General features: G+C 69.8%; 52 protein-coding genes (2 of these 52 only partly in view). 31 read left to right on the forward strand and 21 right to left on the reverse strand.

From position 1 onward, the window contains the following. A protein-coding gene (locus PSH03_RS18875) for a glycoside hydrolase family 6 protein (RefSeq protein WP_238689922.1) crosses the window boundary here: on the forward strand, positions 1–783 show its 3' portion. 573 nt of this gene lie to the left of the window's left edge; only the last 783 of its 1,356 coding nucleotides appear in the window; the start codon falls outside the window, past its left edge; it ends in the stop codon at positions 781–783. 124 nt (positions 784–907) lie between these two features. Here the strand turns inward: PSH03_RS18875 and PSH03_RS18880 are convergent, their stop codons facing one another. The 5 genes from PSH03_RS18880 to PSH03_RS18900 all read right to left on the reverse strand — a co-directional run bounded on the left by PSH03_RS18880 (position 908) and on the right by PSH03_RS18900 (position 4,034). Beyond that, positions 908–1,045: a hypothetical protein gene (locus PSH03_RS18880; protein WP_210783756.1), complete on the reverse strand. Its 138-nt coding sequence runs from the start codon at positions 1,043–1,045 to the stop codon at positions 908–910. Between the two features lie 57 nt (positions 1,046–1,102). After that, positions 1,103–1,642, reverse strand: coding sequence for a hypothetical protein (locus PSH03_RS18885; protein WP_210783587.1), 540 nt, complete (start codon positions 1,640–1,642; stop codon positions 1,103–1,105). Further along, positions 1,639–2,166 (reverse strand): hypothetical protein, encoded by a 528-nt coding sequence (locus PSH03_RS18890; protein WP_210783585.1) that lies wholly within the window; start codon positions 2,164–2,166, stop codon positions 1,639–1,641. Before PSH03_RS18890 ends, PSH03_RS18885 begins: the two co-directional genes overlap by 4 nt. Continuing rightward, positions 2,163–3,098 (reverse strand): hypothetical protein, encoded by a 936-nt coding sequence (locus PSH03_RS18895; protein ID WP_210783583.1) that lies wholly within the window; start codon positions 3,096–3,098, stop codon positions 2,163–2,165. The genes PSH03_RS18890 and PSH03_RS18895 overlap by 4 nt, the downstream gene beginning before the upstream one ends. Before the next feature lie 468 nt (positions 3,099–3,566). Beyond that, on the reverse strand, positions 3,567–4,034 hold the full coding sequence (locus tag PSH03_RS18900) for a cupin domain-containing protein (RefSeq protein ID WP_210783580.1): 468 nt from the start codon (positions 4,032–4,034) through the stop codon (positions 3,567–3,569). Between the two features lie 110 nt (positions 4,035–4,144). Here PSH03_RS18900 and PSH03_RS18905 point away from each other — a divergent pair, with 110 nt between their 5' ends. Then, the gene (locus PSH03_RS18905) at positions 4,145–4,621 is read left to right on the forward strand and encodes an RrF2 family transcriptional regulator (RefSeq protein ID WP_238689923.1); all 477 of its coding nucleotides are present in this window, start codon (positions 4,145–4,147) and stop codon (positions 4,619–4,621) included. Positions 4,622–4,642: 21 nt separating this feature from the next. Here PSH03_RS18905 and PSH03_RS18915 read toward each other — a convergent pair whose 3' ends face one another. The 3 genes from PSH03_RS18915 to PSH03_RS18925 all read right to left on the reverse strand — a co-directional run bounded on the left by PSH03_RS18915 (position 4,643) and on the right by PSH03_RS18925 (position 8,131). After that, on the reverse strand, positions 4,643–6,772 hold the full coding sequence (locus tag PSH03_RS18915) for a ThuA domain-containing protein (RefSeq protein ID WP_308194388.1): 2,130 nt from the start codon (positions 6,770–6,772) through the stop codon (positions 4,643–4,645). Positions 6,773–6,962: 190 nt separating this feature from the next. Beyond that, complete coding sequence (locus tag PSH03_RS18920) at positions 6,963–7,316, reverse strand: VOC family protein (protein WP_210783576.1); 354 nt, start codon at positions 7,314–7,316, stop codon at positions 6,963–6,965. A gap of 215 nt (positions 7,317–7,531) precedes the next feature. Beyond that, the gene (locus PSH03_RS18925) at positions 7,532–8,131 is read right to left on the reverse strand and encodes a hypothetical protein (protein WP_238689924.1); all 600 of its coding nucleotides are present in this window, start codon (positions 8,129–8,131) and stop codon (positions 7,532–7,534) included. A gap of 413 nt (positions 8,132–8,544) precedes the next feature. Here PSH03_RS18925 and PSH03_RS18930 point away from each other — a divergent pair, with 413 nt between their 5' ends. From PSH03_RS18930 to PSH03_RS18945, 4 genes are all read left to right on the forward strand, one after another. Then, a complete protein-coding gene (locus PSH03_RS18930) occupies positions 8,545–9,759 on the forward strand; it encodes a cellulose-binding domain-containing protein (protein ID WP_238689925.1) in 1,215 nt (404 codons plus the stop codon). 254 nt (positions 9,760–10,013) lie between these two features. Continuing rightward, complete coding sequence (locus tag PSH03_RS18935) at positions 10,014–10,655, forward strand: GNAT family N-acetyltransferase (protein ID WP_238689926.1); 642 nt, start codon at positions 10,014–10,016, stop codon at positions 10,653–10,655. 133 nt (positions 10,656–10,788) lie between these two features. Next, the gene (locus PSH03_RS18940) at positions 10,789–10,935 is read left to right on the forward strand and encodes a hypothetical protein (protein WP_167337290.1); all 147 of its coding nucleotides are present in this window, start codon (positions 10,789–10,791) and stop codon (positions 10,933–10,935) included. Between the two features lie 155 nt (positions 10,936–11,090). Further along, positions 11,091–13,130: a hypothetical protein gene (locus PSH03_RS18945; RefSeq protein ID WP_238689927.1), complete on the forward strand. Its 2,040-nt coding sequence runs from the start codon at positions 11,091–11,093 to the stop codon at positions 13,128–13,130. A 100-nt stretch (positions 13,131–13,230) separates the two neighbouring features. Here the strand turns inward: PSH03_RS18945 and PSH03_RS18950 are convergent, their stop codons facing one another. From PSH03_RS18950 to PSH03_RS18960, 3 genes are read right to left on the reverse strand one after another with little or no spacing between them, the layout of a single operon-like run. Then, the gene (locus PSH03_RS18950; RefSeq protein WP_238689928.1) at positions 13,231–16,104 is read right to left on the reverse strand and encodes an FAD-binding and (Fe-S)-binding domain-containing protein; all 2,874 of its coding nucleotides are present in this window, start codon (positions 16,102–16,104) and stop codon (positions 13,231–13,233) included. 24 nt (positions 16,105–16,128) lie between these two features. Further along, a complete protein-coding gene (locus tag PSH03_RS18955) occupies positions 16,129–17,325 on the reverse strand; it encodes an anhydro-N-acetylmuramic acid kinase (RefSeq protein ID WP_210787487.1) in 1,197 nt (398 codons plus the stop codon). 11 nt (positions 17,326–17,336) lie between these two features. After that, entirely contained in the window at positions 17,337–18,902 is a 1,566-nt protein-coding gene (locus tag PSH03_RS18960) for a sodium:solute symporter (RefSeq protein ID WP_210787488.1), read from the reverse strand. 252 nt (positions 18,903–19,154) lie between these two features. Here PSH03_RS18960 and murQ point away from each other — a divergent pair, with 252 nt between their 5' ends. Continuing rightward, positions 19,155–20,048, forward strand: a complete 894-nt coding sequence (gene murQ / locus PSH03_RS18965; RefSeq protein WP_238667857.1) for an N-acetylmuramic acid 6-phosphate etherase — start codon at positions 19,155–19,157, stop codon at positions 20,046–20,048. 171 nt (positions 20,049–20,219) lie between these two features. Here the strand turns inward: murQ and PSH03_RS18970 are convergent, their stop codons facing one another. The 4 genes from PSH03_RS18970 to PSH03_RS18985 all read right to left on the reverse strand — a co-directional run bounded on the left by PSH03_RS18970 (position 20,220) and on the right by PSH03_RS18985 (position 23,483). Beyond that, positions 20,220–20,504, reverse strand: coding sequence for a hypothetical protein (locus tag PSH03_RS18970; RefSeq protein ID WP_210787490.1), 285 nt, complete (start codon positions 20,502–20,504; stop codon positions 20,220–20,222). A 13-nt stretch (positions 20,505–20,517) separates the two neighbouring features. Beyond that, positions 20,518–21,303, reverse strand: coding sequence for a hypothetical protein (locus PSH03_RS18975; RefSeq protein ID WP_238689929.1), 786 nt, complete (start codon positions 21,301–21,303; stop codon positions 20,518–20,520). Positions 21,304–21,503: 200 nt separating this feature from the next. Continuing rightward, complete coding sequence (locus tag PSH03_RS18980) at positions 21,504–22,742, reverse strand: MFS transporter (protein WP_210781528.1); 1,239 nt, start codon at positions 22,740–22,742, stop codon at positions 21,504–21,506. A 75-nt stretch (positions 22,743–22,817) separates the two neighbouring features. Beyond that, a complete protein-coding gene (locus PSH03_RS18985) occupies positions 22,818–23,483 on the reverse strand; it encodes a DNA alkylation repair protein (protein ID WP_210781527.1) in 666 nt (221 codons plus the stop codon). A 109-nt stretch (positions 23,484–23,592) separates the two neighbouring features. On the opposite strand from PSH03_RS18985, the gene PSH03_RS18990 reads away from it, so the two are divergent. After that, positions 23,593–24,306: an alpha/beta fold hydrolase gene (locus tag PSH03_RS18990; RefSeq protein ID WP_210781525.1), complete on the forward strand. Its 714-nt coding sequence runs from the start codon at positions 23,593–23,595 to the stop codon at positions 24,304–24,306. A 66-nt stretch (positions 24,307–24,372) separates the two neighbouring features. Here the strand turns inward: PSH03_RS18990 and PSH03_RS18995 are convergent, their stop codons facing one another. Next, positions 24,373–26,250, reverse strand: a complete 1,878-nt coding sequence (locus PSH03_RS18995; protein ID WP_210781524.1) for an alpha/beta hydrolase-fold protein — start codon at positions 26,248–26,250, stop codon at positions 24,373–24,375. Positions 26,251–26,475: 225 nt separating this feature from the next. Here PSH03_RS18995 and PSH03_RS19000 point away from each other — a divergent pair, with 225 nt between their 5' ends. Continuing rightward, positions 26,476–26,868, forward strand: coding sequence for a YybH family protein (locus PSH03_RS19000; protein WP_210781523.1), 393 nt, complete (start codon positions 26,476–26,478; stop codon positions 26,866–26,868). A gap of 165 nt (positions 26,869–27,033) precedes the next feature. After that, positions 27,034–27,633, forward strand: coding sequence for an NAD(P)H:quinone oxidoreductase (gene wrbA / locus PSH03_RS19005; RefSeq protein WP_210781522.1), 600 nt, complete (start codon positions 27,034–27,036; stop codon positions 27,631–27,633). 94 nt (positions 27,634–27,727) lie between these two features. Here the strand turns inward: wrbA and PSH03_RS19010 are convergent, their stop codons facing one another. Then, complete coding sequence (locus PSH03_RS19010) at positions 27,728–28,330, reverse strand: class I SAM-dependent methyltransferase (protein ID WP_210781521.1); 603 nt, start codon at positions 28,328–28,330, stop codon at positions 27,728–27,730. A 167-nt stretch (positions 28,331–28,497) separates the two neighbouring features. Here PSH03_RS19010 and PSH03_RS19015 point away from each other — a divergent pair, with 167 nt between their 5' ends. From PSH03_RS19015 to PSH03_RS19030, 4 genes are all read left to right on the forward strand, one after another. After that, positions 28,498–29,334, forward strand: a complete 837-nt coding sequence (locus PSH03_RS19015; RefSeq protein ID WP_210781520.1) for an alpha/beta fold hydrolase — start codon at positions 28,498–28,500, stop codon at positions 29,332–29,334. Further along, the gene (locus tag PSH03_RS19020; protein WP_210781519.1) at positions 29,327–29,917 is read left to right on the forward strand and encodes a TetR/AcrR family transcriptional regulator; all 591 of its coding nucleotides are present in this window, start codon (positions 29,327–29,329) and stop codon (positions 29,915–29,917) included. The genes PSH03_RS19015 and PSH03_RS19020 overlap by 8 nt, the downstream gene beginning before the upstream one ends. A 98-nt stretch (positions 29,918–30,015) precedes the next feature. Next, positions 30,016–30,903 carry a helix-turn-helix transcriptional regulator gene (locus PSH03_RS19025; RefSeq protein ID WP_210781518.1) on the forward strand — a complete coding sequence of 296 codons (888 nt, stop codon included), beginning with the start codon at positions 30,016–30,018 and terminating at the stop codon, positions 30,901–30,903. Between the two features lie 156 nt (positions 30,904–31,059). Further along, on the forward strand, positions 31,060–32,001 hold the full coding sequence (locus PSH03_RS19030; protein WP_238689930.1) for an SMP-30/gluconolactonase/LRE family protein: 942 nt from the start codon (positions 31,060–31,062) through the stop codon (positions 31,999–32,001). 129 nt (positions 32,002–32,130) lie between these two features. Here the strand turns inward: PSH03_RS19030 and PSH03_RS19035 are convergent, their stop codons facing one another. After that, complete coding sequence (locus PSH03_RS19035) at positions 32,131–32,517, reverse strand: hypothetical protein (RefSeq protein WP_210781516.1); 387 nt, start codon at positions 32,515–32,517, stop codon at positions 32,131–32,133. Between the two features lie 11 nt (positions 32,518–32,528). After that, on the reverse strand, positions 32,529–32,957 hold the full coding sequence (locus PSH03_RS19040) for a hypothetical protein (RefSeq protein WP_210781515.1): 429 nt from the start codon (positions 32,955–32,957) through the stop codon (positions 32,529–32,531). A gap of 81 nt (positions 32,958–33,038) precedes the next feature. Here PSH03_RS19040 and PSH03_RS19045 point away from each other — a divergent pair, with 81 nt between their 5' ends. Both PSH03_RS19045 and PSH03_RS19050 read left to right on the forward strand, forming a co-directional pair. Then, positions 33,039–33,656, forward strand: a complete 618-nt coding sequence (locus PSH03_RS19045) for a TetR/AcrR family transcriptional regulator (protein ID WP_238689931.1) — start codon at positions 33,039–33,041, stop codon at positions 33,654–33,656. Positions 33,657–33,777: 121 nt separating this feature from the next. Beyond that, entirely contained in the window at positions 33,778–34,074 is a 297-nt protein-coding gene (locus tag PSH03_RS19050) for a chorismate mutase (RefSeq protein WP_210781514.1), read from the forward strand. A gap of 37 nt (positions 34,075–34,111) precedes the next feature. Here the strand turns inward: PSH03_RS19050 and PSH03_RS19055 are convergent, their stop codons facing one another. Further along, positions 34,112–34,903, reverse strand: coding sequence for an IclR family transcriptional regulator (locus PSH03_RS19055; protein WP_238689932.1), 792 nt, complete (start codon positions 34,901–34,903; stop codon positions 34,112–34,114). A 162-nt stretch (positions 34,904–35,065) separates the two neighbouring features. Here PSH03_RS19055 and PSH03_RS19060 point away from each other — a divergent pair, with 162 nt between their 5' ends. The 8 genes from PSH03_RS19060 to PSH03_RS32550 all read left to right on the forward strand — a co-directional run bounded on the left by PSH03_RS19060 (position 35,066) and on the right by PSH03_RS32550 (position 44,010). Then, positions 35,066–36,313 carry an ABC transporter substrate-binding protein gene (locus tag PSH03_RS19060; RefSeq protein WP_210781512.1) on the forward strand — a complete coding sequence of 416 codons (1,248 nt, stop codon included), beginning with the start codon at positions 35,066–35,068 and terminating at the stop codon, positions 36,311–36,313. A 76-nt stretch (positions 36,314–36,389) separates the two neighbouring features. Then, positions 36,390–37,343: a carbohydrate ABC transporter permease gene (locus PSH03_RS19065; RefSeq protein WP_210781511.1), complete on the forward strand. Its 954-nt coding sequence runs from the start codon at positions 36,390–36,392 to the stop codon at positions 37,341–37,343. Next, entirely contained in the window at positions 37,340–38,170 is an 831-nt protein-coding gene (locus tag PSH03_RS19070; RefSeq protein WP_210781510.1) for a carbohydrate ABC transporter permease, read from the forward strand. The genes PSH03_RS19065 and PSH03_RS19070 overlap by 4 nt, the downstream gene beginning before the upstream one ends. Before the next feature lie 8 nt (positions 38,171–38,178). After that, positions 38,179–39,360 (forward strand): mandelate racemase/muconate lactonizing enzyme family protein, encoded by a 1,182-nt coding sequence (locus tag PSH03_RS19075; protein WP_238689933.1) that lies wholly within the window; start codon positions 38,179–38,181, stop codon positions 39,358–39,360. Next, positions 39,357–40,565 (forward strand): fumarylacetoacetate hydrolase family protein, encoded by a 1,209-nt coding sequence (locus tag PSH03_RS19080; RefSeq protein WP_210781508.1) that lies wholly within the window; start codon positions 39,357–39,359, stop codon positions 40,563–40,565. The genes PSH03_RS19075 and PSH03_RS19080 overlap by 4 nt, the downstream gene beginning before the upstream one ends. Further along, entirely contained in the window at positions 40,562–42,079 is a 1,518-nt protein-coding gene (locus tag PSH03_RS19085; RefSeq protein ID WP_210781507.1) for an aldehyde dehydrogenase family protein, read from the forward strand. The genes PSH03_RS19080 and PSH03_RS19085 overlap by 4 nt, the downstream gene beginning before the upstream one ends. A 503-nt stretch (positions 42,080–42,582) precedes the next feature. Next, a complete protein-coding gene (locus PSH03_RS19090) occupies positions 42,583–43,785 on the forward strand; it encodes an RNA-guided endonuclease InsQ/TnpB family protein (protein ID WP_210781505.1) in 1,203 nt (400 codons plus the stop codon). A 99-nt stretch (positions 43,786–43,884) separates the two neighbouring features. Continuing rightward, positions 43,885–44,010 (forward strand): hypothetical protein, encoded by a 126-nt coding sequence (locus PSH03_RS32550; RefSeq protein WP_255750828.1) that lies wholly within the window; start codon positions 43,885–43,887, stop codon positions 44,008–44,010. Positions 44,011–44,121: 111 nt separating this feature from the next. Here the strand turns inward: PSH03_RS32550 and arfA are convergent, their stop codons facing one another. After that, positions 44,122–45,645 carry an arabinosylfuranosidase ArfA gene (arfA, locus tag PSH03_RS19095; RefSeq protein ID WP_238689934.1) on the reverse strand — a complete coding sequence of 508 codons (1,524 nt, stop codon included), beginning with the start codon at positions 45,643–45,645 and terminating at the stop codon, positions 44,122–44,124. A gap of 285 nt (positions 45,646–45,930) precedes the next feature. Between arfA and PSH03_RS19100 the strand changes: the two genes are divergently transcribed. The 7 genes from PSH03_RS19100 to PSH03_RS19130 form a co-directional block, all read left to right on the forward strand. Then, positions 45,931–48,303, forward strand: a complete 2,373-nt coding sequence (locus tag PSH03_RS19100; protein ID WP_238689935.1) for a glycoside hydrolase family 3 N-terminal domain-containing protein — start codon at positions 45,931–45,933, stop codon at positions 48,301–48,303. Positions 48,304–48,618: 315 nt separating this feature from the next. Next, entirely contained in the window at positions 48,619–49,614 is a 996-nt protein-coding gene (locus PSH03_RS19105) for a LacI family DNA-binding transcriptional regulator (protein ID WP_238689936.1), read from the forward strand. Between the two features lie 91 nt (positions 49,615–49,705). Then, complete coding sequence (locus tag PSH03_RS19110) at positions 49,706–51,889, forward strand: alpha/beta hydrolase (protein ID WP_238689937.1); 2,184 nt, start codon at positions 49,706–49,708, stop codon at positions 51,887–51,889. A gap of 103 nt (positions 51,890–51,992) precedes the next feature. Then, complete coding sequence (locus PSH03_RS19115) at positions 51,993–53,333, forward strand: ABC transporter substrate-binding protein (protein WP_238689938.1); 1,341 nt, start codon at positions 51,993–51,995, stop codon at positions 53,331–53,333. A gap of 76 nt (positions 53,334–53,409) precedes the next feature. Beyond that, positions 53,410–54,351 (forward strand): carbohydrate ABC transporter permease, encoded by a 942-nt coding sequence (locus PSH03_RS19120; protein WP_238689939.1) that lies wholly within the window; start codon positions 53,410–53,412, stop codon positions 54,349–54,351. After that, entirely contained in the window at positions 54,351–55,235 is an 885-nt protein-coding gene (locus PSH03_RS19125) for a carbohydrate ABC transporter permease (RefSeq protein ID WP_210781498.1), read from the forward strand. The genes PSH03_RS19120 and PSH03_RS19125 overlap by 1 nt, the downstream gene beginning before the upstream one ends. An 87-nt stretch (positions 55,236–55,322) precedes the next feature. Then, positions 55,323–56,801 carry the 5' portion of an IlvD/Edd family dehydratase gene (locus PSH03_RS19130; protein WP_210781497.1) on the forward strand. Its footprint extends 249 nt past the window's final position, so the window shows 1,479 of its 1,728 coding nt (coding positions 1–1,479); the start codon lies at positions 55,323–55,325; its stop codon lies off the right edge, out of view.

Here is a 56,801-nt window from a genome sequence, read left to right on the forward strand (position 1 = left end):
CTGGCGCGCGGCACCTACCAGCACGGGGTCGGGTACGCCCTGGCCCGGCTCGGTTCCCTGTCCAACGTCTACTCGTACCTCGACATCAGTCACCACGCCGAAGTCGGCTGGCCGGAGGACTCCGGTCCGCTGACGGCGCTGCTGTCGCAGGCCGCGACCACCGCAGGCAGCACGGTGGCCGACGTCCATGGCTTCGTGGCCAACACCGCCAACTACTCGGTCCTGCACGAGGAGTACTTCCGCGCCGACGATGTCATCAACGGCCAACCGGTGTACCAGTCGAAGTGGGTCGACTGGAACCCGTTCATCGACGAGGTGCCCTACGCGCGACACCTGCGGGGACTGTTGACGGAGGCGGGCTTCTCCCCGGACGCGGGCGTGATCGTCGATACCTCACGCAACGGCTGGGGCGGCCCGAACAGACCCACCGGCCCGGGCCCCTTTGTCGATCTGAACAGTTACGTCGACGGCAGCCGGATCGACCGGCGGGCGGTGACCGGGAACTGGTGCAATCAGAGGGGTGCCGGCCTCGGGCAGCGTCCAGTCGCCACGCCGGAACCAGGCATCGACGCCTACGTCTGGGTCAAGCCGCCCGGCGAGTCCGATGGCACCAGCGGCAGCCCGAACGCCGGCCAGCCGTACGAGCCGTTGTGCGACCCGAACTACCTGCCACCTCGCGGATCCGCGTACGACACCGGTGCGATGCCCGGCGCCCCGCCGCTCGGAGAGTGGTTCCCGGCGCACTTCCGTCAGTTGCTGGCCAATGCCTGGCCGCCCCTGTGACCGTGGTTCCACACTGACACACTGGGACGGCGACACCGACCCGGTTCGGCGCTGCTCAGCTCAGCTCAAGGACGGGCCGGGTCAGGATCTCGTCGGCGTACCCACGCATCCGCAGCCGTCGTCCTCAGGCCGGGTACACCGTGTCCTGAAGGCCGACCGGCACGGTCAGACCGTGCCGGTCGGCGATCTCCTCGGCGAGGCGGCGCGCGGCACCATCGGAGAGGTTGTTCCACTGCGCGAAAGTGAGATCGGCGTACGACACCGCGCAAGGATAGGACCGGACTCCCCGCTCCCGCAGGCGTGATATCGCTGTGGAACGTCACGACCCGAACGCGTAGCCGCCGGGTCGGACCGGGTAGCGGGAAAGGTTGAACGGCGCGGTGTCGATGCAGTACCGCTTGGCGGGTCTGGTCGGATCGCCGCCGGCCTGGAGCGTCTCGATCTGGTCGGCTCGACCCGGACCGCCCTCAATGATCTTGATAGCGAAGACGTGGTTGACCATTGGGCTGCCGCCCTCCGGGACGACAGCGGTTACCAGTGCGGTGTCGCCCACCACGCTGACGCACGTCACCTCGGCCTGTCCCTCGCTCGCCACACTCCCGTCGGGCCTCGCGTGTCGGAAGTGGAACACGCCGTGGCCTGTCCCGTGGCGGTCGACCCAGCCCAGGACGCCGAACCGGATCTGATGATCGACCAACCCGGGCTCGTTGTAGACGAACCCGCCGAGGCCGGCGATCCACGCACCCGGCGTGGCGGGCACCTCGGGTGGGTCCTGGTCGTCGGCCTGCGCCGACACCGGGGCACCGACTACTGTCACGACCCCGGCGAGCAGGGCGACAAGCAACCTGCGGATTTTCATGGTTTCTCCATTCTTCGAACCCTGGCTGCGCGTCGGCCGTGGTTGACGGCCACGGCGATGACGAGCGGCCCCCACGCGAGCAGGGGGGCGTAGTAGCGGAGCACCTCCCATCCGGGGGTCGGGTGCACCGGTTCGTCCTCTCCGATGCCCACCCAGCCGCTCTGCACGAGATGGAACCTGTGGTTCAGGAGGAGGTACACGCAGATGGCGACGAGCAACCAGCCGCCGGTCAATGCGATGCGCACGACCGGACGCGCCGGGATGCAACGGCCTCCGATGCGGGGCACCCAGTGCGGAACTCGCTGTCCCCACCGGTGCACCAGCCCGAGTGTCAACAGGGCCAGTCCCATCGACAACGCGGACAGGAAGACCATGTACCGGTGCGTGGTGCCATCGTCGGCGAACACCAACGACAGTCGCCAGAGCGCGGACGGCAGGACGCAGAGCGGGACGGCGTAGGCGGCCCAGATCGCCCAGGCCGGCGGGGCGGCGGTTTCGACGCGGGCGGAGTCGGTGGGGCTCATGGGTGCTCCGATCCTGGGAGGTCGGTCATGGCGGCGTCGGCCCACCCGTCCCACACGTCGGACCAGCGGGTGTCACCTGTGAGCAGTTCGCCGACGAGCACCGCGATGCTCAGCACGCCGTAGGTGACCAGCGTGAGTGCCACCACGCCGGCCGGGATCACCGCCAGCCGTCGGGGGACCTGTCGACCGTGCAGTCCCGGCACCCAGCGCGGAAACTGCTGCCCCCACCGCCGCACCAGCCCGAGCACGAGCAGGCCGGCGAGCGGCGGGACGAGCGTGATCGCGACACCGGTCGGCGTGGAGAGGTTCTGCTCGATGTCGTTCAGTTCCCGCTCGGAAATGCCGACCGGGACGCCGAGCACCCACAGCGCGTGGGGCACGGCCCAGCCGACCACCGGCAGCGCGACGGCGACGTACGCCCAGCGGCGTGTCCACCGCGGCACCGGCCGGTAGCCGACGGCGACCGGTCCACGCCGGGGCCCGGAGGTGTTCGCGAGCCCGGCGAACAGGACGCCACCGGCCACCAGCGCCAGCCGGGCTCCGAGGTCACGCCAGTCCGAGGGCCGCCCCGCCAGCGCCGCCGGGATCTCGAAAAGCAGGTGCAGGGGGAACGCGACCACCAGGAGCAGCGCGGCCGCAGCCCAGCTGCCGGTGGTCGTCCAGCTGCCGGGCATCCGGACCGTGCACGCGAGCACCACCGCGAGGGCGACGCCGACTCCCACCGCTCCCCACCCTGACCAGAACGGCAACGCCACGACCTGGTCCGCACCGCACCCGCCCGCCGGATCTACCAGATCGGTGCGATCGCAGGCGGTGTACCCCCACCGGCCACCTGCGATCCAGTAGAGCCGCTGAGCCATCGCAGTGACGACGAACACGGCACACGCCAGCGCCCACTGTCTGGTGCGGGTCGGTACTTCAACGACAGCCATGGACCAACGATCGCCGGCTGCGAATCAATTCTCCTCCCCGACGAAAGGGGAGGCGCTCCCTCCGCTGGGGGACGGGCCGGAAGCTGAGCCCGGGTGTGCGCTCTATCGCTCAGCCCGGGCTCGGGTGCGGGCGGTGCCCGGCCGCCCGCCCGCACCCGATCGGTTCGGCCTAGTGGGACGGCGCCGGGGTCGCCCGGTTCAGCGCGGGCGGGCGGACCGGCGACGCCTCCTCCAGGTAGGGCCAGAGCGCGTCACCGCCGTTGTACAGGCTGCGGTCCTGCCTGCGCGCGTCGAACAGCGCCGTGAAGCCGGGGTGGCGTTCTTGGCGAAGAAGTCGTTCGCCAGGGTCGCGATCCGGTACGTCGACGTGAGGAGGACTTCCTCGGTGGCAAACCGGTAGCTGGCGTGCCGCGCGGCTGACACTGTGTCCCGGCCGCGATGATCGCGGCACGATCGTCGTCGCGCCGGTCAGCTGCGTCGGTCGGCCCACAACGGGCTGTCCACGTAGTGGTTGTCGTAGCGGTCCTGGGTTTCGCCGACGTCCTGCCAGGTGGCTTCGCCCTGGTGCACCTTGTCGAGCAGCCGGTAGTAGTCGAACCGGGGCTTGCCGGGGGTGATCACGACGAGGAAGTCGGCGTCCTGGCCGTCGGCGGGGGCGAAGGCGTGTGGGGTGTTCGGCGGGACGAAGAGCGCGTCTCCCTTGTGCAGGGTGTGCAATTCGTCGTCGACGAGCATCTCGAGGGCGCCGTCGAGAATGAAGAACAGCTCACCGGAGTGGGTGTGCAGGTGCGGCGGCGCACCGTCGGTGCCGTGCCTGAGCAGGGTGCGGTTGCTGGTCAGGGTGCCGCCGGTGTGCTCGGGGTCGAGGAGCAGCGTGATCACGCTGGCCGGATCGCTGTCGAGAACCTCGGCCTGGGCTGCGCGTACCAAAGTCATTGTCGGCTCCTTCGTCGTCCGTCGATTCCTGGACACTAGATGTCCAGAATCGGTCGACACCAGCGATCATGTCCTGCGTCACAAATCCTGGACATGTAAAGTCCAGGATCATGAGGATGAGTCAGGGTGTCGAATGGGCCCTCCACACGTGCCTGAACCTGAGCTGGCTGGACGCCCCGGTGCCGACCAGCACCCTCGCCGCCTACTACGAGCTGCCGCCGGCGTACCTGAACAAGCAGCTCCAGGCCCTGGCCCGGGCCGGGATCCTCACGTCGACCTCGGGGCCACGCGGCGGCTTCCAGCTGGCCCGGACCCCGGCGGCGATCTCTCTGCTGGACATCGTGGCCGCGATCGAGGGCCCGGAGGAGCTGTTCCAGTGCGACCAGATCCTCCGCAAGGGCCCGGGCGAACACGCGGGCGTCGACTATCGACAGTCCTGCGCGTTCGCCCAGGCGATGCGGGGCGCCGACCTGGCCTGGCGGCGGGAGTTGGCCGGCAAGACCGTCGCTGACGTCCGGGCCGATGTCGAGCGCGGGCACCCCGAAGCGCCGGCCAACACCCGCGCCAGGATCTCGGAACTGCGCTAGGTAGCGTGTTCCGGCCCGCGGTCAGCGGCCGTGCACCTCCAGCTCCCACAGCGAGTAGCCGTACGCGGGCAGGGCCCGCTGGGTGCCCTGCACGCGCAGATAGCGGCCGGTGGCCGAGATGGCGATGTCGTCCACACCGCCGTCGCCGGTGGCCGTGGTGTGCACCGACGACCAGGTGACGTTGTCCGGGGAGACCTGGATCTGGTACGCCCGCGCGTACGCCGCCTCCCAGGTCAGCCGAACCCGGTCGAGCGTGCGGGGCGCGCCGAGGTCCACCGAGATCCACTGCGGGTCGGCGTACGCGCTGCCCCAGCGGGTGGTCGTGTTGCCGTCCACGGCGTTGGCCGCCGCGTGCGCGCTGCCCGGCTCGACACTGGAAGCGGTGACCGGCTTGCCCCGGGAGAGCAGTGTGCCACCGGCGGCGGTGCCGTAGACGTTGAGGTCCCACAGCGAGTAGCCCCACTGGGTGGCGCGTTGGGTGCCGTACACCCGCAGGTAACGGCCGGTGCCGTTGACAGTGAGGTCGTCGACGCCGCCGTCTCCGGCGGTCGTGGTGTGCACGGGCGACCAGGTGACGTTGTCCGGCGACACCTGCACCTGGTATGCCCGCGCGTGGGCCGTCTCCCAGGCCAGCCGAACCCGGTTGATCGCGTACGGGGCTCCCAGGTCGACGGTGATCCACTGCGGGTCGGCGTACGCGCTGCCCCAGCGGGTGGTCGTGTTGCCGTCCACCGCGTTGGCTGCCGCGTGCGCGCTGCCCGGCTCCACGCTGGACGCCGCCACCGGCCGGCCCTGGGCCAGGTCGGTGGCGGGCGGCTCACTCGGACCGTCGGTCTTGATCCGTACGTTGCGGTAGTTGATGTCCATCCCGGCGCCGTCGTTCTGCAACCCGATGTAGCCGTTGGCGATGGCCCGGCTGCTGACGTAATCGTTGATCTTGACGCCGTTGAGCCAGATCTCGACCCGCTGGCCGTGCACGCCGATCTCGTAGGTGTTCCAGGAGCCGGGCGGGTTGAGCGCCGCCGCGCGGGTGGCCTGGTCGGGTGCCTGGAAGCTGTAGACGCTGCCGGTGGTGCGCGTCGGGTCGCCGTCGGTGGCGTCGATCTGGATCTCGTGACCGGCGGCGACCGGGCCCCACGGGTCGCCCTGCGGATCGGGGAACCCGATGAAGACCCCACCGTTGTCGTCGCCCGGCATCATCCAGTCGACCTTGAGTGAGTAGTTGGCGAAGGTGCGCACCGGGTACCAGAGCAACCCCATGCCACCGTTCGACGTGAGGGTGCCGTCGGCCACAGTGAAGCCGCCCGGCCCCGCCTGCCGCCACTGCCCGAGGCTGGCCTGGCTGCCGTCGAACAGCGGGGTGTAGCCGGGCTCCGGCCGGCAGTCGGCCGCCACCGCCCCGGCCGCCACCTGGATGCCGCCCAGCAGCATCCGGGTGAAGTTGGGGTCGGCGTAGCTCTGCTCGGTGTGGCCGAGGCCGGTGTACCAGGAGCGTCCGCCGCCATAGCTGTGGCACCAGGTGATCGGGTGGTCACCACCCATCGACCCACCGGTGTACGACAACTCGTCGAGGCTGGCCAGCACCTTGACCGCCGAGCGGGGGTTGGTCCGGTAGTTGTACCACTCGTCGGTGCGGGTCCAGGTCGACGGCAGGTGCGCGGTCGAGGCGTTGGAGCGGTCCTCGACTCGCACGGTCGCCTGCTGGGTGGCCGGGTGCGAGGCGAAGTACCCGCCGACCAGCCCGCCGTACCACTGCCAGTCGTACTCGGTGTCGGCGGCGGCGTGCACACCGACGAAACCGCCGCCGGCGGCGACGTACGCCTCGAACGCACCCTGCTGACCGGCGTTGAGCACGTCGCCGGTGGTGCTGAGGAAGACCACCGCCTGGTACTGGGCGAGATTGGCAGTGGTGAAGGTCGCCGCGTCCTCGGTGGCGGTGACGGTGAAGCCGTTGGCCGCGCCGAGCTGCTGGATGGCGGCGATGCCGTTGGGGATGGAGGAGTGGCGGAAGCCGGCGGTCTTGGAGAACACCAGGACCTTGGCCAACGGTGCGGCCTCGGCCGGGCTCGAGGCCACCGTCACCGCCCCGGCGGCGAGCGTGAGTCCGGCGACGACGGCGGCGGCGAGCGTGCTGATGGCGCGTCTGCGCATGCAGGGCTCCTTGTGAGGAAGTGCCCGATGTGCCCGCGTCCGCCGAAACGAGGGCGATGTCGAGACGACGCGGAGCGGTGCCACCAGGCCGGCTTGGCGCCAACCGGATGAACATCGATCCACATCGTTGATATGCAGTTAACATCGGCCCGCCGGTAAGGGTCAATCCCTCGGGATTGTCCGGATCGCCTCAGGAACGGTGCGCCGCCACGTTGATGACGTTGCCGTCCGGGTCGCGGACGAAGAACCGTCGCACGCCCCACGGCTCGGTGGTGAGCGGGTGCACGATCTCATGGCCGAGCCGCTGCGCCTCGGCATAGGCGCCGTCCACGTCGTCCACCTGCACGCTGATGACCGAGTCCTCGGGTGCGGTCGCGTCGCCGGAGACGAGCTGCACGGCCACGTCGGGGTCGGGCGAGGTGTAACGGGCTACCCAACCCAGGTTGAACGCCTCCGTGCTCAAACCGAGAAAGTCGGTGTAGAAGCCCTTGGCGGCGCTGACGTCAGCCACCGGAAGGTTGGGCAGAATGCGGATGACGCGCATGTGGGCCTCCAGCTCACTCGATTGGGACCTGTGATTATCCGCCTGACACCGCACCTGCCGTGGTGAGTCGTGGCGGCGTGATCACCACCGACGACCTGAGCGGTGCCGAGAACTGATCCGACGGGGCCGTCTCCCGGCCCCAGCATCCCCACGTCGAACGAGCGGCCCACGGATCGACACGGGCCCCGGAACATCTTTCCCTTGTCGCGGCGTGGTCACTGTCGCTCGTCCTCCGGCGGTGCCGTCAGTTCGGCGTGCCGCACTGTGAAGTTGCCGCGAGTCACCGTGGCGAACGCCGCCGGTGCGAGGCACGTACCGATTCGGGCTGGGCCCCACTGGCCTTCCTCGTCCTGGTCCATGCTGGCTGACCAGGTGAAGCCGACCCGGTCGCCGCCGCGCCCGCCGTCCTGCACGCTGAATCCGACCCGCTTACCGACGAGATCATTGGCCATCTGGTCGGCGCGGGTGACGATGCCGGTCAGGGTCGCGTGACCCGGGCTGGTGATCATGCAGTCCACCGACGCTTCCCACCGTACGGTGATGTCGGCTGCGGCCAGCCAGTGTGAGACTCGCACCGTCCCCGCCGCGTCCGCCGGGGTGCCGTTCTCCCCTCTCGGAATCGGGAGCGGGCGGCTGTACGGCGCCGACCGGGCGTCGAAGGTGAACGCTTGCACGTCGCCGTCCTGCCCGTACGGCAGGACGAACTCCGCCGATCCGGTCACCCGCGCCGGTCGATGGTCCGCCGCCCCGGCCGGCGTCGCCGCCGCGACTGCCATCGCCGCTGCGGCCATGCCCCATCCGAGTGTTCTGCGCATCGTCGTCCTCCCAATCTGGCCGCGGCACCGCGGCCCTGCGATGCCTTTACGGTCGACCAACTGGGAGCAGGAGTGATCCCCTTCACGGGGGGAACCACTCCCTCGCGCCTGGGACACCGGACCTCGCTTGCGGGAGAGCGCGCAGGCGCGGGGCCGTCCGGGCGAAACCCGGAATTCCGAAGCTTGATTCAATAGGCGATCGTCAATAGATTGAGGGTGGGCGCCGCCGGGGTCCGGGGGACCGGGCCGTCGGCGGCTGACAGGTCCACCCCGAGCCGGGCATTTCGGTCGTACGCGCGACCGGTCGCTGTGGCGCACCGCCGCGCCGCATCCAGGGCACGTTGTCGCGCCGCGTCCGTCCAGGACGCGCCGCCGTGCCGTCTCCGCTCAGCTCGATGGCAGAAGGACCGTTCATGACGATTTTCCGTGCCCGCCCCGCCGCGACCCTGGTGGTCGCCGCCGCGCTGGCCGCCGCCGCGACCACCACCGGAGCGGCCGTGCTCAGCGGCCCGGCCGCAGCCGCCCAGGGTTGCCGGGTCGACTACACGCCCAACCAGTGGCCCGGCGGATTCACCGCCACCGTCAAGGTCTCCCCGGGGGACGCGGCCGTCTCCAGTTGGACCGTCGCCTGGACGTACGCCGGGGACGAGCGGGTCACCAGTGGCTGGAATGCCACGGTCAGCCAGTCCGGATCGACGGTGACCGCCCGCAACGCGTCGTACAACGGCAGCATCCCGGCGGGCGGCTCCACCGAGTTCGGGTTGCAGGGCACGTACGGCTCCAGTGGTGGCGCGCCGACCGGGTTCAGCCTGAACGGCGTAGCGTGCAACGGCGCCACGCCGCCGCCGACCACCCCGCCGCCGACGACGCCGCCACCCACCACGCCTCCGCCGACGACGCCGCCGCCGACCACCCCGCCGCCCACCACCGAGCCGCCGACTGCGTGTGCTGGCGCGGCGCTCTGCGACGGCTTCGAGGGCCAGACCGGTTCGACGCCCTCCGGTGACTGGGCCGTGGTGAGCCCGGACTGTTCCGGCGCCGGTGCCGCCACCATCGACACGGCGATCACGCACAGCGGCAGTCGGTCGGTCCGGATCAACGGCGCCGCCGGGTACTGCAACCACGTCTTCGTCAGATCCACGAAGAACCTCGGCAGCGTGGGCAACCTCCGGTACGGCCGGATCTGGGTCCGGCACACCACCGCCCAACCCACCGAACACACCACGATGATCGCCATGGCCGACGCCGCCGACGGCAACAAGGACCTGCGGTTGGGTGGCCAGAACGGCGCGTTGCAGTGGAACCGCGCCTCCGACGACGCGACCCTGCCCGAGCAGAGTCCGGCCGGGGTGGCGCAGAGCCTGCCGTTGCCCACCAACCGGTGGACCTGCGTCGAGTTCATGGTGGACGGTGCGGCCGGTCAGCTGCGTACCTGGGTGGACGGCACCGCCATCCCCGGGCTGACCGCTGACGGCGCACCCACGCACGACATCGACGGCCAGTGGTACAACCGCACCTGGCGGCCGCAGCTCACCGACCTGAAGCTGGGCTGGGAGAGCTACGGCGGCGGAGCCGACACCCTCTGGTACGACGACGTCGCTCTGGGGTCCAGCCGGATCGGCTGCTGACCCGTCGGGGTCGTGGGCGGGGGCCGTCAGCGGTGCCCCCCAGATCCGTGAATGTGCCAAGGGTGTGACCCGGAAACCGGGTCACACCCCTGGTCGTCATTGTTCTCATTCACGACACGGCGGGCACCCAGTTGCTCACCTCACCCGGGAGGATGTCTGGACACTGTTTGGTCCGCGCGGTGGCAAGGGGCGGGAGCGCATTGCCCACGTCCGCCCTCGACAGCCGTGCGGTCGGGGACCGAGGAGAGGCGACAATGGACCGCACGTTGGCCGACATCCTGGACGCGGCGGCGCAGGGTCGTTTCCCGCCGTCGGACGGCGGGACCACGGTGGTGCCGCAGCCGAGCCGCCGCGACGCCGGAGTCATCGCGTTCACCGGACACTCGGTGGTGTTCACCGGCGAAGATCCCCAGTGGGTACGTCGTACGCTGGCCACCGTCGACTGCGACCCCCTGGCTGCCACGATGAATCCGCGTTTCCTGGGTGCGCTGCTCGACCGCACCCGGCGCTCGATGGACACGATCGACCTGCTGACCGTCGCGAGTTGCCTTGACGGGCCGCCTCCGTTGCAACTGACTGAGCTGGTGGACGCGGATCATCCTCGCGAGGTCAGGTCGCGTCGGCGTCGTGACGACATCCGTGTCTGGGCCGCCGAGGGTGGGGTGGTCGTGCTCGGCCGCGGGGTGGCCGGCCGTTGGGAGGCGGCGATCGAGGTCGACGACGAGCGGCGTCACCGGGGCCTGGGGCGGGCGCTGGCGACCGCCGCCCGACATCTGGTGCCCCACGGTCAGCCGGTCTGGGCCCAGCAGGCCGCCGGCAACGCGCGAAGTGTGCGCGCCTTCCAAGCGGCGGGCTTTCGACCGGTGGGTGCCGAAGCGCTTCTTCTCCCGACGTAGGCGCCGCACCGGACGATCCGCACGTACCACTGTGGGCCAAACCGTGATCGGAAGGAGGGTTTCCGAGATCACCCCTGGGGGCATCCCGGCGGATGAAGTCAGCCGCTCGTTTCCCCTGATCGAGGAGAGCACCATGTCGGTCCAGGCATTTCTCTACGTTGTCGCCGTCATCCTGATCGTGCTCGCTGCTCTGCCGCTGCCCACGAGGGGTGTCTCGCTCGCGCTTCTGGGCGCCGCCTGCGCCCTGCTCGCCTACGCCTGGCCGGTGATCACCGACTGATCTTCCGTCAGTCGTCGTCGATGCGGCCGGTGGCCGGCAGCCAGAGCGTGATCGGGCTGCCCGGCCACCGGCCGCGAGTTTGTTCGCTTGCTGAGTCTCTTTCATACGCGTAGGAAGAACACCACCCGTCGATCCGCCGTCCAGCGTCGAAGGAGATGCGTGTGACCACCTCCAGAGGGCTCCGTCTCGCCGTGTCCGTGCTGGTGGCAGCAGGCACCGTCCTGCTCGGCACGGCGGCCCCTGCCGCACCGCCAACGACTCCCGCCCCGGCCGGGCATCCGTCCTGCGACCCGATCGACCCGACCGCCTGCCTGCTGCCGTTTCCGAACGACTACTTCACAGTGCCGGACCGGAGCAGCGCCACCGGCAAGCGGGTGCGGTTCGCCGCCGCCGCGATGCCCGCCAACGTGCAGGGCACCCCGATCGACCCGACGGAGTGGAACCGGCAGGACGGGTTCAGTCCGGGCTCACCGATCCTGGTGCGCGTACCCGGTCTCGACGCCGCGGCGAGCGGGATCGCGCCGGTCACCGACATCGGCCGCTCGCTGGCGCCGAACGCGCCGATCGTGCTGCTCAACACCCGCACCGGTGAGCGCACGCCGTACTGGGCCGAGCTGGACGCGTACGCCGCCGGCCAGCCCGACCGGCAGCTGCTGATCATCCGGCCTGCGGTGGCGCTGACCGAGGGCACCCGCTACGTCGTCGGGTTGCGCGGTCTGCGGGACGGCAACGGGGCGTTGATTCCGGCGCCGAAGGCGTTCACGGCGTACGTGACGAGTGCCGGCCTCAGGCAGCGGGACGCTCGGGGAACGCAACTGAGGCGGATCGTCGCCGAGCTGAGCCGGACCGGCGTCAAGCGGCACAGCCTCTACCTGGCCTGGGACTTCACGGTGGCCAGCCGGCACGGGTTGACCGGGCGGATGCTGGCGGTCCGGGACGACGCGTTCGCCGACCTCGGCCGAGCCGCGCCGTCGGTCACCGTCAACATGGTCACCGACTATTCGCCGGAGCAGGATCCGCTGATCGCCCGGCAGGTGACCGGCACCATCGGCGTACCGTCCTATCTGACCGGCGACGGCGGGCCGGGCTCCCGCCTGCACTACGGGCCGGCCGGCGGCGCCGGGACGCCACCCACACCGAACGCAGTGCCCACGCCGTCCGGCGCGACGGTGGCGGCGGACTTCGTCTGCAACATTCCGCGCAGCGCCTCGGCCGCGCGGCCGGCTCATCTCTCGCTCTACGGCCACGGACTGCTCGGCCGACCGACCGAGATCAACGCCGGCAACGTCAGGACGATGTCGAACACCCACAACTTCACCTTCTGCGCGACCAGTTGGATCGGCATGGCCGCCGCCGACGTTCCCTTCGTGGCCAACGCTTTCACCGACCTCAGCGTCTTTCCCGCGGTGGCGGACCGGTTGCAGCAGAGTCTCCTGAACTTCCTCTTCCTGGGTCGCGCGATGATCCACCCGGCTGGGTTCGCCGCGCATCCGGCGTTTCGGGACGACACCGCCCGGCCGCTGATCAATCGCGTCGGTGGGCTGCACTACGACGGCAACAGCCAGGGCGGCATCAACGGAGGTGCCCTCACCGCCATCGCCCAGGACTGGACCCGGTCGGTGCTCGGCGTACCGGCGATGAACTACTCCACGCTGCTGCAACGCAGCGTGGACTTCGCGCCGTTCCAGACGGTGCTCGACGGCTACTACCCGGACACTGCCGACCAACAGCTGGTCCTCGCGCTGCTGCAGATGTTGTGGGACCGGTCCGAGGCCAACGGGTACGCCCAGCACATGACCGACCGGCCACTCCCGCGCACCCCGGCGCACCAGGTGCTGATGCACGTGGCCTTCGGCGACCAGCAGGTCTCGCCCGCCGCGGCGGAGGTGCAGGCGCGCACCATCGGCGCGCGCCTGCACACTCCCGCTCTCGCCGACGGCTGGTCGCTGGACGTGCGGCCGTACTGGGGCATCACGCCGATCCGCCGCTACCCGTACACCGGCTCGGCGATCGTGATCTGGAACAGCGGCGCGGCGTACGCGCCGCCCCCGACCAACCTCGCCCCGGCCGGACCGGAGCACGGCGACGATCCGCACGAGTTCCCCCGCGCCCAGGCCGGAGCCCAGAAACAGAAGGCGGTCTTCCTGCTCACCGGCAAGGTCGTCGACGTCTGCGGACGGACACCCTGCCCGTGACGCAAGACTCGGGACGAAGCGGGGCGCTGGCCGTGCCAGCGCCCCGCCGGGGAAACGCCGAGCCGGGTCAGCAGCGCACCTCGTGAGCAGGGACCGCCGGCTACGCTGGCGGCTCGACCGCCTCGACGAGCACCTCGAGCACATGCCGGTACGGCTGGCCGGTGGCCCGGCTCATGCCCATCTCGCAGGTGCGGTTGCAGGAGGCGTACGCGTCGTGGTCGCGCTCGTTGATCTCGGCGGCCTGCGCCGCGGTGGCGCTGGCGGTGACCTCGGGGTGCAGCAGCCCCCGGTCACCGGCGAAGGCGCAGCACCCCCAACTGTCCGGCACGGTGACGGTGTCGGCGACCGCCCCGGCCACCGCGCGCAGGTCGTCGATGCCGCCCAGGTGCACTGTGGAGCAGGTGGGGTGCAGGGCCAGCGAGCCCAGTCGCCGGGGCTGCGGCAGCGCCGGCAGGAGGTGCTCGGCGGTGAAGGTCACGCTGTCGACGAAGCGCAGCGCGCCGTACCGCGCCTGGTGCTCCTCGGCCAGCGCGGCGGTCAGCTGTGTCAGCCCGTGCGTGCACGATGACGCGTCGCACACGACGGGCAGCCGGCCCTCGTCGCTGGCCGCCCAGAGCGCGGCCAGCGTCCGCTCGGCCATCTCACGGTGACCGGCGGGGTAACCCTTGGACTGCCACGGGGTTCCGCAGCACAGACCCGCCGTGCCGGTCGGTACGACGAGCGGCACCCCGGCCAGTTCGCAGAGGCGCAGGAACGCCGCCGCCGAACCGCCGGACGAGCCGTCCTCGGGTGCGAAGAGGCTGCCGACGCAGGCCGCGAAGAACACCGCCTGGGCGTCCGGCGTGCTGCGCGGGGTGGGGCGGGGCGCGCCGGCGCGCGGCATGTCCTCGCTCCACATTGGCACGAGTTCGGTGGCGCCGAGCCCACGGATCATCCCGGTGGCGGCCCGGGTCACCGGCGTCGGCACGGCGTGCGCGGCGGTCAGCCCCACCCGGACGCCAGTCACGGCAGCCTGCCAGTGCCGGGCGGCGGTGCGGGCGGTGCGCTGGGCGCGAGGGCTGTGCCGCTCGGCGCGCAGCCGTTTCATCGCCGCCCCGGTGTCGATGCCGACCGGGCAGGCGGTGACGCAGAGGCTGTCCGCGGCGCAGCTGTCCACCGCGGCGTACTCGTAGTCGGCGGTCAGCTCCCGGCGGCGCTCCTCGTCGCCGGCGGCGGTGGCGAGGGCGATCTGCCGTTGCAGGACGATGCGCTGCCGGGGCGTGGTGGTGACGTCGGCGGTGGGGCAGACCGGCTCGCAGTAGCCACACTCGACGCAGGCGTCCAGCTCGGGGTCGACCGTCGGGACGGCCTTGAGCTGCCGCAGGTGCACTGTCGGGTCGTCGTTGAGCAGCACACCGGGGTTGAGCAGACCGCTCGGGTCGCACAACCGCTTGAGTTCGCGCATCACGTCGTACAGCTCGTCGCCGTACTGCCGGCGGACGAAGGGCGCCATGGCCCGACCGGTGCCGTGCTCCGCCTTGAGTGTTCCCCCCTCGGCGAGCACCAGGTCGACCATGTCGTCGGTGAACCGGGCGTAGCGATCGATCTCGGCCGCGGTGTCGAAGGACTGGGTCAGCATGAAGTGCAGGTTGCCGTCCCGGGCGTGTCCGAAGATCACCGCGTCCGGGTAGCCGTGCCGGTCGAACAGGCGGATCAGCCCGTCGCAGGTGCCGGTCAGGCGTGGCATCGGCACCGCGACGTCCTCCAGCAGGGCCGTGGTGCCGGGCGGGCGGGCCCCCGCGACGGCGGTGTAGAGGCCCTTGCGCAGGTGCCAGAGGTTGGCCCGTTCGCGCGGGTCGCGGGTCAGCTCGGTGCCGGTGACGGCCGGCAGCCGGTCGAGCACGGGCCGGGCGTCGGCCAGCGTCGCGGCCAACTGCTCCGCGCTGTCCTCGGCGAATTCCACCAGCAGCGCGGCGTGCCCCACGACAGTCAACCCACGAAGGGCCGGGCTCACGCCCGGGTCGCGCTGGCTGACCCGCAGCGCGGCCGCGTCGAGCAGCTCGGCGGTACGGGCGCCGGCGGCGAGCAGGGCCGGCAGCGCGTCGGTGGCGTCGGTGAGACCGGGCAGGATCAGCAGGCCGGTGGCGGCGTGGTCGTGGATCTCGACGGTACGGAAGACGGCCTCGGCCACGAAGCCGAGCGTGCCCTCGCTGCCGATCATCAGGTGGGCGAGCATCTCGACCGGGGTGCTGTGGTCGAGCAGCGAGTTCAGCCCGTACCCCATGGTGTTCTTCATCGCGAACAGCCGCTCGATGGTGGCGCGCGACCCCGGCGTCGATCGCACCCGGTCGCGCAGGCGCAGCAGCCCGGCGTGCAGCTCGGGCTCGTCGGCCCGCAGCCGGTCGTCGGCGTCGCGGGCGCCGGAGTCGACGACGGTGCCGGACGGCAGCACGAAGCGCAGCGACTCCATGGTGCGGTACGCGTTGTCGGTGGTGCCGCAGGTCATCCCGCTGGAATTGTTTGCCACCATGCCGCCCACCGTGCAGGCGGCCTCGCTGGCCGGGTCCGGGCCGAGTCGGCGTCGGTAGCGGGCCAGCCGGGCGTTGGCCTGCCGGATCGTCAGGCCCGGCTGGAGCCGGATGCGGCGGCCGTCGTCGAGGACCTCGGCGTGGCGCCAGTCGGTGCGGACGTCGACCAGCACGCCTGCGCCGCCGGCCTGCCCGGCGAGGCTGGTGCCGCCGCCGCGCAGGGTCAGCGGCACGCCGGCCTCCCGGGCGCCGGCCATCAACGCCCCCACCTCGGCGGCCGAGGCGGCGCGCACCACGGCCTGCGGCTCGAACAGGTACGGCGAGGCGTCGTGCGCCGCCGCCAGCCGCCGGGGCAGCTCGGCGCTGGCCCGGCTCGGATCATCGAGGCGCGCGCGTAGCAGCTCGGCGACCGCGCGGGCGCGAGCACCGGCCGCGGTCGGCGGTGGCACTGGTACGACGGGTCTCATCGGCGGATCCTCCCGGGAGCGTGGTCAGCCGGCCACCGGCGGCACGGCGGGGCGGCCGGCGATAAGCAGTCGGCGGGGAGCGGTGCTGGCCGGAGCCGGCAGCCGCAGCGGCTGCCGGCCGGGGGTGATGTTGCCGAGCACTGAGGCGTGCCGCGCACCGGTGCCCGAGCGCAGGGTGCCCGGCAGCCCGTGCACTGTCAGGTAGCCCAGCAGCGCGAAGGCCAGCGCCTCCTTGGCGTCCGACGCGACGCCCAGGTCGTCGCTGGAGGACAGCTCGACGCCTGGCAGCTCGTCGGTGATCATGCGCATCAGCGTCGGGTTGTGTGCGCCGCCGCCGGAGACGACGAGCCGGGTGACGCCGTGCTCACGGCAGGCGCCGGCCACAGTGACCGCCGTCAGCCGGGTGAGCGTGGCCAACACGTCCTGCGGGTCCGGTGTGGGCGCGTCGGCGAGGGCGGCGAGCAGGTAGGGCAGATGGAACAGCTCTTTCCCGGTGCTCTTCGGGCCGGGCAGCCGGTAGTACGGCTCATCGAGCAGCCGCCGAAGCAGGTCCGGGTTCACCTGCCCGGCGGCCGCCCCGCGCCCGTCCCGGTCGTACTCCTCGGTGCCCCCGCTGAAGTGGCGGGCGGCGGCGTCGAGGAGCGCGTTCGCCGGACCGGTGTCGAGGGCGAGCGGGTCGGCGTCCGGCGCGACGACGGTGATGTTGGCGATGCCGCCCAGGTTCAGCGCGGCCGGGACGCCGGGCAGGCCACCCAGCAGCAGTGCGTCGAAGAGGGCGACCAGGGGAGCGCCCTGGCCGCCGGCGGCCACGTCGCGGCTGCGCAGGTCGGCCACGACCGGAAGGCCGGTGGCCTCCGCCATCCAGGCCGGCTGACCCAGCTGGAGAGTGCCCCGGACCGTGCCCTCCTCGACCCAGTGGTGCATGGTCTGCCCGTGCGAGACGAGCAGGTCGGCATTGCCGTCGCACAGCTGGGCGAGGGCCTGCACGCCGGCCTCGGCGAAGGCCTGGCCGATGCCGGTGTCCAGCACGCAGATCGCCTCGGTGGTGGTCGCCACGGGCGGCAGGGCCGCGGCGATCTGCGTGCGCAACTCGTCGGAGTACGGGTGGCTGAGCCGGCCCAGCGGTCGCATCCGCACTGTTTCGCCGCTCATGTCGAACTCGGCCGCGGCGGCTTCGATGCCGTCGTAGGAGGTTCCGGACATCAGGCCGATCACGCGCATCACGTCCTCCTTCATGCCCGGCCGGCTGGCGCCGCCGCCGCGTCGTCGTCGACCTCGTCGGTACGTCCATGGTCGTACGGCGTCTCCGGGGCCGGGTGGAACCGGCTGGACACCGCGCCGACGACCAGGGTGATCAGGACGCCGATCGGGACCAGCCACTGCGCGGCGATGGCGGTGGCGGTGGTGGTCCCGGCCGTCGTCACATCGATCTTGACGTAGCGCACGATGTAGGTCATCACCGCCACGGTGACCAGGAAGGCGATCACCGCGTCGACCTGGTTGGCCCGCTTGACGAGACGGCCGAGCAGGAATGCGCCGAGCAGCGCCCCGTAGGTGTAGCCGGCGATGGTCAAACCGGTCAGGTAGACGTTTCCGGTGCTGGAGCTGAACGCGCAGGCGAAGACCGCCATCAGCACCGCCCAGACCAGGGTCATCACCCGGGCGAGGCGGAGCATCGTGTCGTCGGAAGGGACCTTGCGGAAGAAGCTGTGGATGAAGTCGGCGACTGTGGAGTTCGACATCGAGTTCAGCGCCGAGGACAAAGAGCCCATCGCGGCGCCGAGGATGCCCGCCACCAGCAGACCCGAGATGCCCACCGGCAGGGCGTGCAGGATGAAGCTCGGGTAGAGGTTGTCGCTGCTGGCCAGGCCGAGTTCCTTGAAGGTCTGACCCTTGTTGTACGACCACAGCAGCGCGCCGACCAGGGAGAACGCCGCGAACTGGATCACCACGAAGATGCCCGAGGAGATCATCGCCTGCTGCCCCTCGCGCAGCGTGCGGGTCGACAGGATGCGCTGCACGATCAGCTGGTCCGACCCGTGGCTGGCCATCGCGAAGATCGCGCCACCGATGATCGCGGTCGGCAGGGCGAACGGGCTGGTGAGCACGTGCGAGAGGGCGAAGTTGGTGTCGAAGAGCTGGAACTTGCCGGCGTCCAGCGCCTGCGAGTAGCCGTCGAAGCCGACGGCGTGGCTGAGCACCGCGATGGCCAGGATCGCCCCACCCAGGTACAGCCCCATCTGGATGGCATCGGTCCAGATGACCGCCTTGATGCCACCGAGGTAGGTGTAGACCACAGTGATGAGCGTCAGGACGACGATGATGGCCTGATAGCCGACATTCAGCCCGAACTCGTCGAGAAGAAGCTTGATGGGGATGGCCGAGGCGAACAGCCGTACGCCCTCGGCGAGCAGGCGGGTGAAGACGAACGTCACCGACGCCAGGCCCTGAAGTTTCAGGCCAAACCGCTCACCGAGGTACTGGTAGGCGCTGACGAACCCACCCCGCTTGTAGAGCGGGATGAGCACCGCGGCCACGACGACCCGACCGATGACGTAGCCCAGGGCCAGCTCGACGTTGCCGAAGCCCTGACCGCTGTAGGCCCCGCCGGGAACACTGATCACGGTCAGGACGCTGGTCTCGGTGGCGACGACGGAGAACGAGACGGTCCACCAGGGCAGTCGACCCTCGCCAACGAAGTAGTCCTTGGCGGACTTCTGTTTACCGGACAGGCGTAGTCCGACGTAGGCGATCACCACGAGGTACAGCACGATCACGACGAGGTCGAGTTGACGCACGGCTCGCTCCCAACCAGCGATTGTCAATAAGTGACGTTGACTCACCCTAACGCGAAACTTTTTGCCACCGCCCGTCCGGGCTGGTTACGCTGTGGTTTCAGCCTGCTGATACGGGGACTGTTCGCAGCTGCGCCCTCGGCCTGGCCGCGGCGGCGGGTCGCGAGGACACGCTCGACGGCGAGCCGCCGGGCGACCGGAGGACCTCTCCCCGCCGGCCGGCGACTGCACACCAGCGAGAGGAACGAGCACCCCGTGGACCTCAGCACCCTCGGCACCGAGACCCGCAACGACAAGACCGGCGACCTCGACCGGATGTCTCCCACCGAGTTGCTTCTCGCGATGAACGACGAGGACCAGACTGTCGCCGACGCCGTCCGCCGGGCCGTGCCGGACATCGCCGCCGCCGTCGACGTCATCGTGGCGTCGCTCCGCCAGGGCGGACGGCTGATCTACCTCGGCGCGGGCACCAGCGGCCGGATCGGCATGCTCGACGCCGTCGAGATCCCACCCACCTTCGGTACGACGCCCGAGCGGGTCGTCGGTCTGCTCGCCGGCGGGGCGCGAGCCTTCGGTGTCGCCGTCGAGGGCGCGGAGGACGATCCGACCCGCGCCGTCGCCGACCTGGACGCCGTCGGCCTGACCGCCCGCGACACGGTGGTCGGGCTCGCCGCCAGCGGCCGTACCCCGTACGTGGTCGGTGGGTTGGATCACGCCCGCGCGCTTGGCGCGGCGACCGTATCGGTGGCCTGCAACACCGACGCGGTGACCAGCCGGCACGCCGACGTCGCCATCGAGGTGCCCACCGGCCCCGAGGTGCTCACCGGCTCGACCCGGCTCAAGGCCGGCACCGCCGAGAAGCTGGTCTGCAACATGCTCTCCACCGCCACGATGGCCCGGCTCGGCAAGGTCTACGGCAATCTGATGGTGGACATGAACGCCACAAACGAGAAGCTCGTCGACCGGGCGCGTCGGATCGTCGCCGAGGCCGCCGACACCGACCTCGACACGGCCGCGCGGGCGCTCGCGGCGGCGCACGGGCACGCCAAGACGGCCATCGTGCTGCTGTTGGCGAACTGCACCGCCGAGGAGGCCGCGGCCCGGCTGCGCGCCGCCGACGACGACGTCCGGGCGGCCGTCGCGGCCTGATCCAGGGCTTCGCGGCGGCGTCTTGTCGGGGTCCGGGTGAGGGCGAGCGGTAGCTCGTCGTGGTGGTGGCGGCACGATGCCACCGCCCGGCATTCTGATCGCACGGTGTCCCGAGCAGAAAGCCCGATTGACGAAGCGCCCCGTCCATTGCGGACGGGGCGCTTCGTGGTGTCAGTCGAGCTGGGTGCCCGGAACCGTTCGGTCCTCGTCCGCGTCGCCGTCGGGGGAACTGGCCAGCTCGATCCGGGGGGACCGATCCGGCGGGAGGTGGGCGAAGTCGGCGATGACGACGACATCCACCTCCCCGTCGATCATCGTCTGCTCGACGGTCTCCCACGGGGCCCGCATGATTCCTGCGAATCGGTAGGAGTGTTCGCGAAGGTGGCTGAGACACTTCGCGACGGCGGGCTCCGACGGCTCGATGTGGGCGGGAATCCAGATAACGGCGATTTCCATGAACCTCTCCTGATCAACGTCGTGGACGCGAGTGGGTGATCAGGAGGTGTCGGGGCGGGGGAGGACCCCGCTCGACGGGACGGCTGGAGGCGCGCATGTCGACGGCGGTGACGGTGAGCCCTGGCCGCAGCGGCGAGGCGGGCGGCGACGCTTCTGCTGTTGACGTGGGTGGATCAGCGCCGCCGGCGCCGACGCCGGTCGGTGCGGACGCGAGCGCCAGCACGAACGCCGGTGGCCCGGGTGCGCGACGGGCGGGCGGGTTGGGCCGCTGTCCGGTGACGGCGGTCATCGTCGCCTGGGCCGACGCCCGGCCATCGGACGTGTCGCGAGCGCCGCTTCGGGTCACCGTCGCCGGTACACGCGTCGCGGGCGCCGGCCACGGCCGCGAGGCGACCCGTGCCACCGGGGATGCCGAGGCGGACGGTGCCCGTGTTGCCTGCGGCGACGACGACGGGGTGCCAGCCGGCCGACTCGGCCGGGCGGTGGAGGGCTTAGCCGGCGGCGTCGGCAGCGGAACGGCCGACGGCAGGGGGGCCGTCGACGGTAAGGGCAGCGGGTCCGTCGACGGTAGAGGCAGGGGCAGCGAGACGACAGCGGTCGGCAGGGGCAGGGGGACGGTCAGTTGCACCTCGACCACCTCGGCCACCGAAACCTTGATGGCCTCCGGCGAGGTGGCGACCTCCACCAGCGGGATACGCGACGGCGACGGGGTGTCGGCGTGGGCGGGGTTGGCACCCAGAGCCGCGCCGAGCGCCACCGCGCCGAGCGCCACCGGGGGGAGGCTGTGCCTCAGCCGCATCAGACGGAGGCCGCCGGCAGCGCGGACGCCAGGCCGGCCCGGTCCGGCTCACCGGTGCGGTGCCGTCGGCCGAGCTGTTGCCCCTCGTAGCCTGCCGTTCCCTCCATGTGCGGGTTCTTGCCCCGGGGGACCGGGAGCTACACCTTCTGTCGATATCTCCGCTGAGCGATGTGGACAGATCGGGAGCACACCCGACCGGGTCACACCCTCGCCTCGGTGGGTGTCGGCGTGGGATCGAGCGGCAGGTCGCGCAGCCGGCGGATCGGCGTCGACAGGTAGATGATCGGGGACAGTACGGTGAGCGCTCCGAAGACCAGCAGTGTGGTACGGGCGCCGAGGGGCCCGGCCAGGATGCCGGCGAGCAGGCCGCCGACCGGGATGGCGCCCCAGGAGACGAACTTGACCGTGGCGATCACCCGGGACAGCAGCTCCGGTGGGCTGGCGAGCATCCGGTAGGTGCGGGTGGTCACGCTGAGCACCACAGTGGAGCCGGCGAAGATGATGTTTCCGATGGCGAAGGCCAGAAACGCGGCGGTGCCGGTGCCCAACGGGATGATGAGCGCGCCGGCCACACCGACGAAGGCCGCGATGATCAGCCCGCGTGCGGTGCCGAACCGGTCGGTGAACCGGGTCGTCAACGCCGCGCCGATGAGCGTGCCGAGGCCGTCGGTGGCGATCAGCAGCCCGACCATGAGCGGCGACGCGTGCAGCTCACGCACCAGGTAGAAGGGGAACAGGGCGAGCATGGCGCCGTTGACGAAGTTCGTCGCGGTGGCGTCCCACATGGCCGGTCCGATGATCGGGTGCCGGAGCACGAAGTGCCAGCCCTCGCGGATCATCGTGATCATCGGTGGCCGTTCGGCCGGTCGCTGCACCCGCCGGGCCGGAAGGGTGCGCAGCAGCGTGGCGGAGAGCAGGTAGCTGACGGCGTCCACGAACAGCGTCGGCACCGCACCCAGCAACTGCACCGCGAGACCGCCCAGGGATGGCCCGCCCAGCGCGGTGGCGGCGTGCGTGCCGGAGGTGAGGCTGTTGCGGGCCTGCAACTGCGCGGCCGGCACGATCTCCGGCAGGAAGGTCTGGTTCGCCACGTCGAACAGCACGTTGGCGAAGCTCACGACCAGGGCGACCGCGATCAGCTGGGCCACCGTCAGCATGTCGAACCACCAGGCCAGCGGGACCGACGCGATGGCGAGGGCCCGGACCAGATCCAGGGCGACCTGCATGCCGCGCAGCGGCAGGCGCTGCACGATCACGCCCGCCGGCAGGCTGATCAGAAGGTACGCCAGATAGCCCGCCGCCGTGACCAGACCCAGCTCGAAGGCCGACGCGTGAAGCACGGTCAGCGCGGTCAACGGTAGGGCCAGCGCGCCGACCGCCGACCCGAGTTGGCTGGTCGTGCCGGCGACCCACCACCGCCAGAACGTAGTAAGTCCCATAATGGAACTCACTATAGGGGCGCGCGGGAGAGGGCGTCGACCCCGCCGGTGCGGGCTCGACCGAGAACCGGCTGCCTATCCCGCTCGGCGCACCATTTCGCCGATCCAGGTGGGCGCGAACGGAGACGTGCAGCCAGGGGAGGTGGGGTAGTCCTTGAGCACCTCAAGGCGTTCGCCGATGTCGATCGCCCGTTCGCGGTGCTCGGCGTGCTCGATGCCGATCTGCGCCAGGCAGTGGTTCATCGCCCACTGCAGGCGATCCGGCGCGTCCCTCATCTCGGTCTCGATCACATCGAGCAGTCCCGGGAGGTCGAGACTCTCGGGCTTCTTCGTCACGCGTTCGGTGGTCAGCGCCCAGCCGGCACTCGCGACCACGGGATCCGGGTCGGCGAACCAGGCCAACCGCAGCTCCTCGGAGTGCGGACTCTTCTTCACCACGTAGTTCACGAGCCAGTCGTGCACCTTAGGGGCGCGCGCCTCGCGCACCATGACGTCCAACTCGTCCCGCTCGAACGCCCTGGGACGGCAGATCAGGATTGCCAGCAGCCGCGCCGAGGCCCCGCCCGTCGCCCAGAGCTGGCGCGCGAGATCGTGCTGCGTCTTCAGTCGCTTCGCCAGCGCCCGAAGCGCACCGAGGTGCACACCATGATCGTCGCCGTGTCTGGCGTTCACCTCCAGTGCCTTCGGGTCCTCCAGCGCGGCCAGTTCGGCCGTCACCTCGGCCAGCGTCGTCGTAGCCATCGCAGCCTCCTGCTCATCGGGTCGGACGTTTCACACTCGCGTAACGGGTATCCAGGCGTACCAGCGCGACCGGCGGTGAACAGCTTCACGGAGTGAGGGGGCACCTGTCATGCCTGATCCACAGCCCACCATCGTGCTCGTGCACGGCGCGTTCGCCGAGTCGGCGAGCTGGAACGGTGTCCTCGAGCGGCTGGGCGCCGGGTACGACTCGGTGGCCGTCGCGAACCCGCTGCGGAGCGTGGCGGGCGACGCCGCGTACGTGCGGGATGTCGTGCGCGGGATCGGCGGTCCTGTCGTCCTCGTCGGCCACTCGTACGGCGGCATGGTGATCACGCAGGCCGCAGCCGGCGACACCTCGGTGCGGGCCCTCGTGTACGTGAACGCCTTCGCCCCGGACACCGGTGAGTCGGCGCTGACGCTGTCCGCGAAGTTCCCCGGCAGTACCCTCGCCGACACGCTGGTGCAGTACCCGGTGTCGAGCGGTGGGAACGAGGTGGCGATCGGCCAGGACCAGTACCACGCGCAGTTCTGCGCGGACGCGACGGACGACATGGCCGCGCTGATGGCCCGGACCCAGCGGCCGATCACCGAACAGGGCCTGGGCGACAAGCTCACCGGCGACCCCGCCTGGCGGTCGCTGCCCAGTTGGTTCGTGTTCGGGGACGCTGACAAGAACATCCCCGCCGAGGTGCACCGGTTCATGGCCGAACGGGCCAACCCCCGGGGGCAGCGCGAGGTGGTCGGCGGCTCGCACGCGATGGCGGTGGCCCGGCCGAGCGAGGTCGCCGAGACGATCATCGAGGCGGTTCGGGGCGTGAGCTGACGGTCCGGACGGACACCTGGCGGTGGGCCGACGACGAGAGGTCGCCGGCCCACCCCTGTCTGCTGGCTACCGAACCCGCAGCCGCTGGTGGACCGCAGCGGTGGGGGCGTGGACCGGGTCACCGGAGTAGGCGACGTGCACCGGGTACACCCCCGCGGGCAGCCCGCCGGTCGGCAGCTCGACGACGGTCGCGCCACCACGGAGCGGAACCACCTGGGTGGTACCGCCGAAGGTGACGGCGACCTCGCCGGTCACCTTCGGAGCCTTCCGGTGCGGAGACTGTGCCCGTACGCCGACGGTCAGCGTGAACGTGCCACCGCTGACGACCGAGGCTGGCGTGGCCTTCGCCTTCACCGCGACCCGGGCCGGGCCCGGAGGCGTCAGGGTGACCTGGGCGGAGCGTGACTTGCTCGGATCGACCACCGACGTCACCACGACGGTGAGCGACGACGCGGTCTCCGCGGCGGCGACCGAGAGCAGGCCCTCCGCGGAGATGCTGGTGCCGGTGGAGGTCGCTCCCTGGACCGACCACGTCACCGCCGGGCTCACACCCTCGTTGGCCGTCACCTGGGCGGTGAACCGCCTGGCCCAGTTCCAGCCCTTCGTCAGGTTAACCGTCGCGGGCATCACCGACACGGAGTCGACCCCCGACCACAGGTGGTCCCGGGCGAAGATCGTGAACAGCTGGCCCGCCGTCATTCCGTCGTGCGCGCCGGGGACCTGGGTCGTCGCGGCGGCGTATCCCCGGGCCCGGAAGTTGTCCGCGATGGCGTTCTGGGCGTTGAGGCTGCCCTCGAAGATGCCATTGCCGAGGAAGACGGAGAGGTCGTCGTCCCCGACCGCGTTCGCGATGGTGTCGTAGTCCTGGCTGGTGAGCGACGGGTTGCCGGAGAAGTGTCCGTAGAACGCGAAGGTGCTCGGGTAGTTCTTGATGACGACGCCGCCCGTCATCCCGCCGTACGAGAACCCGGCGTAGGCCCGCCCGGAGCGCTCGGTCGAGACGTTGTAGCTGCGCTCGATGAGGGGCAGGATCGTCTGGACCAGGTTGTTGGCCGCGTTGGTCTGGTTGTAGGAGGCGAAGCCGAGGCTGGTGCCCGTGAAGTGGTTGCCCATGGTGACGACCACCGTCGGCTCGATCTCACCCCTGGCCGTCATGTTGTCCAGGATGTTCGGGACGTTCGCGGGGACCATGAAGTCGGTCTCGTCGCCGAAGATGCCGTGGGCGAGGTACGCGACCTTGTACGGCTCCGCCCGGTTGGCGTCGTAGTTGGCCGGCAGGTAGACGCCGAGGTAGTGGCCGCTGTCGCCCAGGATCGTGGTGTACGGGACGTACCGGACGGTTCCCCGCTTCGCGCGGTCGGCCACCGGCAACTCGTAGTCCGCACGTGCCTTCAGCACCGGGTCGTTCTGCTTCTTGGCGTACGGCACGTGCACGGCGTCGAGCACGTCGTTGTTCCTGACCCGGAACGAGGACTCGCCTGGCGGCCGAGGGTTCGTCGAGGCGGGGTCCCAGATGCGCTTGTTCTCCCAGCCCTGGGTCGGGTCCCAGACCCGGTACCAGTAGCTGAGACCTCCGGCGTGCAGCGGGACCGAGACCGACCAGTTTCCCTTCGGGTCCCTGGTCATGTCCCGCAGGAACTCGGTGCCGCCCGCGTGGTAGCGCCCCGGTTGCCACTCTTCCGGCTGGTAGCGCGTGGTGCCGGTGGCGACGTCGAGCAGGGTCAGGTCCCCGGCGAGGCGGACCTGGGTGGCGTGGGGATTGCGGTAGACGAACGTGACTGTGTACCCGGTCGGTGAGGTGCGGTCCGCCTTGACCGTCGCACCCGGCACGGGCCGGCCGGCGGCGGCAGCCGGCGCGGGGACGACGGCCCCCGCACCGAGCGCCGTGAGCGCGAGAATCGAGATCGCAAGCCGGAGCCTGCGTCTTCCGGTCGTTTCCCTCATGCGCGAAGACTCCTTTGTGGTGGTCGCTCGTCGCGGTCTGGTCCAGTGTGGGAGTTGAGGGCTTCGATGGTCGCTAAATCGAATTAGCATCGGGAGTGTGGCTGGCTACACCTTTCGATGTCAAGGGTGTCCGGAGCCGAGGCCGGCCAGCGCATCAATGGGCGCACCACCTGCGGCCTGCGGGTTTTCCCAGCTGGGCGCCGCTCGGATGGCAGGGTGTTGGCCATGGACAGGAAGCACGTCGAGGATTGGCTGGCCACCTACGAGCGGCTTTGGCGGACCCCGGGCACTGACGCGCTGGTCACGCTCTTCACCGAGGACGCGAGCTATCAGCAGGGCCCGTACTGGACCCCCGTCGTCGGCCTGCCGGCCATCGCCCGGATGTGGGAGAAGCAGCGCAAGGGCCCCGACGAGGTGTTCCAGCTGACCACGGAGATCGTCGCGGTCGAGGGCGACACCGCCGTGTCGCGCCAGGAGGTCCGCTACGGCGACCCGGTCGACCAGGAGTACCGCGACCTGTGGGTCATGCGATTCGCCGACGACGGACGGTGCCGCTCATTCGAGGAGTGGCCGTTCTGGCCGGGGCAGCAGCCCGCCGACCCCCCGGACGGGTCGTGACCCGAGGAACCCGCCGGCGGCAACAGTTCCCGCTCCGCCTGGTGTGCTCCGTCACGCAGGTGGGCATGGTCAGGACGTTGGGGCGCCGCGGGGGCGGCTGCTACAGTCGAGATTGTTGCGGCCGCAAATTTATCAGCGGCAACTACTTTGGGAAGGATACCTCCGATGACCAAGCTCTCCGTCATCTACTACTCGTCCACCGGAACCCTCCACGCCATGGCCAAGCGCCTCGCCGAGGCCGGCGAGAAGGCGGGCGCCGAGGTGCGGCTGCGTCAGGTTCCGGAGCTCGCCCCGGCCGAGGCCATCGCCTCCAACGCCGCCTGGAGCCAGCACTTCGACTCCACGAAGAACGAGCCGAAGGCGACCGCCGACGACGTCGTCTGGGCGGATGCGGTGCTGTTCGGCACGCCCACCCGTTACGGCAACGTGGCCAGCCAGCTCAAGCAGTTCATCGACACCCTCGGCCCGCAGTGGGCGCAGGGCCTGCTCGCCGACAAGGTGTACGCCGGCTTCACCGCCTCCATGACCGCGCACGGCGGCCAGGAGTCGACGCTTCTCGCGCTCTACAACACCGTCCACCACTTCGGCGGTCTGGTCGTCGCCCCGGGCTACACCGACCCGCTGAAGTTCGCCGACGGCAACCCGTACGGCGTCTCGCACGTCACCGGCGGAAGCAACGACGCCCCGCTGGGCGACGCCCAGTTCGCTGCCCTCGACCACCTGGCCGAGCGGGTCGTCAAGATCGCCGGCAAGCTCAGCGCCTGATCGCGCTGGCGCCGTAACGGACGCCCGCGTCGACGCGGGTGCTCAGCTGGGCGAGGGCCGGCCTCCCACCACGGGAGGCCGGCCCTCGGCGTCCTCACACCGCGATCGCCGCGACGGCGGCAAGCAGCCGATGTTCGTCGGTGCCGGGCCGCCGGAGGCGTTCGACCTCCCGGAAACCGGCCCGGCCGAGTCGTTCGGAGATCTCGTCGACCGGCCAGCGGTAGGCGGTCAGGACCTTGTGGTCGAAGGCGCCGACCTCCTCGGCGTCGAAGACGCCCAGGACCAACCGTCCGTCCGGGACCAGCACCCGCCGGAACTCCTTGAGCATGCCGTCGAACTCCGGCGGCGGAAGGTGAATCAACGAGTACCAGGCCAGGATGCCGTCGATCGAGTCGTCGGCCACGTCGAGGCGTTCCATCGAACCGATGTGGAACTCGACGCCCGGGTGGGACGCCCGCGCATGCGCGATGAACTCGGGGACCAGGTCGATCCCCGCTGCGTCGACGCCCAGCTCACGAAGGTAGCCGGTGAGGTGGCCAGGCCCGCACCCCAGATCGAGCACCCGGCCGGGCCGGCTGCCCAGGTGTCGCCTGATGAGGGCGAGGTCGTCGGTGTCCACCTGCTGGCTCGTGCCGAACAGCTCGATGTAGAGCTCCGCGACGGACGTGTAAGCCTGCCGCACCGTGTCCGTTTCCATCGCGGCACTATACGGGTCACCAGGCCTTGCCGAGGCGGCCTCCGCCCCTGACGCCCTCTATCCCCAGCTCGGCCTGGGCGGAGGGACGTAGCGGCGACCGGCGTTTGCCAGCTGTGGCTAATGCGGTTAGCCTTTAGCTAATCACGTTAGCTTCCATGGAGGACGTCATGACCGAATACCTGGACATTGCCGGCAACACCATCGCCTACGAGGTGACCGGACAGGGCCCACTGGTCGTCCTGGCGCACGGCATGGGCGACAGCCGACACTCCTACCGGTTCGTCGCTCCGGCCCTGGTCGCGGCCGGATACCGGGTCGCCAACGTCGACATCCGTGGCTGCGGCGACTCCAGCCTGGGCTGGGACGGCTACAGCCGCACCGACATCGCTGGTGATCTCGTCGCCGTCGTGCGCCACCTCGGCGGGCCGGCCGTGATCATCGGCCAGTCGATCAGCGGGGGTGCCGCGACCATCGCGGCCGCCACCGCGCCCGAGCTGATCGTCGGCGCCATCGAGCTGGCGCCGTTCACCCGCGCACAGTCCTTCGACCTTGGCGGGTTGGTGCGGGTGAAGCGCTTCCGGGCCGGCTACCTCCAACTGGCGCAGGTACTCCTGCGGGGCAGCCTGGCGAACTGGCGTAGGTACCTCGACGTGGCGATCCCCACCAAGCCCGCCGACTGGCACAGCGAGCTGGCACGTATCGAGGCCACGATGAGTGAGCCCGGCCGGATGAAGGTCCTCCAGGCCATGGCCAAGACCAGCCCGGGCGACGCCGGGCGGCAACTGCCCAACGTCACCTGCCCGGTCCTGGTGATTCAGGGCAGCGCCGACCCGGACTGGGCCGACCCGCGGGCCGAGGGTGAGCGCATCATCGCCGACCTGCCGCGAGGGCTCGGCGAGCTGGCTGTCATCGAGGGCGCCGGCCACTACCCGCACGTCCAGACGCCCGACCAGGTCGTCGCCCTGGCCCTGCCCTTCCTCGCCCGGACGCTGACCAATGCCTAAGGCCCGGCTCACGCCGGCGTCGGTCACCGAGGCCGGGGCCGAGCTGGTCGACGAGGTCGGCTTCGACAACCTCAGCATGGGTCTGCTCGCCGAACGGCTGGGGGTCAAGACCCCCTCGCTCTACAAGCACGTCGCCAGCCAGGCCGAGCTGGCGCACCGGATCGCCGTCCTGGCCATGACCGAGGCCGGCGATGCCATCCGCGACGCCATTCAGGGCCGGTCCGGCAGCGATGCCCTCGCCGCGGGCGCGCAGGCGATGCGGACGTACGTGCGGGAACACCCCGGCCGGTACGCGGCCGCCAACGCCACCCGCCCGACCGGCCCCGACGACCCGTTCATCCCGGCCAGCGAGCGGGTGATGGCCTCCTGGGCGGCCATGCTGAGCGGGTACGACCTGGACCCCGGCCAAAAGATCCACGCCATGCGGACGCTGCGCAGCGTCCTGCACGGGTTCGCCACCCTGGAGACGGCTGGTGGGTTCCAGATCGACGCGTCCGTCGACGACAGCTTCACCTGGTTGGTCAACTTCATCGATCAGGGCCTTCGCGCCGGTCCCGCCAGCGGCAGCGACGCCGCCCGCTGAAACCGGGTCGCCTCGACCCGTACCGGCCGCCCCACCCTGCGGTGCCTACCCCTGGCAGGGAGTGGTTGGGGCCGGCAGGGCTCGCAATACTTCGAGGCATGAACGCGAGAGGACAACTCGGCGACTTCCTCCAGGCCCGGCGCTCCCAGCTGCGGCCGGAGGACACCGGCGTGGCGACGTACGGTGAGCGGCGCCGGGTTCGAGGGCTGCGCCGGGAGGAGTTGGCCCTGCTGGCCGGGGTGAGCGTCTCGTACTACACCCGGTTGGAGCAGGGGCAGGCCGTGAACGCCTCACCCGAGGTGCTCGACGCGCTTGCCAGGGCACTGCGACTCGACGACGCGGAACGCCGCCATCTGGGCGAGCTGGCGGCCGGAACCCGCCGTCGGCCCGCCGTCCGTCGTCCGGCCCCGGAACGGGTGAGCCCGGCGGTACGCCAGCTCCTCGCGACGCTTGGTGACGTACCCGTGGTGGTGCTCGGTCGCCGCGCCGACGTGCTGGCCTGGAACACCGCCGGTCACGCCCTGTTCGCCGGCCACCTGAACCCGGAGATCCCGCAGCGGCCGAACCAGTACCCGAACATGGCACGACTGGTGTTCCTGGACGCGCACACCCGTGACCTGTACGCGGACTGGCCCGCCAAGGCCCGCGCGGTGGTGGCGACGCTGCGGATGGCGTCCGGGCAGCACCCGGACGACCCGCTGATGGCCGCGCTGGTCGGTGAGCTGACGATGCGGAGTCCGCAGTTCGCCGCCATGTGGGCCGATCACCGGGTGAAGGCCGGCGGCGACACCGTCTACCGGATGTGTCACCCGCTGGTCGGTGCGATGGACGTGACACAGCAGACCCTGCGTATCGAGGACGGCCAGACCGTTGTCGTCGCCACCACCGAACCCGGCTCGGCATCTCACGCCGCGATGACGTTGCTCGTACACGGCGTCGTCACCACCCGTGCTGGTGCTCCGCAGCCGTTCGTCAGGCGCGAATAGCGCCGTCCCCATCGGCTCGACACGAGGTGCTCCGCAAGGAGCGCCGGACCCGTCGCGCCCTTTTCAAGCCCACCAACAACACAGTGAGTAAGGACAGAAATGCGCAAGAGAACGATGACCCTCGCAGTCGCTGTCGCAGCAGCGGGGATCGGCGTCGTGACGGTCGTACCGTCAGGCGCCGCACCGGCCGCCACCGCCAGGCCCCTCACCGTCGGGGCGCCCCGAGCGTCGGCCGCGCCGGTGCCCGCACGGATCGCGGTCCACTTCGACCTGTCGAAGGGGCAGTTGCCGGAGAACGTCGCGCTCGGCCCGGACGGCACCGCCTACGTCACCTTCGCGGCCGCCCGGCAGGTCGCCGCGGTCAGCCCGTCCGGCGGGACGCGGATCCTGGCGACTCTGCCGGCCCCGGCCGATGGCGGCGTCAACACGCCGGTGCTCGCGTTCGCGCTGACCACGGGCATCGTCCGAATGAATGACGGCACCCTCTACTTCCTCTACGCGAGCGGCGATGCCGCCACCACGGGGCTGTACCGGCTGCGTCCCGGCCGGTCCCCGCACCGCATCGCGGCCCTGCCGTCAGACGGGCTCCCCAACGGTCTGGCGTTCGAGGCGGACACGAAGAGGTTCTACCTCACGGACTCGGTGCTCGGCACGATCTCGACCGTTCCCCTGGAAGGCGGCAGTGCCGAGGTTTGGTCCTCGGCACCCGAGCTCGCCGCGGCGGGCTTCCTCGGTGCCAACGGCATCAAGGTACGTGCCGGTGCGCTCTGGGCGACCAACCTCGACCAGGGCACGCTGCTGCGCATTCCGTTGCGGCACGGCCGACCCGGGCCGGTCCGGGTGGCGGCGACCGGGCTGGTCGGCATCGACGACTTCGCCTTCGTCGGTGACCACCAGGTCGTCGCCACACTGAACGGACCGAACGCAGTGGTGAGCATCGACGCGGCCGGCCGTTCCCGAACGCTGATGACCGCCGCCGACGGGTTGCAGAACCCGACCTCGGTGGCCGTGCGGGGCCGCACCGTCTACGTGCTCAGTGCCGCGTACGCCACCGGCGTCGACCCCAACCTGGTGCTGGCCACCCTGCCGCTCCGCTGACCCACCACTCCTTTGTGGAGCAGTGAGGCCACGTTCCCTCGATACTGAGCGCTTGGATCGCCCGCCACCGTCGGATGACGGCGACGGGCGATCCGGCGCTCCCGCCCAGGCGGGGGAGAAGCGCATCGGTCACGGCGCGGCCCGGAAGTGCGGCCGTTCGCTCGACGTCCCGTCGGGCCTGCTCGGGCGTCGATGGCAGAGGTGGAAGGCAGTTGCCGCGGCCAGCGCGGCCACTACGATCAGCGCGGCGAAGAGCGGGTGCATGTCCTTGGAAAGGCTCGGGGCGCGGTCGGGCCCGATGGCCCAGAGGATCAGCGGCGTGGCGTACGCGGTGGTGAGAGCGATGGTCCAGCGGCGTAGCCCGCGTAGGTGGGCATGCCGCAGGCTGACGGTCAGCGCAAGGACCACCGGGACGATGGCCAGCATGGCGAACTGGCCGACGACCAGGACCGGGACCGCCCAGATCGAGATGATGACGGTCCGGTCGACGCGCCGGCGAGGCGAGGTGGGGGGCATCGTCGCCTCCGTCATCGGGTCGGGTTGGTGGTGGCGGGACGCCACGCCGACCAGCCGCGGCACAGCACGTAGGCAGCCGCGACGACGGCGACGAGCCCGAAGTCGATGATGGCGGAGAGGCGCGCCTCGGGGACGTCTCCGATCAGCGCGCCGAACACGACGAGCGCGGCCTTGCCGACGAGCACGATCTCCCAGACACCGGCCGCCTGACGGGGCCTGACCGCGAGCAGGGCGAAGAGCGCGGCGAAGATGCCGAAGCTGGAAACTCGCCAGCCTTCGACGAACAGGCGGTCGTCGCTGGCGTTGATGGTCAGGAGCACGCCGTTGACGAACGCGACGCCGGTGGCGAGGGACGCGAGGGCCGCCAGCCCACGGCCGACGAGGTCTGCGCGGCGGGCGGGGGCGGCGAGGCCGATTCGGGTAGCTGTTGCGGTGGTCATGAGGAGCCTCATCTCCAGGAAACGGATGTGAACTTACAGGCGTTAACTTACGCTCTCGCCTAACGCCTGTAAAGTCATGGCGTGACCTCACCGAGAACACGGGCCCGCAACAAGCGCGGCGAAGGTGCTCAGCTGCGCGACGAGATCGTCGACGCCGCGATGGAGCTCCTGCAGGACGGCACGCCGCAGAACGTGACCCTGCGGGGGATCGCCCGACAGGCCGGCATCTCCGCGCCATCGATCTATCCGCACTTTCCGGACCTGGACTCGATCCTGCTCGCTGTCGCGCAACGCGCGTTCGGAATCCTGGAGCAGGAGCTGAGCGCGCCCGATGACGCGGATCCGGTCGAGCGCCTGCGCGCGATCTGCGCTGCCTACCTGACCTTCGCCGAACGCCGGCCCCACCAGTACCGGGTGATGTTCGGTGCCGTCTGGGACGCCGGGCAGGCCCTTGAGCGGGTCCCGGCCATGGCGGACGATCTCACAGTGCTCGGGATGGGAGCCTTCGAGGTCTTCCGGCGTACGCTCGCCGACTGCGTCGCGGCGGGACGATCGACGAGTGTGGACCCCTTCGGCGACGCGGCGGCGCTCTGGGTCGGGCTGCACGGATTCGCCCAGCTCCAGGTGGCGGCGCCGTTGTTCCCGTGGCCGCCGGGGCTGCTCGACTCCATCATCGACCGGATGACGCTGCTGCGCTGACCGGACGGCTCAGGCGTAGGCGGGCAGGAAGTCGTCCGTGCCCGTGCTGCCGGGTTGACCGGCCGAAACGGGCAGGCGAGCGGGTCACCTGATCGCGTCGCCGTCATGGGACGATTCCGGCGTGGCAGAGACTGCGGCGACGCTGACCGAGATCCGCGCACGGATCGACGAGCTGGATCGGGAGTTGGTCGGGCTGCTCGCCCGGCGGGAGGCGCTGGTCCGGCAGGCCGCCCCGCTCAAGAGCGACGCTCAGGCGGTCCGTGCGCCGGACCGGGTGGCGCAGGTGGTGGCCCGGGTCCGCACGTTGGCCAGCGAGGCCGGCGCCGACCCGGATCTGATCGAACGGATCTACCGGGGCATGATCCAGGCCTTCATCGCCATGGAGACCGACGAGCACCGTCGCGTCACCGGCGGGTAGGCGTCGAGAGTGCGGTGATCGCCCGGGACGGGCGCGCTCAGATCGCGGAGCGGCTCTCACCGTCCGGGCTCGCCAGGGCGGGCGGCGCGTAGCCGAGTTCGTACGAGATCTTGTTGGCGGTCTCCAGGAGCAGCGGAAGGTTGCTCTTGAGCTGGTCGAGGCTTGCGATGACCTCGATCGCCGTGATCGAGGCGGCGGCGATGACCTGTCCCCGCGAGTCCCTGATCGGCGCGGCCACGCACATCACGTAGGCGTCGTGCTCGCCGTTGTCCATGGCCCAGCCGCAGTCGTGGATGCGGGCGAGTTCGGCTTCCAGGGCGTCGTGGTCGGTGAAGGTGGTGTCGGTGAATTTCTCGAAGACGACGTGGGAGAGAAGGCGGTCGCGTTCCTGCCGGGGGAGGTAGGCCAGGATCGTCTTGCCCACAGCGCTCGCGTAGATGGACACCGCGCGTCCCACCCGCGAGGGCAGCTTGACGGCGTCGAAGGCCGGGCTGTCCACCTTGTCGATATAGATGATCTCGTCGCCGGTCAGTTGCGCCAGGTGTACGGTGTGGCCGGTCGCGCGTTGCAGCGCACGCAGGTGTGCGGCCGCGGGCTGGCGGAGGTCCATCGAGCCGAGCGCGAGCTCGGACAGCTCGATCAGGCCGCTGCCGAGCACGTAGGTGCCCGCGCCGGTGCGGCGGACGAAGCGCGCGGACTCCAGTGTCTGCAGGATGCGCAGGGCTGTGGACTTGTGGACGCCGAGCACGTCCGCAGCCTCCGTAAGGGACAGCGGGTGCTCCGCGGATCGACGGATGAGGTCGATCGCGCGGCGGATTGATTGCGCCAAGGCTGTGTCTCCCCTCGCGCGACGGGCAACGCCGTCGCTCTCATTGCACATTATGCAATATAGATGACGCGATGCGCAATCGCCACTTGACACCGTTGCACATGGCGCTACGATCGTTGCAATTTCATCGGCTTGACGCCAACTCGTAACAGTGGAGTAACGATGGGTAATAAGCGCGCTCATTTCGGCATCGCCAGGGCGACATGTGCCCTCGGCCTGGTCGCCACCCTCCTGACCGGTTGCGGCTCGGACGGCGATTCCGGCGACGGCGTCACCAAACTGACCTTCGCCGCCTCGACCTTCGGCGACCCGGGCCGCGGGCCCCTGCTGACGAAGTGGCTCGACGAGTTCAACCAGAGCCAGACCAAGGTCCAGGTGTCCGCCGCCGCGGTGCCGTACCCGACCTTCGGCCAGACCGTGCTCACGCAGATGGGCAGCGGCAAGGGCCCCGACCTGATCCGCTTCGACATGCCCGAGTTCGAGGCGGCCTCCGACGCCGGCCTCGTCGCGCCGCTGGACAAGGTGATCGACGCCAGCAAGTACGACCTGCTCAAGCAGCCGGACCAGTTCATGGTCCACGACGGTGTCCGGCACGGCGTCATCTTCGAGGCGTCGAACTACGCGATGTTCTACAACGCGGACCTGATCCCGACGCCGCCGACCACCTACGAGCAGTTCACCTCCACCGCGAAGTCGCTGACCAAGGGTGACGTCTTCGGCCTGGCGTTCCGTCAGACGGAGGCCGAGGAGGCCGGTGTCTGGCAGGACATCTTCAACTACGTCTACGGCTTCGGCGGCGCGTGGTCCGACGGCAAGAACCTGACGATCAACTCGCCCGAGAACCTCAAGGGCCTGCAGGCGTTCAAGGACCTGTACGACGCGAACGTGATCCCGCGCGGAGCGGACGCGGCCACCTTCCGGCGGATGTTCGCCGAGGGCAAGGTCGGGATGGAGCTGAACAACGGCGGCTACGTGACCGCCACCCGCGGCCAGAACGCGAAGCTGAACTTCAACGTCGCGCCCATCCCGTTCCCGGTCCGCAAGCAGGGCGCGATCCTCGCACCGATCGTGATCAACGAGGCGAGCGAGGGCAAGGACGAGGCCGGCACCTTCATCAAGTGGGCGCTGGAGCCGCAGAACCAGGTCAAGCTTCAGGAGATCCTCGGCGCGAGCAGCGTGGCCACCACCACGCAGCGCAGCGCGGAGGCGCTCAAGGCGACCCCGTTCCTCCCCGTCTTCGACGGGCTCACCGAGACCAGCCTGCCGCAGATCGTCCTGGGGTTCGAGGCCAAGACGCCGGACATCCGCAAGGTGGTCGTGCAGAACGTGGTCGCGGCACTGCAGGGCAAGGCCGACCTCAAGTCGGCACTGGATCGCGCCCAGCAGCAGGCGAGCGAACTGGTCCGCTGACCGCTCGACACGGCGACGCTGCCGGCGCAACGATCCGTGCGCCGGCAGCGTCCTTCCCCCAGAAGGATCGAACCCGATGACTGTGGTCGAGCAGACCGGAGCACCGAAGACACCAACCCCAGGCCGGCCCCGGCGTCGGCCCAGCCCACTGGGCAGCAAGTGGACGCCGTACCTCTTCCTGGCACCCGCCGCCCTGTTCATCCTCGTCTTCCAGGTGGTACCCCTCGTTCAGGAGGTGTACCTCAGCTTCACCAGGACGAGGCTGCTCAACCCCACCCGCAGCGAGTGGGTCGGGCTCGACAACTTCAACCGGATCTTCGGTGACCCCGAATTCCACCGCACGCTGCTGATCACCTTCGTCTACGTGATCACCTGTGTGGTCGTCGCGATCGGCGCCGGGCTCGCCGTCGCGCTCCTGCTCAACAAGAAGTTTCGCGGCCGGGGCGTGGCACGGGCGCTGGTGACCGTCCCCTGGGCCGCTCCGGGCATCGCGGTCGCGCTCATCGCCACCTGGATGCTCAACGCGCAGTACGGCATCGTCAACCGCTTCCTCGACGCGGTCGGGCTCGGCGTCCCGGGTGGCGCCATCCTGGACAGCTCGCGCTACGCGCTCCCGGCAGTGCTCGCCACGACCATCTGGCAGCTGTTCCCGTTCACCTCCGTGGTGCTGCTCTCCGCCCTGCAGTCCGTTCCGCAGGACCTCAACGAGGCCGCGACGGTGGACGGCGCCGGACGATGGGCCACCTTCCGCGCGGTCACCTGGCAGGTCATCAAGCCGACAGTGGGCCTGCTGGCCCTGCTGATGACGATCTGGTCGCTGCGGCGGTTCGAGCTGATCTGGCTGATGACCAAGGGCGGACCGGTCGGTGCCACCGAGACGCTCGTCATCGACCTCTACTCGCAGGCGTTCGACTCGAAGGAACTCGGATCGGCGGCGGCCATCGGAATGGTCGGCGTCGTCATCTCGCTCATCGTCATCATCGGCAGCCGCCTGGTCGCCCGTGCCGTGGAGAAGGGGGACGTCCGATGAGGCGCTTCCGATTCGGTGTCACCGCACGGATCATCGCCGTGCTCGTCGTGCTGGGTGTCGCGGTGTTCCCGCTGTACTGGATGTTCGTCACGGCGCTGTCCAGCAACAGCGACCTCTTCGCCGACAAGCCCCGGCTCACGCCCGACCTCGGCCAGTTCGGGGTCTTCGTGGACGCGCTCGCCGAGGGCAAGGCGGCCGGGTGGCTGCTCAACAGCCTGATCATCGCCGTCGGCACGATGGTTCTCTCCGTCGGCCTGGGCATTCCGCTCGGGTACGCGCTGTCCCGGTTCTCGTTCTGGGGCAAGGCCGTGCTGACCGTCGTGCTGCTGTTCACGCAGATGCTTCCCGAGGCGCTCATGGTCGTCCCGCTGTTCGCGCTGTTCCGCCGCTTCGAACTGCTCGACTCGCTGACCGGCCTCGTCCTGGTGAACTCCGCCTTCGTCCTGCCGATCGTCGCGCTGATCCTCAAGGGCGCCATCGACGGCATCCCGAAGGAACTGGAGGAGGCGGCGCGCGCCGACGGCGCCCGGCCCTTCACCACCCTGACCCGCATCAACGTGCCGCTCATCGCACCGTCGATCGCGGCCACCGCGGTCATCGCCTTCTTCCACGCCTGGAACGAGTACGTGTTCGCGGTGACGTTCATCTTCAACCCCGATCTGCAACCCGCCTCCGTCGGCATCGCGAACTTCATCGGCGAGCTGGGTACACCGATCCAGACGGTGATGGCTGTCGCCTTCCTGTTCACACTGCCCGCCGTCGCCTTCTACCTGTTGGTCCAGAAGTACGTGGTGTCCGGCATGACCGCCGGTGCGGTGAAGGGTTGAGCCGAAAGATGAAGATCGTCTCTGTCGACACACTGGTCGTCGACTTCTACCGTACGAACCTCGTCATCGTGCGGGTCCACACCGACGAGGGGATCGTCGGGCTCGGTGAGGCCACCCTGGAGGGCAAGGAACGTGCCGTCCAGGGTGCCATCGCCGAGCTGGCCGAGGCGGTGGTGGGCCTGGATCCCACAAGCATCTCGAAGATCCTCTACGAGACCGCGCGGGACTGGTACTGGCGCGGCGGGCCGGTGATCATGACGGCGTTGAGCTCGCTGGAGATGGCCCTGTGGGACATCTCGGCGCGCGAGCTCGGCGTGCCGGTCTCCCGGCTTCTCGGCGGCGCGACCCGCGACCGGGTCCGCGCGTACGCCAATGGTTGGTTCTCCGGCGCCGTCACTCCGGAGGACTACGCGGCCGCCGCGCGCCGGACCGTGGAGTCGGGCTTCCGGGGCCTCAAGTGGGACCCGTTCGAGAACTACGACCTGACCATCACCACCGCGCAGCTGGACCGGGTGCTGGCCCAGATCGACGCCGTCCGTCAGGCGGTGGGCCGCGAGGTGGAGCTGTTCGTCGAGGGGCACGGCCGCTTCGACGTCCGCCACGCCATCAAGGTGGCGAAGGAGATCGCCCAGTTCGACCCGGTGTGGTTCGAGGAACCCTGCCCACCGGACAACCTCGACGCGCTCGTCGACATCCGTCGCGCGTCGCCGGTGCCGCTCGCCGCGGGGGAGCGGTGGTACGGGCGGCAGGGCTTCGCGCCGGCGCTGGCCCGCCAGGCGGTCGACTTCGTCCAGCCCGACGTGACGCACGCCGGCGGGATCGCCGAGCTGGCCTTCATCTCCACGCTCGCCGCGACCAGCTACGTGGGCTTCGCGCCGCACAACCCGAGCGGTCCACTCAGCACCGCAGCGACGCTGCAACTCGGGGCGACGTTGCCCAACTTCCGGTACCTGGAGATCATGGCGACCGACGTGCCCTGGCGTCCCGAGATCACCAACGAGCGGCTGGTGCTGACCGACGACGGAGACATCCTCATCCCGACCGGGATCGGCCTGGGCATCGAGGTGGATCTCACAGCGATCGAGCAGCATCCGTTCACACCGCACCCGCTGCGGATGTTCCAGGACGCCGTCTTCGACATCCGTCCCCGCGACGAGCGGTCCTTCTTCAACCTGGAGAGCGACTCATGACGCTGCCACGGCCCCGGGGGTCGGCCGCGGCCGCGGACTGGGTCGGTACCGCCGCCGAAGCGTTGCCGGACGATGCCGACAGCGTCCTCATCGGCCGCATCTGGGACCCGTCCGGCGACGGCCCCTCACCGGTGACCGTCCGCGACGGCGAGGTCATCGACATCAGCCACCGGTTCCCGACCGTCCGCGACATCTGCGAGCTGCCCGATCCCGCCGCGACGGTGGCCGGGCTCGACGGGCCGAGGGTGGGCGACTTCGGGGAGATACTGGCCAACACGGGGGCCGCGACCCGGGACCGTGGCACGCCCTGGTTGCTCACCCCGGTCGACCTCCAGGCGCTCAAGGCCGCTGGCGTGACCTTCCCGATCTCCATGATCGAGCGGGTGATCGAGGAACGGGCGCGGGGAGACCTGGCACTGGCGGCGGACATCCGGCACCGCATGCTCGCCGACGTCGGTGTCGACCTGCACAACCTGGAGGCGGGCTCACCGGAGGCGGATCGGCTCAAGAGTCTGCTGGTCGCCGAGGGCATGTGGAGCCAGTACCTGGAGGTGGGCATCGGCCCGGACGCCGAGATCTTCACCAAGGGACAGATCCTCTCCGCCGTCGGCACCGCCGTTCCGGTCGGCGTGCTCGCCGCGTCGACCTGGAACAACCCGGAACCCGAGGTCACGCTCATCGTCCAGTCCAGTGGCCGGATCGTCGGCGCCACCCTCGGCAACGACGTCAACCTGCGTGACATCGAGGGCCGCTCGGCGCTCCTGCTTCCCCTGGCGAAGGACAACAACGCCTCCTGCGCCCTCGGCCCCCTGATCCGGCTCTTCGACGACCGGTTCGGCATGGATCGGATACGCGAACTCGAGGTGCGCCTGCAGGTTCGCGGCGAGGACGGCTTCCACCTGGAGGCGGTCTCGGAGATGACCCAGATGTCACGCGATCCCGAGGAACTGGTCCGGCAGCTGATCGGGCCGCACCACCACTATCCCGACGGCGCCGCCCTGATGCTCGGCACCATGTTCGCGCCCATCCAGGACCGGGACCGCCCCGGTGAGGGCTTCACCCACAAGGTCGACGACGTGGTACGGATCAGCTGCCCGGCGCTCGGCACCCTGGTCAATCGGGTGTGGCACGCGGAGGAGTGCGAGCCCTGGCACTTCGGCGTCCGCGATCTCATGGGCAATCTGGTAAGGAGAGGACTGCTGTGAACGTGGTCAGCACTGTCGATCCGCGCGACGGTCAGCGTCGCGCGACGGAGCTCACCGAGACCGACGAGTCTCGACTGGAGGTGATCGCCGGTCAGACGTCCCCGGCGGCGCAGTGGCTGGCCGCGCGCGGGAGGCTCGGCCGCGCGGAGTTGCTGGACGCGATCGCCGCGTCGCTGGAGTCCCGTCGGGTGGATCTGGTCGCTGCCGCCGAGGCGGAGACCGGGCTGAGCCACGCGCGACTCGACGGGGAACTCACCCGGGCGGCGCTCCAGTTCCGGATGTTCGGCGAGGTGCTGCGCGACGGCGCGTACGTCGAGGCCACCATCGACCACGCCGCCGACACCCCGCTCGGCCGAGGCCCGGACCTGCGGCGGATGCTGGTACCCCTCGGGCCGGTCGCGGTCTTCGGGGCCAGCAACTTCCCGTTCGCCTTCTCGGTCGCCGGCGGTGACACGGCCGCGGCGCTCGCCGCCGGGTGTCCGACGATCCTGAAGGCCCACCCGTCGCACCCGCTGACCTCGCACGCCTCCGCCGCCGCGATCGAGTCGGCGGTCCGCGACCTCGGCGGGCCCGAGGGTGTCGTCGCGACCGTGTACGGGGAGCAGGCCGGTCGCGCGCTGGTGCGCCACCCGGCGATCCGCGCAGCCGCCCTGACCGGCTCGGTCAACGCCGCCCGCGCCATCCAGGCGGCCATCGACGAACGGCCCGACCCCATTCCCCTGTACGCCGAACTGAGCAGCGTGAACCCGATCGTCGTCCTGCCCGACGCGGCCGCCGCCCGAGCCGACCAGATCGCCGAGGGGCTGTTCGGCTCCTTCACGAACTCGGGCGGTCAGTTGTGCACCAAGCCCGGCCTGGCGTTCGTTCCGTCGGATCCGGGTGGTGACGGCCTGGTCGACGCGCTGCGGGCCAGAGTCGACGCGTCGGGCGGCACGCTCCTGCTCAACGAGCGCATCCGGGACGCGTTCGAGGACCGGTCCACGGAGTTCGAACGGGCCGGCGCCCGGCTGTCGGCGCGGCCCACTGTCGAACCCGGGGCGGGCTTCACGGTGGCACCGACCCTCCTGGAGGTCGACCTCGCCGGCCTGACCGCCGAGATCGCCGACGAGTGCTTCGGCCCGCTTTTGGTAGTGGTCCGCTACGACGACGCCGCCGACCTCGACGCCGCGCTGGCCTCCGTCCCGCCGTCGCTGACCGGTTCGCTCCACAGCGGACCGGGCGACGACGCCGACGTCGTACGCCGACTGGTCGACGTGCTCGCCGCCCGCGCGGGTCGCATCGTCTTCGACGGCTACCCGACCGGTGTCCGGGTGTCGTGGGCCCAGCACCACGGTGGCCCGTGGCCGTCGACAAACGCCGTGCACACGTCGGTGGGCGCCACGTCGATCCGACGGTTCCTCCGCCCACTGGCGTGGCAGGACGCCCCGGCCTGGGTCCTCCCCGAGGAGTTGCGCGACGAGTACACCGCCATCTCCCGGCGAATCGACGGGAGGTTGCAGCCAGCGGTCGAATAACCGGGTCTGCCGGTTTCTTTTGGGCGCGTTTCCGGCCCACCTGCGACTGGCGCGCGAATTCCTCGACGACATCGACCCGACAGCGAATTCGCGCGCCAGTTGTCCTGGTGCCGCTGAAGCGCGCCCGAATTGTTTGGACGCGATTCTCTGTTCCGATTTCCGTCTTCACCGTCAATGCAATTCATGGTTGTGTTTTCGGCAGGGAACGATGTTAGCGCTCGCATAGCTGCATCGCTCGTTACTGGTATCCCTTCACCTCACCATCGAATGGTCGGTCGGCCGCTCGGTGCGGTCTGACCCACACGCCGAAGAGGGAGCAGGAACATGCCCGTCGCACCTCCCCGTCCCCTGATGCCGGCACCGACGCGCCGGCTGATGCTCGCGTTGCTCGCCGCCGTCACCGCCCCGCCCGCCTCGGCCGCACCCCCCGCGCTCCTGCGCCCGACCGTCTACCAGTGCGGACGTCTCCGAGATCAGCCATAGACCAACGCTAGAATCGATGCGTGCAGCTTCGGTGCAACTACCGGCTCTACCCGGACGCCGCCCAGCGTGAGGCGCTGGCGAAGGCGTTCGGGTGCGCGCGGGTGGTGTTCAACGACGGGCTGCGCGTGCGACAGGAAGCACACGAGGCTGGCCTGCCGTATCCGACGGACGCCGAGTTGTCCAAGCGGGTTACCGTGGCCAAGTTGACCCCGGAGCGTGCGTGGCTGGGTGAGGTGTCATCGGTGGTGTTGCAGCAGGCCCTCGCTGACCTGAACACTGCGTACCGCGCCTTCTTCGCCTCGCTGTCGGGCATGCGCAAGGGTCGCAAGGTCGCCGCTCCCCGGTTCCGGTCCCGCAAGGACAGCCGGCAGGCCGTCCGGTTCACCGCCAACGCCCGGTTCAAGATCCTCGACAACGGTCGACTGCGGCTGCCGAAGATCGGCGATCTGGAAGTCCGTTGGTCGCGGGAGCTGCCGGCTGCGCCGACGTCGGTGACGGTGGTCCGGGACGCCGCCGGTCGGCACTTCGCCTCGTTCGTGGTGCAGACCGCCGACCAGCCGTTGCCCGAGCTGGACTCGGAGGTCGGCATCGACCTGGGGTTGACGCACTTCGCAGTGATGTCCGACGGGACGAAGGTGAGCGCGCCGAAGTTCCTGCGCCGTGCAGCCCGCAAGCTGCGCCGGTTGCAGCAGGGCTTGTCCCGCAAGCAGCGGGGCAGCAACAACCGCAAGAAGGCTGTCCGGAAGGTCGCCCGCGCGCACGCGAAGGTGGCCGACACCCGGCGGGACTGGCAGCACAAGCTTTCGACGCAGATCATCCGCGACAACCAAGCGGTGTTCGTCGAGGACCTGTGCGTGGCTGGTCTCGCCCGGACACGGTTGGCGAAGTCGGTGCACGACGCTGGGTGGTCGCAGTTCGCGGCCATGCTGGAGTACAAGGCCGCCCGGCGCGGGCGCACCTTCGCTCGGGTAGGTCGGTTCTTTCCGTCGACGCGCATGTGCTCGGACTGCGGCCGGATCAACGATAAGATGGCGCTCAACGTCCGGACGTGGGGCTGCCCATGCGGCAGCCTGCACGACCGAGACGTGAACGCCGCCAAGAACATCAGGGCCGCCGGACGGGCGGACCTCAACGACCGTGGAGCGCAGGTAAGACCGGCACCCGTGCCGGCACCGCGCGGCGAAGCGGTAACCCGCCGAGAGCTTGCCCCTTCGGGGGCGTAGCAGACCGGAATCTCCGCCCTCCAGGGCAGAGAGGACGTCAAGCGTTCACCCACGACTGTCGACTTCTACGCGGGTGACAGGCACCTCGGGTCGGCCCCGGTGCGCCACGGCGTCGCCCGGCTGAAGAAGACCGTCAGTGGTGAGCTGAACGCGCCGGTGGTCGCCCGCTACCGGGGCGACAAGCTCTTCAACGACTCTGACAGCGATCCCGTCGACGCCCGGTAACAACAGGCTGGATCCCGTACTCCCTGTGGTGGGGAAGCCCCCGGCCGCGCACCCCTGGTGATTGCCAGGGTGTGCGCGGCCGGGGCATGTCCGGGACCGTTCGTCAGCCGATCACGGGGTCTTGTCGGCGGCACGCAGGCGCAGCATGGTCCAGGACGCCGGCGGAAGAGTCAGCTGGACGCTGGCGTCGGCGCCGCGTGCCGTGTCGTTGGGGCGCGGCGCGGCGTGGTCCGGACCGTCGGCCGTGTTCTTGGCGTGCAGGTCGGTGCCGCCGACGGTGACGCACTCGATGATGTCGCTGACCTGCGCGCCGGCGACGTCGATGGTCACCTCGGCCGGGGTGTCGAGGACGCGGTTGACGAGGAAGACGGTCATCTCCCCGGTGGTGTCGTCCCAGGTGGAGACCGCGTCGACCGCGTTGATCTCACCGTAGCGGTCGGTGGTCGTCGTGCTGCCCTCGCGCAGCACGTCCAGCACCGTGCCCTGAGCGTGCCGGGCGGTGCGGGCGAAGGGGTGGAAGATGGTCTGCCGCCAGGCCGAGCCGCCCGTCTCGGTCATGATCGGTGCGATGACGTTTACCAGTTGGGCCTGGCACGCCGCGCTCACCCGGTCGCTGTGCCGCAGCAGGCTGATGAGCAGGCCGCCGACGACGACCGCGTCGGCCACGCTGTAGTGGTCCTCCAGCAGCGGCGGTGCGACCGGCCAGTCCTCGCCGCTCGGCGGCGTGGACGGGGCGGCGGACTGGTACCAGACGTTCCACTCGTCGAACGCGATCATGATCTTCTTGGTGGACCGACGGATCGCTCCGACCGAGTCGGCGATGGCGGTGACGGCGTCGATGTACCTGTCCATGTCCTCGGCCGAGGCGAGGAAGCTGGCCAGGTCGTCGTCGACCGGCTGGTAGTACGCGTGCAGCGAGATCAGGTCCACGTCGTCGTACGCCTCGGTCAGCACGTCACGCTCCCAGCTGCCGAAGGTCGGCATACCGAGGTGTGAGGAGCCGCAGGCGACGAGTTCGAGATCGGGATCGAAGCGGCGCATGGCCTTCGCGGTCTGCGCCGCCAGCCGCCCGTACTCGGTCGCGCTGCGCTGACCCACCTGCCACGGGCCGTCCATCTCGTTGCCCAGGCACCACAGCTTGATCCCGTACGGATCGACGGCGCCGTTGTCGCGGCGCTGGTCGGCGAGGTGGCTCCCGCCGCGGTGATTGGCGTACTCGAGCAGGTCGACGGCCTCGGCGGTGCCACGGGTGCCCAGGTTGACCGCCATGATCGGATCCACCTCGGCCTTGCCGACCCACCGCATGAACTCGTCGAGCCCGAACGCGTTGGTCTCCAGGCTGTGCCAGGCGAGGTCGAGCCTCGCCGGTCGTTTGTCGACCGGGCCTACGCCGTCCTCCCAGCGGTAGGAGGAGACGAAGTTGCCGCCGGGATAGCGGACCGTGGTGACGCCCAACTCACGCACCAGCGCGAGGACGTCGCCCCGGAAGCCGTCGGCGTCGGCCGTCGGGTGCCCCGGCTCGTAGATTCCGGTGTAGACGCAGCGACCCAGGTGCTCGACGAACGAGCCGAAGAGTCGACGTGGCACCGGCGCGACGCGTCGGCGGGGGTCCAGGGTCAGGCGGGCCGTGTTCACGCCGTTCTCCGGCGCGCTGTCGAGGTGGGTGTTCAGGGCTGGCTCCCTTCGTGCAGGTCCGACGCCGGCAGCACTGCCCGAGCGCCGGGACCGAGGGGTGGTGGAGGCACTGTGAGCTCTGGACAACGTGATCGTCTTCGATTACGTTCTCGATCTATGTAAACGTTACCGATTACGTTTACGTAAGGGAACGCGACGCCTGGACCAATGTCTGGCCGGCATCCCCCCGCGGGTCCTGCCGCCCCGGCCGAAAGACCAGCTTGTCGCGGTGATTGGGGTGACCGGGTGACCACTGTTGAGCCGGAGATCGAGGCGACCTACAGGGATGCGACGGCACCGGTCGACGAACGGGTGTCGGATCTGTTGGCCCGGATGACCCGCGAGGAGAAGCTCGCGCAACTGGGCAGCACGTGGGCGTTCACACTGCTGGAGGGCGGACGGTTCGCGGCCGAGCGGGCCCGGCCGATCCTTCGACACGGCCTGGGGCACGTCACCCGCATCGCGGGCGCGACCAGTCTGAAGGCGGCGCAGGTGGCGCGGGCCGCCAACGCGATCCAGCGCTTCCTGGTCAGCGAGACCCGGCTGGGGATTCCGGCGATCGTGCACGAGGAGGTCTGCTCGGGGGTCATGGCCCGCGAGGCGACCATCTTCCCGCAGGCGATCGGCGTCGCGAGCACCTGGGCACCGGAGCTGAACCGGCAGCTGGCGGACGTTGTTCGCGCACAGATGCGCGCCATGGGAAGTCATCAGGGGCTCTCGCCGGTGTTGGACGTGGTGCGCGACCCACGGTGGGGCCGGACGGAGGAGACCTACGGCGAGGACCCGTACCTGGTGTCCCGGATGGGGGTGGCGTTCGTCAGGGGCCTGCAGGGCGCCGAGCTGGCCGACGGCGTCCTCGCCACCGCCAAGCACTTCGTCGGCTACGGGGCGTCCGAGGGTGGGCTGAACTGGGCGCCGGCCCACCTGCCGCCGCGTCTGCTGCGCGAGGTGTACCTGTATCCGTTCGAGGCGGCGGTCCGTGACGGCGGGCTCCAGTCGGTGATGGCCGGCTACCACGAGCTCGACGGCGTCCCGTGCCATGCCAACCAGGAACTCCTCGCCGACGTCCTGCGTGGGCAGTGGGGCTTCACCGGAACCGTGGTCTCCGACTACTTCGCCGTCAACGACCTCCACTCGTACCACCACTTCGCCCAGGACAAGCAGCAGGCCGCGACTGTGGGCCTCGGCGCGGGCGTGGACGTCGAGCTTCCGGCGACGGACGCGTACGCGGACGCCCTCACCCGCGCCCTGAACGCCGGCGAGGTCAGCCAGGCCCGGCTGGACGAGGCGGTCGCACGGATCCTTCGGCACAAGGTCGAACTCGGGCTCTTCGAGAACCCGTACGTCGACGAGGATGCGGCCTCGACGTCGGCGAACGCCGAGCGGCACCGGGACGTGGCGCTGGAGATCGCCCGCCGCAGCCTCGTCCTGCTCAAGAACGACGGCGTCCTGCCGCTGCTCGCCGGCGTCGGAACCGTCGCTCTCATCGGCCCGAACGCCGACGACGCCCGACACCTGCTCGGTGACTACTCGTTCGTGGCCCACATCGAGGCGTTGGTCCAGGCGCGCAAGCGGCGCGGCCTGCTCGGCGAGATGATGACGATCCCCGACGATCTGGAGATCGACGAGAGTACCGAGGGTGTGCCCACGGTGCGGGACGAACTCGCGGCGCGGCTGGGCGACCGGCTGCGCTTCGCCCGGGGCTGCGACGTGCTCGACCCGTCGACCGAGGGGTTCGCCGAGGCGGTCGCCGTCGCCTCGGCGGCCGACGTCGCGGTGCTGGTCCTGGGTGATCGCTCGGGCGTGACGCCCGGGGCCACCACTGGCGAGTCGCGGGACCGGTCCAGTCTGGATCTGCCGGGCGTGCAGGAAGCGCTTGTCCGTGCCGTCGTCGCCACCGGCACGCCCGTCGTGGCGGTGCTCGTCGCCGGCCGACCGGTGGGCAGCGACTTCCTGCACGAGGAATGCGCCGCGGTGCTGATGGCCTGGTTGCCGGGGGAGACCGGGGCGCAGGCGATCGCCGAGGTGCTCCTCGGTGAGGTCGACCCGAGCGGGAAGCTGCCGATCTCGTACCCCCGCGGCGTGGGCCAGATCCCCGTCTTCTACGGCCACAAGGTGTCCGGCGGGCGGTCACACTGGCACGGCGACTACGTGGATTCGCCGGTCGCCCCGCGGTACGTCTTCGGCCACGGCCTCGGGTACACCTCGTTCGTGATCGAGGACGCCACGGTGGAGAGCGCCGAGGTTCGCGCCGGGGACACCGTCGGTGTCGAGGTCACGCTCACCAACACCGGACACCGGGCGGGGGAGCAGGTGGTGCAGCTCTACGTCCGCGACCCACAGGCCACTGTCACCCGGCCGGTGCTGGAGCTGAAGGCCTTCGCCCGCGTCGAGGCCGCCGCCGGCCAGCGGGTGGCGGTGCGGTTCGCGCTCCCCACCGGCCAGCTCGGTTTCTACGACCGGAGCATGGCCTACGCGGTGGAGGCCGGGCAGATCGAGGTGTACGTCGGCTTCTCGGCTGCCGACCACACCCATGCCGGCACCTTTGTCATCAGTGCGGACCCGGACCGGCCGACGTCGAAGGTCTTTACCGGGGCCGTCGAAGTTCGGCAACTGTGATCGTTCACCCGGGGACGGGGAATGGTTCTTGACGGAGCGTGCCGTCCTGTTGTCAACGGGTGGCACCAACACGGAAATCGGGCCCAATCCGACCCCCGGCAGAGGATGCCGATTGCGTTATCCGCAACGGCGTCCGAAGGTCATCGCGCCCTTGCGGGCGTCCGGTTAGGACCTTGTTCTCGACGGTCGGTCAAGGACGAAGAGGTCTTGTGTTCGTAATCGTTCTCAGTTACGTTGGCAACATCCTGGAAACGTAACCGATAACGATTGCAGTCCAGAGAGAGCGGCATGATTGAAGTCAATGCGCCGGTAACAATGAGTGATGTCGCCCGAGCTGCTGGCGTTTCCACCGCCACCGTCTCGCGCGTCGTCAACGGGCATTACGGCGTCAGCGCTCGCACTGTCGCTCAGGTGCGCTCCGCCATCGAGCAGCTCGGCTACGAGTCGAGTCTGGTGGCCACCAGCCTTCGGCGCAGCCGCACCAACGTTCTGGGTCTCGTGGCGCACAGCTTCCAGTCGTACACGGCGGAAGTGCTCAAGGGCGTGATGAAGGCGCTGAGCCGATCGGGCTTCGATCTGATCATCTATGCCAACAGCGACCTCTACGGGTCGTATTCGGAGGGTTGGGAGCAGCGCCACCTGACCCGACTGTCGGGCACCCTCACCGACGGGTGCATCGTCGTCACGCCCTGGGGTGATTTCCGGACCCGGACGCCGGTCGTGGCCATCGACCCGGTGCGGGGCTCGACGGCACCCTCGGTGATTTCCGACAACCTCGCTGGCGCCACCACGGCGGTCCAGCACCTGCTCGGCCTGGGCCATCGACGCATCGGGTTCATCGCCGGCCGGGACAGCCTGGCCTCGGCCTGGTCCCGGGAGGAGGGCTACCGGGCCGCGCTGACCACCGCCGGGGTTCCGGTCGACCCGACACTGATCGGCCGAGGAGATTTCAACCCGGAGTCGGCGACTCCGCTGGCGCGCGTCCTGCTGCAACGACCGGACCCGCCATCGGCGATCTTCGCGGCGAGCGACGGGATGGCCCTCAAGGTCCTGGAGGTCGCCAGGGAGCTGGGGTTCTCGGTGCCGGGGGACCTGTCCGTCGTGGGGTTCGACAACATCCCCGAGTCGGCGTTGACCCAGCCGGGTCTGACCACTGTGGACCAGTCGATGTATCAGCTCGGGTACGAAGCCGCGCGGATGCTGAAGTCACTGGTGACCGGGGAGTGGGACGAGCCGAGCCAGATCGTGCTTCCGACCAGCCTCGTCGTGCGCGACTCGACAGCACCACCGAAGAGCGCGGCAGCGGCCTGAAGGAGGTGCACGCACCACACGGCAGATCCACAGTTGAGTTGAGCCGGCCAGTCGGGTCGCATCCGCTGCCGGCACGTGAAAGGAGTGGAGTGTGGCTACCGAACAGTATCACGGGCGTTTACGCCGTCTGGGCGTACGTCGGCGGCTCTCGGCGGCGTTCACCGCCGGGGTCATCGCCACCGCGGCGGTGCTCGTCGCGCCGCAACCAGCCGCGGCGGAAACGCCGTGGCTGGACGTCTCCGCGGACCGCTACGCCACGTTCGCCGTCCCAACGGCGTACGTCCAGGAAAACCTGGGCACCGTCTCGCAGGTCGTCGTCGAGGGAAACTTCGGTCCGTCGGCCAGCTGGGCGGAGTTCGGTCTGACCCGTCGGGGTGACGTGTGGTCGGGTGTTCTCGGCGCGTTGGAGCCCGGGCTGTACAACTACCGGCTCACCGCCGACGACACCTTGACCATCAAGGACCCGACGAACAGCACCAGTGTCGCGTCCAACCCGCTCCTGAGCACCTTCTTCATCGCGGGTGACTCGGCCCGGTGGCTGGTCGACGCGCCAGCCGGCACCGGCGGGAAGATCGAGACGCTGACCTATCGGACCAGGAACGCACAGCGCTCCGCCCTGGTCTGGACGCCACCGGGTTACGCGGCCAAGGGCTCCAAGGGATACCCGGCGCTCTTCCTGCAGTCGGGTGACGGTGTGGCCGCCACCGACTGGCTCGACCTCGGTCGATCCAAGCAGATCCTCGACAACCTCTCGGCCGCCGGCGCCATGAGCCCGATGGTGGTGGTGATCAACGACGCCGACGCCTCGGACGACAAGGAGCTGAAAGACCTCCGGAAGGCGGTCACCGACAACTACCGGGTCCTTCGCGATCCGGCGCACCAGGCGATCGCGGGTGTGTCCGACGGCGGCGCGCAGGCGCTGCGGGCCGCGCTCACCAGGCCGGGTCAGTTCGGCTACGTCGGTGGGTTCTCGGGCACGTCGGCCCCGGCGATCGACCGCAAGGACGCTAAATCGATCAACCGCGGCGTCAAGCTGCTGCGCCTGTACACCGGCAACGTCACCGATCCCGCGTACAACCCCACCTACCGGCTGAAGAAGGCGTTGACCCGAGCTGACGTCCGGTTCGAGTTCGACGGGGTCAACCCGGACGGCGGCGCGACCTGGACCACCTGGCAGGAGAACCTCGTCGACTTCGTGCCGCGGGTGTTCCGGCACGTGGCGGACCACGGGCCGAGCCCCGGTCACCAGCCGCTCAAGCGGGAGTTCGCCCCGCCACCGGCCGGCACCACCCCGACGCCCTTCATCAGTGAGGACGGGTTCGTCACCTTCGAGACGACCACGGACTTCGCTGACGCCCAGCACGTCACGGTCTGGGCGAACGTCGCGCCGGGCGGCAGTTGGCTGCGACTGCCACTGACGCGCGACGGTGACCGGTGGCGGGCAACAGTGGGTCCGCTGAAGCCCTGGTTCTACTACTACCGGCTGATCGTGGACCGGGTCGCGGTCAAGGACGCCTCCAACCCGACGACTGTCACCACCGAGCCGATGTGGAGCACCTTCTTCATCCCGGGGCCGGGTGCCCGACTGCTGTCGGACGTGCCCGCCGGTCGCGGCGGCAAGGTCGAGAGCATGACCTATCCCAGCACGGTGGCCGGCCAGGACCGCACCGCGCTGGTGTGGACCCCACCGGGGTACGACCCGAACCGGACGCAGCCGTACCCCGTCCTCTACCTCCAGCACGGCGGCGGCCAGAACTACACGGACTGGGTCGAGATGGGCCGCGCCAAGCAGATCCTCGACCACCAGTTCCTCGACGGCGACCTCACGCCGATGGTCGTCGTGATGGGCAACGGCAACTCGTCGAACTTCAACAGCGAGTTGCGGCAGAACATCGTTCCGACGGCCCGTGCCCGCTACCACATCTCCAGCGATCCGTCGCAGCAGGCCCTCGCCGGCCTGTCGATGGGCGGCGGGCAGGCGTTCGGGGTGCTGCGGGCCTACCCGGGCGAGTTCGCCTACGTCGCCGCGTTCTCGGCCGGTTTCGGCAGCGGCACCGGCGTCGACGTGGCGGCGATCAACAACGGCACCAAGATGCTGCGCCTGTACGTCGGTGACCAGACCGACTTCGTGTACCCGAGCTTCATGACGTCGCTGACCACGTTGGACAACCTCGGTATCCGCTACGAGTTCGACGGGGTCACCCCGGGGCCGCACGGCTGGGACGTGTGGCAGAAGAACCTCATCGACCTGGCGCCGCGTCTGTTCAAGCGCTAGGAGCCTTCGCCGGCGACGCCACCGGGAGCAGGGCTTCCTGCCCCGGTGGCGCCCGCCAGCGTATGGATGCAGTGCACCGCCATCGCCGAAGGGAACCATCTCAATGAAGAGAAGACGGATACTCGCCACGGTAGCCATGCTCGCGGCGGGGACCGGCCTCGTCGCCTGCTCCTCCGACGGGGGCGGCAGCGACGCGAGCAATTGCACGAACACCATCACCAAGAAGGACCTGCCGGTCGTGACGATGTGGGGGTGGTACCCCAACACCCAACTCGTCGTCGACAACTTCAACAAGCTGCACGACGACGTGCAGGTCTGCTGGACCAACGTCGGGCAGGGCGGCGACGAGTACGACAAGTTCCAGACGGCCATCTCGGCGGGCACCGGCGCGCCTGACGTGATCATGGTCGAGGCGGACCGGATCCCGACCTTCCAGATCCAGGGCGCGCTCGTCGACATCAAGCAGTACGGCTACGACGCGGTCAAGGCCAACTACAGCGAGGGCGCCTGGAAGGACGTGTCGGTAGGCGACGCGGTCTACGGCGTACCGGTCGACGGTGGCCCGATGGGCATGATCTACCGGAAGGACATCTTCGACAAGTACAAGATCACCCCGCCGAAGACCTGGGCCGAGTACGAGCAGGCCGCCCAGAAGGTCAAGGACGCCGGCGGTCCGCTCTTCGGGGACCTCGGCGCGAACGTCCCGGCGGTCCTGATGGCGCTCCAGATCCAGAAGGGCGCCACGCCCTTCACCTCCGATCCGGCGCAGCCGAACGCTATCGGTGTGAAGCTCAACGACCAGGCGTCCAAGGACGTGTTGGACTACTGGGGCGGCCTCGCCAAGAAGGGCCTGGTCGGTACGCAGGACCAGTTCACCCCGGAGTACATCTCCGGCGTGATCAACGGCAACTACGCGACGTACATCTCGGCGGCCTGGGCGCCCGGCTACCTCACCGGCGCCGGCGTCGGTAAGGGGCAGGACACCGGCAAGTTCGCGGTGGCGCCGCTGCCGCAGTGGGACCCGGCCAACCCGGTGCAGGTCAACTGGGGTGGGTCGGCCTTCTCGGTGACCAAGCAGGCGAAGAAGCCGGAGCTGGCCGCGAAGGTCGCCTACGGGCTCTACGCCGACAAGGAGTCGCTCACCGACGGCTGGACCAACCAGATCATCTTCCCGCTGAACCTCACGGCGCTCAAGGACCCCGCGTTCGCCGACCTGAAGGTGGCGTTCTTCAACGGCCAGCAGGCGAACAAGGAGGTTTACCTTCCCGCCGCCGAGGCCTACAAGGGTGTCGCGTACGCCCCCTTCGGTCAGTACTACCTCGATGCCATGACCAAACAGGTCAGCGAGATCATCAAGGGCTCCGTCACCGGTTCGCAGGCTGCCGACCGGCTCCAGGAGGACGTGGCGAAGTACGCCAAGGAACAAGGCTTCACCGTTCAGTGACCGGACGGGTGGGCCGCGCCGGCACTGGCCGGCCGGCCCACCCGCCCCCCTCAGCGTCCACGTCCCGGAGACCAAGATGACATCCCTGACCGAGAAGCGAGCACCGCGTCCTCAGCCTGAGGCGCGCAAGATCCGTGGCAAGGTGCACCTCCGCGAACACCTGATGGGGTGGCTCTTCGTCGGGCCGTTCGGGATCGTGTTCCTGGCGTTCCTCATCGCACCGCTGGGGTACGCGCTGTACCTCAGTCTCTTTCAGAAGAAGCTGATCGGCGGCACCAGCTTCGTTCTCTTCGACAACTACGTGAAGGCGTTCACCGACCCGAGCTTCCTGTCCGGGGCGTGGTTCGTCATCCGCTTCTCGCTGGTCTCGATCCCGCTGCAGATCGTCATCGCGCTCGCGCTGGCCCTCATCCTGGACTCGGTGACCACCCTGTTCGCTCGCTTCTCCCGCCTCATGATCTTTCTGCCGTACGCGATCCCCACCGTGATCGGGGCCGTGATGTGGGGGTTCCTCTACAGCCGGGGCTTCGGCCCGCTCACCGACATCTTCGGGCTGTTCGGCGCCACCGCACCCGACTTCCTGAGCAGCGACCTGATCTTCTACGGGCTGCTCAACGTCGTCACCTGGCAGTGGGCCGGCTACTACATGATCATTTTGTACGCGGCGTTGCAGGGCGTCGACCCGACGCTCTACGAGGCGGCCCGGATGGACGGCGCCGGGCGGTGGCAGATCGCGACGCGGATCAAGATTCCGCTGATCGCGCCCGCCCTGATCCTCATCCTGGTCTTCTCGCTCATCGGCACCCTGCAGTTCTTCAACGAACCGCAGATCCTGCGCTACCTCGCCGCGGGCACGATCGGCGCGGACTTCACCCCGAACATGTACGCGTACCAACAGGCGTTCTCGCTCGCCAACTTCAACTACGGGTCGGCGATCTCCTTCGCCCTCGGCGGGCTCGTGTTCATCTGCGTGTACGCCTTCCTGTTCTTCACCCGCAAGCGGAGGAGCTTCCTCTGATGACCGACCACACCAGCGTTCGCGCCGGCGCCCGCCGACCGCAGCGCTATCTTCCCCTTCAGATCCTCCTCGGCTTCCTGGTGATCTACTTCCTCGTACCGTTCTGGTGGGTCATCGTCAACAGCTCCAAGGACGCGCCCGGCCTGTTCGGCGGCGGCAACACCCTCTGGTTCACCGACCAGATCGACTACCTCGGGAACCTGCGGCAGCTCTTCACCTACGACGGTGGCATCTACCTGCGGTGGATGCTCAACTCCACGCTCTACGCCATCGCCGGCGGAATCGGCGCCACCGTCCTGGCGGTCATGGCCGGCTACGGGTTCGCCAAGTACCGGTTCGCCGCCCGGCGCTTCAGCTTCGCCATCGTGCTCGGCGCGCTGATGGTGCCCGCCACCGCTCTGGTCATCCCGACCTTCATCATGTTCTCCCGGCTCGGCCTGACGAACACGGTCTGGGCGGTGATCCTCCCGTCGCTGCTCAACCCGTTCGGCGTCTACCTGATGCACGTGTACGCGCGCGACGCGGTGCCCGACGAACTCCTGGACGCGGCACGGGTCGACGGCGCGGGAGAGGTACGGACGTTCCTTCAGATCGCTCTTCCGCTGATGCGTCCCGCGGTGGTCACCGTGCTGCTCCTGTCGGCCGTGGCGTCCTGGAACAACTACTTCCTGCCGCTGGCCATGCTCTCCGACAACCGGCTCTTCCCGGTCACCGTCGGCCTCGGCCTCTGGCAGGGAATCGCGTCCGCGAACAACGCGGGAACCACCTCGCTGTGGAGCCTCATCATCCTGGGTTCCCTGGTGTCAGTGATCCCGCTGATCATCGCGTTCTTCAGTCTGCAACGACACTGGCGCGGCGGCCTCTCCGTCGGAGGTCTCCGGTAGGCCGCACCGACGTCACCAGCCAATCCACCACAGGCGCATTGATCGCCGCGCAGGACGCGGCCGGACGGATGACAGAGAGGTGTGCTGATGTCGACGACGAATCGACCGCTGCGCAGCGGGGAGTGGTTCGGTGCGGAAGGCCGCAACGGGTTCATCCATCGGTCCTGGATGCGCAACCAGGGGTTCGCGGACGACGTCTTCGACGGTCGCCCGGTGATCGGCATCGCCACCACCTGGTCGGAGCTGACGCCCTGCAACGCCCACCTGCGCGACCTGGCCGAGTCGGTGAAGCGGGGCGTGTGGGAGAGCGGGGGCCTGCCGCTGGAGTTCCCGGCGATGAGCCTGGGCGAGCCGCTGATGCGACCCACGACCATGCTCTACCGCAACCTGCTGGCGATGGAGCTGGAGGAGTCGGTCCGCGCCAACCCGCTCGACGGGGTGGTCCTGCTCTCCGGCTGCGACAAGACCACCCCCGGCCTGCTGATGGGAGCGGCGAGCGTCGACCTGCCGACCCTGATGCTGACCGGCGGCCCGATGCTCAACGGCAAGTTCCGCGGCCAGGACATCGGCTCCGGCACTGTCGTCTGGCGCTTCACCGAGGAGATGCGGGCCGGCCGGATGACCGCGGCCGACTGCTCCGAGGCTGAGGTCGGCATGTCCCGCAGCCGAGGCCACTGCATGACAATGGGTACCGCGTCCACGATGGCCTGTGTGACCGAGGCGCTGGGCGTGCAGCTGCCGGGGGCGGCCGCCGTGCCGGCTGTCGACTCCCGGCGGTACGCGCTCGCGCACGCCGCCGGACGCCGGATCGTCGCCATGGTCGAACAGGACCAGCGGTTGTCCTCGGTGCTCACCAGGCAGGCGTTCGAGAACGCCGTCCGGGTGAACGCCGCCATCGGCGGCTCCACCAATGCCGTCGTACACCTGCTCGCGATCGCCGGACGCCTCGGCGTCCCCCTGTCGCTGGAGGACTTCGACACCCTCACCGCCGACGTGCCCATGCTCGTCAACCTCATGCCGTCCGGGACGTACCTGATGGAGGACTTCGCCTACGCGGGCGGCCTTCCGGTGGTGATGAAGGAGCTCGCCCCGCTGCTGCACATGGACCACATCACTGTCAGCGGCAGGAGCGTGGCGGAGAACGTCGACGGCGCCCAGTGCTGGAACCGGGACGTCATCGCCACCCTGGAGGAGCCGTTCCAGCCCGCCGGCTCGGGCACGGTGGTGCTGCGCGGCTCGCTCGCGCCGTCCGGGGCGGTGTTGAAGGTCTCCGCCGCCTCCGCCCACCTCCTCACGCACACCGGCCCGGCGCTCGTCTTCGACCGGATCGAGGAGTACGTCGTCGCCGCCGACGACCCGGACCTCGAGGTCACCCCCGACACGGTGATCGTCGTGCGCAACGCCGGGCCGCGGGGCTACCCCGGCTTCCCGGAGGTGGGCAACGTGCCCATGCCACGACGGTTGCTCGCCGACGGCATCACGGACATGGTGCGGATCTCCGACGCTCGGATGAGCGGCACCGGCTACGGCACCTGCATCCTGCACGTGGCACCGGAAGCGTCAGTG

Source organism: Micromonospora salmantinae, assembly GCF_022230905.1.
GTDB lineage: Bacteria > Actinomycetota > Actinomycetes > Mycobacteriales > Micromonosporaceae > Micromonospora > Micromonospora salmantinae.

Excerpts from the sequence above, each read along its gene's own strand:
- PSH03_RS19035 (WP_210781516.1), bottom strand. The coding sequence starts at position 32,517 with ATGCCCCCCACCTCGCCTCGCCGGCGCGTCGACCGGACCGTCATCATC.
- PSH03_RS18940 (WP_167337290.1), top strand. The coding sequence starts at position 10,789 with ATGTCGGTCCAGGCATTTCTCTACGTTGTCGCCGTCATCCTGATCGTG.
- PSH03_RS18915 (WP_308194388.1), bottom strand. The coding sequence starts at position 6,772 with ATGCGCAGACGCGCCATCAGCACGCTCGCCGCCGCCGTCGTCGCCGGA.
- PSH03_RS18920 (WP_210783576.1), bottom strand. The coding sequence starts at position 7,316 with ATGCGCGTCATCCGCATTCTGCCCAACCTTCCGGTGGCTGACGTCAGC.
- PSH03_RS18980 (WP_210781528.1), bottom strand. The coding sequence starts at position 22,742 with ATGGGACTTACTACGTTCTGGCGGTGGTGGGTCGCCGGCACGACCAGC.
- PSH03_RS19020 (WP_210781519.1), top strand. The coding sequence starts at position 29,327 with ATGCCTAAGGCCCGGCTCACGCCGGCGTCGGTCACCGAGGCCGGGGCC.
- PSH03_RS19010 (WP_210781521.1), bottom strand. The coding sequence starts at position 28,330 with ATGGAAACGGACACGGTGCGGCAGGCTTACACGTCCGTCGCGGAGCTC.
- PSH03_RS19125 (WP_210781498.1), top strand. The coding sequence starts at position 54,351 with ATGACCGACCACACCAGCGTTCGCGCCGGCGCCCGCCGACCGCAGCGC.
- PSH03_RS19015 (WP_210781520.1), top strand. The coding sequence starts at position 28,498 with ATGACCGAATACCTGGACATTGCCGGCAACACCATCGCCTACGAGGTG.
- PSH03_RS18890 (WP_210783585.1), bottom strand. The coding sequence starts at position 2,166 with ATGAGCCCCACCGACTCCGCCCGCGTCGAAACCGCCGCCCCGCCGGCC.
- PSH03_RS18990 (WP_210781525.1), top strand. The coding sequence starts at position 23,593 with ATGCCTGATCCACAGCCCACCATCGTGCTCGTGCACGGCGCGTTCGCC.
- PSH03_RS18905 (WP_238689923.1), top strand. The coding sequence starts at position 4,145 with ATGAGGATGAGTCAGGGTGTCGAATGGGCCCTCCACACGTGCCTGAAC.
- PSH03_RS18925 (WP_238689924.1), bottom strand. The coding sequence starts at position 8,131 with ATGCGCAGAACACTCGGATGGGGCATGGCCGCAGCGGCGATGGCAGTC.
- PSH03_RS18995 (WP_210781524.1), bottom strand. The coding sequence starts at position 26,250 with ATGAGGGAAACGACCGGAAGACGCAGGCTCCGGCTTGCGATCTCGATT.
- PSH03_RS19075 (WP_238689933.1), top strand. The coding sequence starts at position 38,179 with ATGAAGATCGTCTCTGTCGACACACTGGTCGTCGACTTCTACCGTACG.
- PSH03_RS18895 (WP_210783583.1), bottom strand. The coding sequence starts at position 3,098 with ATGGCTGTCGTTGAAGTACCGACCCGCACCAGACAGTGGGCGCTGGCG.
- PSH03_RS18945 (WP_238689927.1), top strand. The coding sequence starts at position 11,091 with ATGCGTGTGACCACCTCCAGAGGGCTCCGTCTCGCCGTGTCCGTGCTG.
- PSH03_RS18975 (WP_238689929.1), bottom strand. The coding sequence starts at position 21,303 with ATGCGGCTGAGGCACAGCCTCCCCCCGGTGGCGCTCGGCGCGGTGGCG.
- PSH03_RS18935 (WP_238689926.1), top strand. The coding sequence starts at position 10,014 with ATGGACCGCACGTTGGCCGACATCCTGGACGCGGCGGCGCAGGGTCGT.
- PSH03_RS19060 (WP_210781512.1), top strand. The coding sequence starts at position 35,066 with ATGGGTAATAAGCGCGCTCATTTCGGCATCGCCAGGGCGACATGTGCC.
- PSH03_RS19070 (WP_210781510.1), top strand. The coding sequence starts at position 37,340 with ATGAGGCGCTTCCGATTCGGTGTCACCGCACGGATCATCGCCGTGCTC.
- PSH03_RS19000 (WP_210781523.1), top strand. The coding sequence starts at position 26,476 with ATGGACAGGAAGCACGTCGAGGATTGGCTGGCCACCTACGAGCGGCTT.
- PSH03_RS19080 (WP_210781508.1), top strand. The coding sequence starts at position 39,357 with ATGACGCTGCCACGGCCCCGGGGGTCGGCCGCGGCCGCGGACTGGGTC.
- PSH03_RS18900 (WP_210783580.1), bottom strand. The coding sequence starts at position 4,034 with ATGACTTTGGTACGCGCAGCCCAGGCCGAGGTTCTCGACAGCGATCCG.
- PSH03_RS18985 (WP_210781527.1), bottom strand. The coding sequence starts at position 23,483 with ATGGCTACGACGACGCTGGCCGAGGTGACGGCCGAACTGGCCGCGCTG.
- PSH03_RS18885 (WP_210783587.1), bottom strand. The coding sequence starts at position 1,642 with ATGAAAATCCGCAGGTTGCTTGTCGCCCTGCTCGCCGGGGTCGTGACA.
- PSH03_RS18950 (WP_238689928.1), bottom strand. The coding sequence starts at position 16,104 with ATGAGACCCGTCGTACCAGTGCCACCGCCGACCGCGGCCGGTGCTCGC.
- PSH03_RS19040 (WP_210781515.1), bottom strand. The coding sequence starts at position 32,957 with ATGACCACCGCAACAGCTACCCGAATCGGCCTCGCCGCCCCCGCCCGC.
- PSH03_RS19025 (WP_210781518.1), top strand. The coding sequence starts at position 30,016 with ATGAACGCGAGAGGACAACTCGGCGACTTCCTCCAGGCCCGGCGCTCC.
- PSH03_RS19115 (WP_238689938.1), top strand. The coding sequence starts at position 51,993 with ATGAAGAGAAGACGGATACTCGCCACGGTAGCCATGCTCGCGGCGGGG.
- PSH03_RS19120 (WP_238689939.1), top strand. The coding sequence starts at position 53,410 with ATGACATCCCTGACCGAGAAGCGAGCACCGCGTCCTCAGCCTGAGGCG.
- PSH03_RS18955 (WP_210787487.1), bottom strand. The coding sequence starts at position 17,325 with ATGCGCGTGATCGGCCTGATGTCCGGAACCTCCTACGACGGCATCGAA.
- PSH03_RS18930 (WP_238689925.1), top strand. The coding sequence starts at position 8,545 with ATGACGATTTTCCGTGCCCGCCCCGCCGCGACCCTGGTGGTCGCCGCC.
- PSH03_RS19065 (WP_210781511.1), top strand. The coding sequence starts at position 36,390 with ATGACTGTGGTCGAGCAGACCGGAGCACCGAAGACACCAACCCCAGGC.
- PSH03_RS18970 (WP_210787490.1), bottom strand. The coding sequence starts at position 20,504 with ATGGAAATCGCCGTTATCTGGATTCCCGCCCACATCGAGCCGTCGGAG.
- wrbA (WP_210781522.1), top strand. The coding sequence starts at position 27,034 with ATGACCAAGCTCTCCGTCATCTACTACTCGTCCACCGGAACCCTCCAC.
- PSH03_RS19105 (WP_238689936.1), top strand. The coding sequence starts at position 48,619 with ATGAGTGATGTCGCCCGAGCTGCTGGCGTTTCCACCGCCACCGTCTCG.